General features: G+C 70.0%; 44 protein-coding genes (1 of these 44 only partly in view). 23 read left to right on the top strand and 21 right to left on the bottom strand.

Annotated features, from left to right (window positions below; translation table 11 throughout):
- The coding region (locus tag ABZ297_RS08845; RefSeq protein WP_355341668.1) for a hypothetical protein at positions 1-1,043 on the top strand (1,043 nt) is incomplete at its 5' end.
- 12 nt (positions 1,044-1,055) lie between these two features.
- Here the strand turns inward: ABZ297_RS08845 and ABZ297_RS08840 are convergent.
- Positions 1,056-2,405, bottom strand: a complete 1,350-nt coding sequence (locus ABZ297_RS08840; RefSeq protein ID WP_355341665.1) for an SDR family oxidoreductase — start codon at positions 2,403-2,405, stop codon at positions 1,056-1,058.
- Positions 2,406-2,511: 106 nt separating this feature from the next.
- On the opposite strand from ABZ297_RS08840, the gene ABZ297_RS08835 reads away from it, so the two are divergent.
- The 5 genes from ABZ297_RS08835 (at position 2,512) to ABZ297_RS08815 (ending at position 8,555) form a co-directional block, all read left to right on the top strand.
- The gene (locus ABZ297_RS08835; protein WP_355341662.1) at positions 2,512-4,386 is read left to right on the top strand and encodes an AAA family ATPase; all 1,875 of its coding nucleotides are present in this window, start codon (positions 2,512-2,514) and stop codon (positions 4,384-4,386) included.
- Between the two features lie 102 nt (positions 4,387-4,488).
- Positions 4,489-5,460 carry a GlxA family transcriptional regulator gene (locus ABZ297_RS08830; RefSeq protein ID WP_355341659.1) on the top strand — a complete coding sequence of 324 codons (972 nt, stop codon included), beginning with the start codon at positions 4,489-4,491 and terminating at the stop codon, positions 5,458-5,460.
- 169 nt (positions 5,461-5,629) lie between these two features.
- Positions 5,630-7,027, top strand: a complete 1,398-nt coding sequence (locus ABZ297_RS08825) for a DJ-1/PfpI family protein (protein ID WP_355341656.1) — start codon at positions 5,630-5,632, stop codon at positions 7,025-7,027.
- 104 nt (positions 7,028-7,131) lie between these two features.
- On the top strand, positions 7,132-7,695 hold the full coding sequence (locus tag ABZ297_RS08820) for an RNA polymerase sigma factor (protein ID WP_355341653.1): 564 nt from the start codon (positions 7,132-7,134) through the stop codon (positions 7,693-7,695).
- A complete protein-coding gene (locus ABZ297_RS08815) occupies positions 7,692-8,555 on the top strand; it encodes a CU044_5270 family protein (protein WP_355341650.1) in 864 nt (287 codons plus the stop codon). Before ABZ297_RS08820 ends, ABZ297_RS08815 begins: the two co-directional genes overlap by 4 nt.
- Positions 8,556-8,683: 128 nt before the next feature.
- Here the strand turns inward: ABZ297_RS08815 and ABZ297_RS08810 are convergent, their stop codons facing one another.
- On the bottom strand, positions 8,684-9,040 hold the full coding sequence (locus tag ABZ297_RS08810; protein ID WP_355341647.1) for a hypothetical protein: 357 nt from the start codon (positions 9,038-9,040) through the stop codon (positions 8,684-8,686).
- A gap of 11 nt (positions 9,041-9,051) precedes the next feature.
- A complete protein-coding gene (locus ABZ297_RS08805) occupies positions 9,052-9,588 on the bottom strand; it encodes a TetR/AcrR family transcriptional regulator (RefSeq protein ID WP_355341644.1) in 537 nt (178 codons plus the stop codon).
- Between the two features lie 271 nt (positions 9,589-9,859).
- On the opposite strand from ABZ297_RS08805, the gene ABZ297_RS08800 reads away from it, so the two are divergent.
- From ABZ297_RS08800 to ABZ297_RS08780, 5 genes are all read left to right on the top strand, one after another.
- Entirely contained in the window at positions 9,860-10,348 is a 489-nt protein-coding gene (locus ABZ297_RS08800) for a MarR family transcriptional regulator (RefSeq protein ID WP_355341641.1), read from the top strand.
- Between the two features lie 74 nt (positions 10,349-10,422).
- On the top strand, positions 10,423-11,883 hold the full coding sequence (locus ABZ297_RS08795) for an MFS transporter (protein WP_355341639.1): 1,461 nt from the start codon (positions 10,423-10,425) through the stop codon (positions 11,881-11,883).
- A gap of 31 nt (positions 11,884-11,914) precedes the next feature.
- Positions 11,915-12,400, top strand: a complete 486-nt coding sequence (locus ABZ297_RS08790; protein WP_355341636.1) for a TIGR03618 family F420-dependent PPOX class oxidoreductase — start codon at positions 11,915-11,917, stop codon at positions 12,398-12,400.
- A 115-nt stretch (positions 12,401-12,515) separates the two neighbouring features.
- Entirely contained in the window at positions 12,516-14,471 is a 1,956-nt protein-coding gene (locus tag ABZ297_RS08785; RefSeq protein ID WP_355341633.1) for a PQQ-binding-like beta-propeller repeat protein, read from the top strand.
- Between the two features lie 107 nt (positions 14,472-14,578).
- Positions 14,579-14,722, top strand: coding sequence for a hypothetical protein (locus ABZ297_RS08780; protein WP_355341631.1), 144 nt, complete (start codon positions 14,579-14,581; stop codon positions 14,720-14,722).
- Positions 14,723-14,826: 104 nt separating this feature from the next.
- On the opposite strand, the gene ABZ297_RS08775 is transcribed toward ABZ297_RS08780, so the two are convergent.
- From ABZ297_RS08775 to ABZ297_RS08740, 8 genes are all read right to left on the bottom strand, one after another.
- Positions 14,827-15,348 (bottom strand): DUF3995 domain-containing protein, encoded by a 522-nt coding sequence (locus ABZ297_RS08775; protein WP_355341630.1) that lies wholly within the window; start codon positions 15,346-15,348, stop codon positions 14,827-14,829.
- On the bottom strand, positions 15,335-15,787 hold the full coding sequence (locus ABZ297_RS08770) for a hypothetical protein (protein ID WP_355341627.1): 453 nt from the start codon (positions 15,785-15,787) through the stop codon (positions 15,335-15,337). Before ABZ297_RS08770 ends, ABZ297_RS08775 begins: the two co-directional genes overlap by 14 nt.
- A gap of 222 nt (positions 15,788-16,009) precedes the next feature.
- Positions 16,010-16,492 (bottom strand): hypothetical protein, encoded by a 483-nt coding sequence (locus ABZ297_RS08765; protein ID WP_355341624.1) that lies wholly within the window; start codon positions 16,490-16,492, stop codon positions 16,010-16,012.
- Between the two features lie 18 nt (positions 16,493-16,510).
- A complete protein-coding gene (locus ABZ297_RS08760; protein WP_355341621.1) occupies positions 16,511-17,209 on the bottom strand; it encodes a hypothetical protein in 699 nt (232 codons plus the stop codon).
- A 498-nt stretch (positions 17,210-17,707) separates the two neighbouring features.
- Positions 17,708-19,333, bottom strand: coding sequence for a hypothetical protein (locus ABZ297_RS08755; RefSeq protein ID WP_355341618.1), 1,626 nt, complete (start codon positions 19,331-19,333; stop codon positions 17,708-17,710).
- A complete protein-coding gene (locus ABZ297_RS08750; RefSeq protein WP_355341615.1) occupies positions 19,330-20,223 on the bottom strand; it encodes an ABC transporter ATP-binding protein in 894 nt (297 codons plus the stop codon). The genes ABZ297_RS08755 and ABZ297_RS08750 overlap by 4 nt, the downstream gene beginning before the upstream one ends.
- Positions 20,224-20,438: 215 nt before the next feature.
- A complete protein-coding gene (locus tag ABZ297_RS08745; RefSeq protein WP_355341612.1) occupies positions 20,439-21,263 on the bottom strand; it encodes an oxidoreductase in 825 nt (274 codons plus the stop codon).
- A 27-nt stretch (positions 21,264-21,290) separates the two neighbouring features.
- A complete protein-coding gene (locus ABZ297_RS08740; protein ID WP_355341609.1) occupies positions 21,291-21,494 on the bottom strand; it encodes a hypothetical protein in 204 nt (67 codons plus the stop codon).
- A 221-nt stretch (positions 21,495-21,715) separates the two neighbouring features.
- Between ABZ297_RS08740 and ABZ297_RS08735 the strand changes: the two genes are divergently transcribed.
- The 5 genes from ABZ297_RS08735 (at position 21,716) to ABZ297_RS08715 (ending at position 26,239) form a co-directional block, all read left to right on the top strand.
- Positions 21,716-22,435: a helix-turn-helix domain-containing protein gene (locus ABZ297_RS08735; protein WP_355341606.1), complete on the top strand. Its 720-nt coding sequence runs from the start codon at positions 21,716-21,718 to the stop codon at positions 22,433-22,435.
- Positions 22,436-22,762: 327 nt separating this feature from the next.
- Positions 22,763-23,161, top strand: coding sequence for a nuclear transport factor 2 family protein (locus ABZ297_RS08730; RefSeq protein ID WP_355341603.1), 399 nt, complete (start codon positions 22,763-22,765; stop codon positions 23,159-23,161).
- A 156-nt stretch (positions 23,162-23,317) separates the two neighbouring features.
- Positions 23,318-24,289, top strand: coding sequence for an aldo/keto reductase (locus ABZ297_RS08725; RefSeq protein WP_355341600.1), 972 nt, complete (start codon positions 23,318-23,320; stop codon positions 24,287-24,289).
- A 104-nt stretch (positions 24,290-24,393) separates the two neighbouring features.
- Entirely contained in the window at positions 24,394-24,876 is a 483-nt protein-coding gene (locus ABZ297_RS08720; protein WP_355341597.1) for a hypothetical protein, read from the top strand.
- Positions 24,877-25,039: 163 nt separating this feature from the next.
- Positions 25,040-26,239: a cytochrome P450 gene (locus ABZ297_RS08715; protein WP_355341594.1), complete on the top strand. Its 1,200-nt coding sequence runs from the start codon at positions 25,040-25,042 to the stop codon at positions 26,237-26,239.
- A 98-nt stretch (positions 26,240-26,337) separates the two neighbouring features.
- Here the strand turns inward: ABZ297_RS08715 and ABZ297_RS08710 are convergent, their stop codons facing one another.
- From ABZ297_RS08710 to ABZ297_RS08685, 6 genes are all read right to left on the bottom strand, one after another.
- On the bottom strand, positions 26,338-28,722 hold the full coding sequence (locus ABZ297_RS08710; RefSeq protein WP_355341591.1) for an ExeM/NucH family extracellular endonuclease: 2,385 nt from the start codon (positions 28,720-28,722) through the stop codon (positions 26,338-26,340).
- A gap of 879 nt (positions 28,723-29,601) precedes the next feature.
- The gene (locus ABZ297_RS08705) at positions 29,602-30,876 is read right to left on the bottom strand and encodes a cytochrome P450 (protein WP_355341588.1); all 1,275 of its coding nucleotides are present in this window, start codon (positions 30,874-30,876) and stop codon (positions 29,602-29,604) included.
- Positions 30,873-31,481 (bottom strand): ATP/GTP-binding protein, encoded by a 609-nt coding sequence (locus ABZ297_RS08700; RefSeq protein ID WP_355341586.1) that lies wholly within the window; start codon positions 31,479-31,481, stop codon positions 30,873-30,875. Before ABZ297_RS08700 ends, ABZ297_RS08705 begins: the two co-directional genes overlap by 4 nt.
- Complete coding sequence (locus tag ABZ297_RS08695; RefSeq protein WP_355341583.1) at positions 31,462-31,818, bottom strand: DUF742 domain-containing protein; 357 nt, start codon at positions 31,816-31,818, stop codon at positions 31,462-31,464. Before ABZ297_RS08695 ends, ABZ297_RS08700 begins: the two co-directional genes overlap by 20 nt.
- The gene (locus tag ABZ297_RS08690) at positions 31,818-32,234 is read right to left on the bottom strand and encodes a roadblock/LC7 domain-containing protein (protein ID WP_350804135.1); all 417 of its coding nucleotides are present in this window, start codon (positions 32,232-32,234) and stop codon (positions 31,818-31,820) included. The genes ABZ297_RS08695 and ABZ297_RS08690 overlap by 1 nt, the downstream gene beginning before the upstream one ends.
- Positions 32,231-33,604 (bottom strand): ATP-binding protein, encoded by a 1,374-nt coding sequence (locus ABZ297_RS08685; RefSeq protein WP_355341580.1) that lies wholly within the window; start codon positions 33,602-33,604, stop codon positions 32,231-32,233. Before ABZ297_RS08685 ends, ABZ297_RS08690 begins: the two co-directional genes overlap by 4 nt.
- 335 nt (positions 33,605-33,939) lie before the next feature.
- On the opposite strand from ABZ297_RS08685, the gene ABZ297_RS08680 reads away from it, so the two are divergent.
- Positions 33,940-34,713 (top strand): glucose 1-dehydrogenase, encoded by a 774-nt coding sequence (locus tag ABZ297_RS08680; RefSeq protein ID WP_355341577.1) that lies wholly within the window; start codon positions 33,940-33,942, stop codon positions 34,711-34,713.
- Here the strand turns inward: ABZ297_RS08680 and ABZ297_RS08675 are convergent.
- Positions 34,710-35,474 carry a MerR family transcriptional regulator gene (locus ABZ297_RS08675; protein ID WP_355341574.1) on the bottom strand — a complete coding sequence of 255 codons (765 nt, stop codon included), beginning with the start codon at positions 35,472-35,474 and terminating at the stop codon, positions 34,710-34,712. The two genes, ABZ297_RS08680 and ABZ297_RS08675, sit on opposite strands and share 4 nt — an antisense overlap.
- 339 nt (positions 35,475-35,813) lie before the next feature.
- Here ABZ297_RS08675 and ABZ297_RS08670 point away from each other — a divergent pair, with 339 nt between their 5' ends.
- From ABZ297_RS08670 to ABZ297_RS08655, 4 genes are read left to right on the top strand one after another with little or no spacing between them, the layout of a single operon-like run.
- The gene (locus ABZ297_RS08670; protein ID WP_355341571.1) at positions 35,814-36,344 is read left to right on the top strand and encodes a calcium-binding protein; all 531 of its coding nucleotides are present in this window, start codon (positions 35,814-35,816) and stop codon (positions 36,342-36,344) included.
- 51 nt (positions 36,345-36,395) lie between these two features.
- Positions 36,396-37,466 (top strand): isocitrate/isopropylmalate family dehydrogenase, encoded by a 1,071-nt coding sequence (locus ABZ297_RS08665; RefSeq protein WP_355341568.1) that lies wholly within the window; start codon positions 36,396-36,398, stop codon positions 37,464-37,466.
- Positions 37,463-38,119 (top strand): isochorismatase family cysteine hydrolase, encoded by a 657-nt coding sequence (locus ABZ297_RS08660; protein ID WP_355341565.1) that lies wholly within the window; start codon positions 37,463-37,465, stop codon positions 38,117-38,119. Before ABZ297_RS08665 ends, ABZ297_RS08660 begins: the two co-directional genes overlap by 4 nt.
- Complete coding sequence (locus tag ABZ297_RS08655; RefSeq protein WP_355341562.1) at positions 38,074-38,988, top strand: SAM-dependent methyltransferase; 915 nt, start codon at positions 38,074-38,076, stop codon at positions 38,986-38,988. The genes ABZ297_RS08660 and ABZ297_RS08655 overlap by 46 nt, the downstream gene beginning before the upstream one ends.
- Positions 38,989-39,036: 48 nt before the next feature.
- On the opposite strand, the gene ABZ297_RS08650 is transcribed toward ABZ297_RS08655, so the two are convergent.
- Positions 39,037-39,384, bottom strand: a complete 348-nt coding sequence (locus ABZ297_RS08650; protein ID WP_355341559.1) for a hypothetical protein — start codon at positions 39,382-39,384, stop codon at positions 39,037-39,039.
- 201 nt (positions 39,385-39,585) lie between these two features.
- Between ABZ297_RS08650 and ABZ297_RS08645 the strand changes: the two genes are divergently transcribed.
- Positions 39,586-41,295, top strand: a complete 1,710-nt coding sequence (locus ABZ297_RS08645) for a hypothetical protein (protein ID WP_355341556.1) — start codon at positions 39,586-39,588, stop codon at positions 41,293-41,295.
- Between the two features lie 1,010 nt (positions 41,296-42,305).
- Here the strand turns inward: ABZ297_RS08645 and ABZ297_RS08640 are convergent.
- Positions 42,306-42,899 (bottom strand): hypothetical protein, encoded by a 594-nt coding sequence (locus tag ABZ297_RS08640; RefSeq protein ID WP_355341553.1) that lies wholly within the window; start codon positions 42,897-42,899, stop codon positions 42,306-42,308.
- 72 nt (positions 42,900-42,971) lie between these two features.
- Here ABZ297_RS08640 and ABZ297_RS08635 point away from each other — a divergent pair, with 72 nt between their 5' ends.
- Positions 42,972-45,224, top strand: coding sequence for an MMPL family transporter (locus tag ABZ297_RS08635; RefSeq protein WP_355341550.1), 2,253 nt, complete (start codon positions 42,972-42,974; stop codon positions 45,222-45,224).
- On the opposite strand, the gene ABZ297_RS08630 is transcribed toward ABZ297_RS08635, so the two are convergent.
- A protein-coding gene (locus ABZ297_RS08630) for a polyprenyl synthetase family protein (RefSeq protein WP_355341548.1) crosses the window boundary here: on the bottom strand, positions 45,172-45,707 show its 3' end. It continues 1,747 nt past the right edge of the window; only the last 536 of its 2,283 coding nucleotides appear in the window; the start codon falls outside the window, past its right edge; its stop codon occupies positions 45,172-45,174. The genes ABZ297_RS08635 and ABZ297_RS08630 overlap by 53 nt on opposite strands.

Raw genomic sequence — 45,707 nt, 5'->3', positions numbered from 1 at the left:
GGACCGGCGAGCTCCGCGAGTTGCTGGAGCTCCGCGCGCTGCCCGAGGTCCGCTGGGGGCCGGACGGTTCGGAGCCGGGCGTGCACGCCTACGTCCAGGCCGCCCTGACCAGCCAGGACGGCGTCACCCGGCTGCTCGGGCTGGCCGAGCGGGCGCGGCGGCCCGAGTTCCTGAGGTCGGTCGGCGAACTGGCCGACGCCGCCGGCCGCGAGCCATGGCGGGAGGGCCCTCGCCCGCTGGTCCGCACGCTCGTCCACCGCCGGCACGCGTCCGTACCCCGGGTGGACTGGCTCGCCCTGCTGGCGGACGAGCCGCTGCGCCGGCGCCGTGAAGGGCCACTCCCCCGCAGCGCCGCGCGGCTGATGGCGCTGCGCGCGGACACGCCGGGCGAGCTGCTGCGCCTGGTGATCATCGATCATCCGGAGCTCGCTCCGCTCATCCCGAGCCCGTCTCCCGAGCTGCTCGCCGACGTCTGCGAGCGCCTGACACTCGTCGGCGGGCAGGCCGTGGTCAAGGTGGCCGGGAACGGCTTCATCGCCGGCACGCTGACCGTCGAGGAGATCGTCGCCATCGTGCCGCCTGAGGTGCTGGACCTGCTCGCGGAGTCGCTGTGGCTTCCCGGGCTGCGCTGCACGGCGGCGGTACGCACGCTGCTCGGCCGGGACGGGGACGTGCGCCTGCGGCCCTTCTTCACCGACGAGACCGGTCACGGCCCACGCCGCCGACTGCGGTCCCCGGGACAACCCATGCACTGGGACCCTGCCGTCGTCTACGGGCAGCGGGTGCTCGCCGCGCTGCGGCAGCGCGGGGACGAAGGGCTGTCCGCCGACGAGGTGCTGTCCATGGTCTCGCCCGATGCTGTGCTCGCTCCCGGCAGCGGGGCGCTGCCGGACCCGCGCGTGCTGCTCCGGCTGGCCGAGCTGGTCCACCGGCATCTCGGCAGCCGGCCCGAGGCGTGGATGGTGGCGCTGAAACTGCTGCAGGACGGCTTCGTCGGAACCCTGCCCGAGCTGCTGATCACCGCGGGCGCGGTCGCCGCCTGATCGCGCCCGCCCTCACCAGGGCGCGACGCGGTAGTCCTTCAGCAGGCAGCCGTACGGCGGATCGCCGCGCTCGCCGCGCACGATCGGGTCGTACACGCGGGCCGCGGCGTCGACCGCGTCCAGGGGCACCCGGAACCCGGCGGCGGCGCGCCGGCGTCTGTCCGGGTCCGGTTGCTGGTCGGAGAACCAGCCAGGGTCCACGCTGGTGACATAGATGCCGTGGGCGGCGAGCTCGGCGGCGCTGGTGCGGGTCAGCATGTTGAGCGACGCCTTCGCCATGTTGGTGTGCGGATGCTCGGGCCCCTTGTACGTTCGGTCGAACTGCCCTTCGACCGCCGAGACGTTCACGACGTACCTGCGCGGACACGGCGAGCGTTGCATCAGCGGGCGCAACCTCCCGAGCAGCAGGAACGGCGCCGTCACGTTGATCAGCTGGACCTCCAGCAGCTCCACCGGGTCGATCTCGTGCACGAGGCGCGTCCAGGAGTTGGCCGGTGACGGGTCGGGGAGCAGCCCCGATACGTCCACTGCCCCGGGGAGTACGAGCTCGTGCCCCACCGGGCCCGCTGTCAGCGCGGCCTCCGCCCGCTCGGCCGCCAGCAGCGCCGCGTACGACTCCGCTGGTGGGCGCACGGTCTGCGCGGCGAGGTTCACCAGGATGTCCAGCGGTTCGCCGGCGGCCACCTGATCGTCGCACCACCGCACCACGGCCGGGATGTCGCGCAGGTCCATCCCGGTGACGGCCAGCCGGTCCTGCCACGCGTCGCGATCGCGCACGGCCGCGAACCGGCGGCGCGCGTCGTGCGGGAACCGGGTGAGGGCCGTCACCGCCGCGCCGTCGCGCAGCAGCTTCAGCACCAGCTCGAACCCCGCCTTCACCCGGCCGCCGGTGACGAGCGCGCGCCTGCCGGTGAGGTCGGTGCGGGCCTCCCGCCGCTGCCTGTTCTCGTCTGCGCACACGGGGCACAGCCGCTCGTAGAAGGCGTCGACGTCCCGGAAGTGGGCTTTACAGGCGTAACACCTGACCAGCCCGGCGATCCGCCTGGCCGGGCCCGCCACGGGCCGCGGCACGACGGGACCGCCTTCCACGCGCTTCCCGGCACCTGTCGCGGGCTTTTCCACGCGGGCTGCGGCAACGGTGAGAGGCTCCTCGCGGTTCGCGATGTCGATGGGGGGTGCGGCCAGCAGCGCGGCGTCCGCCTCCGAGCGCCGCCGCCGCGCCCTGGCTCGCTCGTCCTCCCGGATCCTCTTGACGAAGGCGTTGACCGCCCGCTGCACGCGGATGCGATCCGGATCGTCGGGCGGGGCCTCGGCCAGCTCGGAGAGCACCCTCAGGCACGCTCGCAGATCGTCCTCGCGCATGCCGGTAATTAAACGGCCTCCCACGCCGAATACGGCAATTTAGATGATATTGCTGGCTCCGGCTCGATGTACTTGGCCCAGCAAGGACCCCACGGGAGGAGCACACGTGACCACCGCGCCGACGGCGCCGCGATGGCGGCCGACCGCCACGTACCCAAACCCGCCGAGCGAGCGGACGGGCCGGTCGGGGCTGACCGACTTCATCGACGCGATGATCGACCTGGGCATCACCGGCCAGATCTTCGGCGAGCACGGCATCGGCAAGACGTCCACGTTCGTCACCCACATCCGGGACGCCTATGACGGGGTCCGGCTCGTGTATGTGCCCGCCGCCAACCTGACCCCCGACGACCTCCTCATCAACGCGCCGGTAAGGCAGGACGGCGAACTGGTGCTGCGCCAGCTGATCATGCGGCAGCTCAGTCCGGAACGCCCCTTCGTCCTGCTGATCGACGACGCGCTCCAGGCCGGGGACATCATCCAGTCGCAGCTCATGCAGATCGCCTGCTCGTGGACGCTGGGCGAGCACGACCTGCGCGCGCTCGGCTGCGTCGGCGTCTTCCTCACCGACAACGAGTCGCTCGCCGAGACCGCCGCCCGCCGCACCGACCTGGCGATCCTCGACCGGATGGCCACGCTGCGGGTCTCCGCCGCCGACACCCCGTGGCGCATCGCGCTCGCCCGCAGGTTCCGTGAGACCGACCTGTCCGGCGTCTTCCGCGTATGGGCGACGCTCCCGGTGGAGCTGCGCCGGCTGCTGTCCCCGCGCACCCTGGAACACGTCCTCGACTGCGCCCTGGCCGGGTTCCCGCCGCACTGGGGCCTGCCGCTGGTGAACGGCGAACGGCTGCGACTGTCCGAGACCCGCGCCGACGGCACCCCGGGCGCGGACGAGGCCCCGCGGATCCTGGATCGGATCGTCGAGGAGCTGCGCCGGGCGGGCGCCGACGTGCCCGCGCCCGCGCACGTGCCGGACGCGGTACGCAGGATCGTCCGCGAGGCCCTACGGCGGCGCTGGGCCGTGCTGATCCAGGGACCGCCCGGCTGCGGCAAGACCGAAGTGGTCAAGCAGGTGGTACGGGACGAGCTGGGCCGCGACCCGATCTACTTCTCGCTACCCGTCACCAACGTCGAGGACCTCTGCGTCCCCGTACCCACCGCAGACGGCACGCTCGACAACCTGCTCGCCCGGATCTTCACCGGCCCGGACCCGAAGGCCGTCGTGTGGGACGAGTACAACCGGCCCAAGGACAGGTCCACCTTCGCCCGGCTCATGGAGATCACGCAGGAATGGTCGCTGGCCGGACGCCGGATCGAAGGGCTGCGGGCCCAGATCGCGCTCCAGAATCCGCCGTACCACCTGGGCCGCAAGCTGCTGGTCACACGCAACACCATCGCCCAGGCCTCCCGCTTCACCGTGTCACTGCAGATCAGCCCCGACGACATCCCCGCCAACGAATGGCTGATCGAACGCTACGGCGCCGTGGCCGAGACCGTGCTGGAGTGGTGGAAGAACGACATCGACGACGAGGGCCGCGCCTGGATCACCAAGCGCACCCTTGAACGGCTCATCAAGCTGCACGGGCGCGGGCTGCCCCTGGAGCCGGCGAAGATCTATCTGGGTGACGGCGAGTACGCCCCGGTGCCGCTCGTCGATCTGGAGGCGCGCCTGTCGTCCCGCCAGGTGACCGGCCTGCGCGAGCTGGCCGAGGACGTGGACGGCTGGGCCGGGCGACTGCGAACGGCCGCGGACGAAGGCCCGGAGGGAACGGACGCGAGCGACGTCGTGCACCGTATCCTGGCCAACGCCGAACTCCCGCAGCTGCGCGCGCACCGGGACACGGCGGCCCGCCTGGCTCCCCTGCTTCCTCCCAAGCTGAAGGCCACATATCTGGTCGGAGTGGACGACGAACGCCAGCGCTTCTGGATCGAGGTCTTCACCAGCGGTGGGCTGCAGGTGTCAGACGCCCCCGAGAGGTGATCTCGGGCACCGGCCGCCCGCGTCGGCGAGTGCCTGATCCGTCCGGTGTGCGGTCCGTACGGCCCTCCCGGGGCCTGGTGCGGGCGGGCTAGCGTGGGCGGCGTGAGTGAGCGAGTGACGAGCACGGGCCGGGTGGTGGTCCTGGTCCTGCCGGACGTGAACCTGCTGGACCTGGCTGGTCCGGTCCAGGTCTTCGACGCCGCGGCGCACCTGGGGGCCGGCTACCGGCTGGAGTACGCGTCCGACGCCGAAGAGGCCGTGTCGGCGCAGGGGCTGCGGCTGGCCGGGTTCGCCGGGCTGCCGCCGACCGCGCCGGGCGACCTGGTGCTGGTGCCGGGGCACCGGCTGAGGGATCTTCGGCCTGGCGAGCCCCTGGTTCCCGGCTCGGTGACGCAGTGGCTGCGTACCGCCGAGCGCTGCGGGGCCCGGATAGCGTCGGTGTGCAGCGGCGCGGCGGCGCTGGGCGAGGCCGGGCTGCTGGACGGACGCCGATGCACGACCCACTGGTCGCTCATCGAGGCGATGCGGCAGAGGTACCCGGCGGCCCGGGTCCAGGACGGGGTGCTGTACGTCCACGACGGCCCGGTGAGCACCAGCGCGGGGATCTCGTCCGGGATCGATCTCGCGCTGTCGCTGGTGGAACGCGATCACGGCCCCGCGCTCGCCGCGGCCGTCGCCCGGGAACTGGTGGTCTACCTGCGGCGGAACGGCGCGGCGAGCCAGATCAGTCCGTTTCTCCAGCACCGTTCGCACCTGCATCCGGCCGTCCATCGCGTACAGGATCATCTCGCCCAGCATCTGGACACCCCGCACACCCTCGCCGAGTTGGCCGCCGTGGCGCACCTGTCTCCACGGGGGCTGAGCCGGGCGTTCGGCGCGGCGATCGGCATCAGCCCCCTGGAATACCAGCAGCAGCTGCGCCTGGAACGGGCTTCGAGGCTGCTGGCCGACACCGACCTCGGCGTGGACGCCGTGGCGACCCGCTGCGGCTTCCGCGACGTCCGGCACTTCCGCCGCCTGTTCTCCGCCCGGTACGGGATGCCCCCATCCGAGGCTCGCAGGCACGCGCGCTGAACGGAATGCCTTTGTCAGAGGCTCGCTGAGCGGCGAGCCCCACCCTGATCCCCTCTTCACGGCCACGGCGGCGGTCGTCGTGCAGCCGTGAATTCGCCATGCCTTCCTTGGCCGTCACAGAAGAGAGCCTCCCGTGTCCCCTGTCCGCAGTCGTCCGAGCAGGCCCGTCGTGCGCCGGATCGGGCGTGTCCTGCTGGGCGCCGCCGTGTTCCTCGCCATCCTGGGCGGGACCTGCGCCGCTGGTATCACCACCGCGATGGGCCAGAGCTACCCCGGGTATCGCCAGCGCCCGCCCGCCCAGGGCTGGCCGGGCCCCAAGGCGATACCCGGCGGACGGATCACTGTCGCGATCGTGGTCAGCAACGCCGGCTCGGTCTCCGCCGACGTTCTCGCCCCGTACGAGGTCTTCGCCCGGTCGGAAAGATTCGCCGTCTACACCGTCGCGGCCCGCAGAACTCCGTCACCTTTGTCCGGCGGCCTGCATCTGCTGCCCGACCACACCTTGGAGGAGGTCGGCAGCAGCGCCGTTCCCGAACCGGACGTGGTGGTGGCGCCCGCCGTCATCGATCCCACCGGCACGGCGGAGAGGCCGCTGCGCGAGTGGATCGCCGCACGGTCCCGGAACGGCTCCCGCCTGCTGGGCGTCTGCGCGGGCTCGGAACTCCTCGCGGCCACTGGTGTGCTCGACAACCGCCGGGCGACGTCCTTCTGGGCCAACATCGACTCCCTGAAGCGGAGCCACCCCGCGGTGCGCTGGCAGAGCGGCGAGCGCTATGTGGAGGACGGCACGATCACCACCACGGCCGGCATCACGTCCGGCACTGTCGGCGCGCTGCGCCTGGTCGAGCGGCTCGCGGGCGCGGCGGAGGCGCGGCGCGTCGGCAGCGCGCTCCACTACCCCGGCTGGAGCCTGGACGGATCCACCGCGATCACCCCGAACCACCTCGCCCTGTCCGACCTGCCGTACGCGCTGAACGCGGCGTTCCCCTGGTGGCGCCCCACGATCGGCATCGGGCTGACGGACGGAGTGGGAGAGATCGACGCCGCCGCCGCGTTCGAGGTCTACTCCGGCGTCTCCTTCAGCGCCCGCGCGATCCCGATCAGCCCCACCGGAACGGTCACCACTCGACACGGCGCGGTCCTGCTCACCGAGCCGGCGGGAACGGCGGTGCCACACGTGGACCGGTTCGTGGTTCCGGGCGTGCGCGGCGACGTGCCGCCCGCCCTGGCGAACTGGGCGTCAGGACGGGGTCTCACACCGGAACTGCCTGGCGGCGGACGGCGCGACGACGAGTTCGGTTTCGACCCGATGCTCCGTGACCTCGCCGCCCACGCCGACGGTGCCACGGCCCGGACCACCGCCAAGTTCTCCGAATACCCCGTCGGACAACTCCGTCTTTCCGGGGCAAGCTGGCCATGGCGTTCCACAGCGATCTTCGCCGTCGCCCTGGCCGGCTCCGTCGGCCTCGGCCTGCTCGCCGTCGCCCTACCGCGCCTGCTCCGCCGCCGCACGGCGAGCGCTACGACACGACCCCGCCAGAGCTCGCCTGACAGCGGGCTGGACTGAAGATCACGTTGGCGCAGGGCACCGATGGCCGCCGGCTAGCCGGGAAAGGCGCGGCCCGGATCGGCGAAGGAAGAGCAGAAGCCGACCGCAGGAGGGTGACCAGTGTGACGACCGAGACGCGCGGACAGGCGGGTGATCATGAGCTCGTCGCCCGCTTCCGGCTGGACGCGGAGGAGTTCACGACCGTCTACGACCGCTACTTCCGGGAGGTGTACCTGTACGCGGCCGGCCGCCTGGACACCCAGGCGGGGGAGGACATCGCGGCCGAGACCTTCTGCTTGGCCTTCCGCGACCGTGACCGCTTCGACCCGGCCCGCGGCGGGTTGCGGCCGTGGCTGTTCGGCATCGCGACGAACCTGGTGGCCCGCCATCGGCGCAAGGAGGCACGGCACTACCAGGCGCTGGCCCGCGCGGGCACCGAGCCGCCCGCCGACAGCCATGAGGGCCGGGTGGTGGACGCGGTGGCGGCGCTGCACATGCGTCCTCAGCTGGCCAGAGCCCTGGCCGCGCTCAATCGGGGCGAGCGCGACGTGGTGACGCTGGTCAGCCTGGCCGAACTGACCCACCAGGAGGTGGCCGAGGCCCTGGGCGTCTCCTACGGCACTGTCGGCTCCCGCCTGAACCGTGCCCGCAAGAAGATCCACAAGATGATGGGACACCAGCCATGAATGATCTGCACGAGATCCGCACCTTGCTCGCCAAGCCGGACCCATCGCCCGACGTCGTCGCCCGGCGGCGACAGCAACTTCGCACCAGCATGGGACACCGCACCTTCCGGCGGAAGGCCCGGTGGATCCTGCTCCCTGTGGCTGCCGCGGCCGTCGCCGCCGGCCTGGTGATCGTGCCCGGCCGACTCGGAAACGCCCCGCCACCGGTCAAGAGCGCCCGCGACATCCTGCTGGTCGCCGCCACCACCGCGGCACGCACTCCCGAGGGCTCGGGGACCTACTGGCACATCACCGTCACCAAGAACGGCCAGCAGCAAGCGCAGTACTGGTACCGGCGAGACGGCCAGTCCTGGATCAAGGGCGAAGGACTGAAGGGCGAGGGCAAACTCGTCAAGTTCGGCAGGCCCGCGCCGTTCATGATCGGACCGCTGCGGATGACCTTCGAGGAACTGCGGCAGCTGCCCGACGACGGGAACGCCCTGTACACCCGGCTACGGACCGCCGTCGCCGACAGCGACCTGCGCACCAGTGCAGGCCCGTTGAACGACGCCCAAAAGGACGGAGCCACTGTGGAGTCGCTGGTCTCGCTGGTCAGCGAGGCGCCGGTCTCCCCCGAAGTCCGCGCCGCCGCCTATCGGGCACTCGCCGCACGACCGGGAGTCCAGGACCTCGGGGACGCCGACGGCGGACGACGCCTGCAGGTGCCCGTCTCAGACGGCACCGACACGGTGGTCGTCGACCCGGACACCGCGCAGGTCCGCAACACGTCGGCCTGGGTACCGCTCACCGGAGGGATCGTACACACCGACGGCAACGTGACCATCGACACCGAATGGACCGACGACCTAGCCGCCGAATAGCGACCGCCGGGTGATCCAGCGTGGCCTCCTCCCGATGTGCGCGGCCGGACTTCGCCGGGCGCGCCGTCGAGGTGAAGGAACTGCTCGGCGGGAGGCGGCCGTGCTCGACGAAGAGCGGGCGGGCGCGGTCAGGGCCGGGAGATGGCGCCTTCGATGAGTGCGACGGCGGCGCGAGGGTCGTCGACCTGTACGACGAGGCGGGCGTAGCGCTCGTCGGCCAGCTGGATGACGATGGCCTTGGCGGGATTCTGGACGTCCCAGAAGATCCGCTCGCCGTCGAGGTGGAAGGTACCGGCGGTGATCACGCCGGGCAGGTGCGTACCGGGGGCGCGGATGCCCTTGCGTTCGGCGATCACGCCAGGGTCGTTGGTGGCCCCGCGGACGTTGGACAGGGGAATGGTCAGCCGGCTCTTCAGCGCCCAGAGCTTGTCCAGCCCCTCTATCACCACCACCAGCGCGTCGCCGTCGATGTGGACTTGTGCCATGTCGTTCTCCTTCAACAGGGATGGGGGTCGAGTCGCCGGGCCAGGGCGGCGGCCGCATGCTCGCAGTCGCCGGCAGTGGAGGACGCCCTGCCGCGCAACCGGAGTCCGAGCAGCGCCGACGTCAGCGCGCCGGCCAACTCCGGTGACGGGCTGCGGGCGGCGAGGGCTTGATCCAGGGCGCCCAGGGCCGCGGCGACCTCGGCGGCGACCTCCGGGTCCACGGGAGCGCGCTCGACCGCCGCCATCAACAGCAGGTCCAGGCCCGAACCGCCCTCCTGGACGGCCAGTGCCCGGCGTACCGCTTCGGCGACGTCGTCAGCGCCGCCGATCGCGGCGACGAGCGGACGGACCCGGTTCTCCACATGCCAGCGCAACGCGGCCATGTACAGCCCTCGCTTGCTGCCGAACGTCTTGTACAGGCTGTTGCGATGGACGCCGAGGCGGGCGACCAGGTCGTCGATGGAGACACCGTCGTAGGCGTGGTCCGCGAACAGCGCCGCCGCCGCTCGTACCACTTCGATCTCGTCAAACCCTCTGGGTCGGCCCATGTGAGAACCGTAGCGTGTTTAGGAACGACCAGTCAAGAACGATCGTTCCTAAACGGCCGCCGACGCGGTCACATTCCCCACGCCGCGTCATGCCTCTGCATGAGCACGATCCATATCTGCCCGAAAGCGATGATCATGACCATCGCGCTCAGCGCTTCGCCGGCACCGACCGGCGCGCCCTGGAAATAGCCGATCCGTCATCGCACCCCCCTCGGAACCCCGGTGAAGTCTCCTAGCGGATTATCTACAAAGGGACGGTTATGCTGGCGATATGACAGCCATGGCACCCTCCCGCACCCAACCGGACCTGTCGTTCCTGCTCGATCACACCAGCCATGTGCTGCGCACGCGGATGGCGGCGGCGCTGGCGGAGATCGGGCTCACCGCGCGCATGCACTGCGTGCTGGTCCACGCCCTGGAGGAGGAGCGCACCCAGATCCAGCTCGCCGAGATCGGCGACATGGACAAGACCACCATGGTGGTGACGGTCGACGCCCTGGAGAAGGCCGGGCTGGCCGAGCGCCGGCCCTCCAGCACCGACCGGCGGGCCCGCATCATCGCCGTCACCGACGAGGGCGCCGAGGTGGCGCGGCGGAGCCAGGAGATCGTCGACACCGTGCACCGGGAGGCGCTGGAGGCCCTGCCAGAGGAGGAGCGCAAGGTCCTCCTGCGTGCGATGGAACGGCTGGTCAGCGGGCATCTGGCCGTCCCCGCCGACAACCCCCCGGCAGCCCGGCGAGCCCGGCAGCGCACAAACTAGGTCCGCAATGGATCGTCTGTAACAAAACTATCTGTTACGGTTCTTCTGTCGCTCCAACCGACAGGAGAACCACCGTGCCCCTTCCTTCCGCGCTGCGCTCGCGCCGGCTGGCCCTCGCCGTGATCGCCACAGGCCTGCTGATGACCGTCCTGGACGGCAGCATCGTCACCGTCGCCATGCCCGCCATCCAGGCCGACCTCGGCTTCACCTCCGTCGGCCTCACCTGGGTCGTCAACGCCTACCTGATCGCCTTCGGCAGCCTGCTGCTGCTCGCCGGACGCCTCGGCGACCTCATCGGCCGCAAGCGCATGTTCCTGCTCGGCACCGCCGTCTTCACCGGCGCCTCGATCCTCGCCGGCGCCGCCACCACCCCGGCCCTGCTGATCACCGCCCGGTTCCTGCAGGGCGCCGGCAGCGCCATGGCCGCCGCCGTCGGCCTCGGCATCCTGGTGACGCTGTTCACCGAGCCCGCCGAACGCGCCAAGGCGATCGCGGTCTTCAGCTTCACCGGCGCCGCGGGCGCCTCCATCGGCCAGGTCCTCGGCGGCGCCCTCACCGACGCGATCACCTGGCACTGGATCTTCTTCATCAATCTGCCCATCGGCCTGGCCGCGCTCGCGCTCGGAGTCCCGGCGCTGCCCACCGACCGTGGCCTCGGCCTCGCCTCCGGAGCCGACGCCATCGGCGCCCTGCTGGTCACCGCCGGGTTGATGCTCGGCATCTACACCGTCGTCAAGGTCGAGGAGTACGGCTGGACCTCCCCGCACACCCTCGGCCTCGGCGCCTTGGCCGTCGTCCTGCTCGCCGCGTTCCTCGCCCGCCAGGCCACCGCCCCGACCCCGCTCATGCCACTGCGGATCCTGCGCTCCCGCAACGTCTCCGGGGCCAACCTGGTGCAGATCCTGATGGTCGCCGCGCTGTTCTCCTTCCAGATCCTCGTCGCCCTCTACCTGCAGAACGTCCTCGGCTACGGCGCCACAGGCACCGGCCTCGCCATGCTCCCGGCGGCGGTGGTCATCGGTGTGGTGTCGCTGGGCGTCTCGGCCCGGCTGGCCGCCCGCTTCGGCGAGCGCGCCGTCCTGCTGACCGGGCTGGTGCTCCTGGTGGGTGTCCTGGCACTGCTCGCCCGGGTACCGGTGCACGCCGACTACCTCACCGACCTGCTGCCGGTGATGCTGCTCTCCGCAGGCTTCGGGCTCGCCCTGCCCTCGCTGACCACGCTCGGCATGTCAGGAGCCGGTGAGCAGGACGCGGGACTGGCGTCCGGGCTGTTCAACACCACCCAGCAGATCGGCATGGCCGCCGGCGTCGCGGTGCTGTCCACCCTGGCCGCCTCCCGCACCAAGGGCCTGCTGGCGGGCGGCAGCGGCCGGGCCGAAGCGCTGACCGGCGGCTACCACCTGGCCTTCATGGTCGGCGCCGGGCTGCTGGTCGCCGCCTTCGTCGTCGCCTTCACCATGCTGCGCCCGGCCCGGCCCACCTCCGCCGCCGACCGGCTCGAAGAGCCGCAGCCCGAGCCCGCCCACACCGCCTGAAATATCCCTTGCTATCAGGAAAGACCAGATAATGCGCACCAACACGAACAGGCCCGGATCCGGCCCCGCCCCTCGCTCCCTCGGTGAGCAGGAACTGTCGCAGCTGCTCTCCGAGCAGAAGTTCGGAGTGCTGGCCAGCCTGAAGCGCGGCGGCCACGCTCACCTGTCGACCGTCCTGTACAACTGGAGCCCCGGTGAGCGCCTGCTGCGGATCTCCACCACCGCCGGCCGGATCAAGGCCCGGCACCTGCGCGCCAACCCCCGCGCCACCCTGCACGTCAGCGGCCCCAACCCCTGGTCCTACGCGGTCGCCGAAGGGCTGGCCGAGGTGTCCGAGCCGAGCCGCGTCCCCGGCGACGCCGTCGGCCGCCAGTTGCTGGCCCTGACGCCCGGCTTCGACGACCCCGCCGACGAGGCCGCCTTCCTCGAGCAGATGGTCGCCGACCAGCGGGTCGTGCTCACCATCGCCGTCTCACACCTGTACGGGACGACCCTGGACGTCCCGTCTGGCACCTGACCGTCCCTCCGAAATACCGGACGCGACCATAATCCGAACTGAGCGTTGACGGGCAGGCCATAGAAGATTACGGTCGGGACCCAAATAGGCATGAGTGGAGAGTCTGGAGGTGGCCGTGGCTCGATTGCGTCTGCTCGCCCTGGCACCGTTGATCACCTGTCTCATCGCCGGGCCCGCGGCGGCGGCTCCGGTGAACTGCGAGAGCCCCGGCTACGAGCGGTTCGGCCCCGCCTCGGTCACCGGGGCGATCGTCGGCGCCGTCGTACACGAGGGCCACGCCTACGTGGTCACTCGCGGGCTCAAGCCCCCGGTCCTGGCCGAGATCGACCTGACCACGGACAAGGTCGTGCGCACCGCACCCCTCCCGGACGGTCCAGCGGACGGCGAGCCGGAGGGCGGCTGGGCGACGGCGGTGTCCGGCGGCAAGGTCTACGTCGGCACCTACCCGGTCCCCGACCTCTACAGCTTCGACCCGGCGACGGGCAAGGTCGAACGCCTGTACTCCTTCGGCCGTAAGGGCGGCTTCGTCTGGAGTCTCGCCGCGGCCCCGGACGGCAAGCTGTACGCGGGCACCTACCCCGACGGCAAGGTGTGGGAGTACGACCCGGCCACCGGCGCGGCACGGAACTTCGGCGTGCTCGCGCCAGGTGAGCGCTACGTCAGAGCGGTCGCCGCGGACGCCACCACCGTGTACGCGGGGCTGCTCGACAAGGGCAAGCTCATGGCGATCAACCGGGCCGACGGGAAGGTCAGAGAGCTGGCCCAGGGCCCGACGGGCATCGGGGTGGTGGCCGACCACGGTGACCGCGTGCTCGCCGTCAGCGGCTCGACCATCATCGACGTGCGCAAGGACGGCACCGATCTGAAGAAGGTCGAGGCCGTCCAGCTGGACGCGCTCACAGAGGCGGCCGACGGCACGGTCTACGGCACCTCACGTCCCGACGGCGCGGTCTACCGTTACCGCACCGGCGACAGCGGAGTCACCAAGGTGGCGGACCCTCCCTCCGAAGGCGACGAGACCAGGCGGCTCGCGCTCACCGGCGACGGCACGCTGGTCGGCTTCTCGGGCAGCGGCGGCATGTGGCGGCTCGACCTTACGACGGGCGCCGCGCGCTTCTTCGACCTGATCGACATCGGCCTGCCCGCAGGACCGGAGCGTCCGCAGAGCATGCTGCTGGTGCCCAACCGGGCGGTCTACATCGGCGGCCACTTCTCGATGGAGGTCCGTGACCTGCGCACCGGTGAAAAGCGCCGGTTCCGGGTGCCGGGCGAGCCCAAGGACCTGGTGCGGCGCGGCAACAAGATCTACGCGGCCATCTATCCCAGCGGCCAGATCCTCGAGATCGACATCAAGACCGACCAGTTGCGCAGCCTCGGATACCTGGGCCATGGCCAGCAACGTCCGTGGGACATCGAGTACGACCCGGTCACCGACAAGCTCCTGGTCGCCTCCGCCCCGCTCGGCGCCAAGCTCGACGGCGCCCTGTCGATCGTGGACCCCGACACCGGGGAGAAGGACGTCTACGAGGGCGTCATCCCTGACGAGAGCCTGATGAGCCTCAGCCTCGATTCGGCCAACGGCGTCGTCTACCTCGGCGGCGACGTGCTCGGCGGGGGCGGCACCCCGCCGACCAAGACCGCGGCCTCCATAGCCGCGTTCGACCTGAAGACGCGCAAGGTGCTCTGGCAGACCGCCCCGATCCCGGAGTACCGCACCTTCCAGGACATCAAGGTGCACGACGGCCTGCTGTACGCGGTCTACAAGCGCAACTCCGGCACCTGGATCGCGCTCGACCTGGCCACCAGGACCATCAAGCACCAGGGCACCCTCTCCGGGTACGGCGAGCTGACCGTCCACCGGGGTCGAGTCTTCGCCCAGACGTTCTTCGGCGGCGGCAACGCCTACGAGCTGGGCAGCGAGGCCAAGCAGCTGGCCACGGGGCTGGGCGATGAGTGGTACACCAACCCGCAGCTGCACTTCGAGCCCGGCTCGTTCAACGCCTGGACCCTCGTCGGACGTGATCTGGCCAAGGTGCGGCTCGACCCGGGATGCCCCGTGGTGACGCCGTAACACGCCGGATGATCAGCGCCCCGCACCCGGGCGGACGGCGGGCCTGCCCGTCGCCGACCGGGTGGAGGGCTCGTTGAGCTGAGCGTTGAGGAGGGGAGAAGCCGTCGGTGCCTCTCCCCTCCGCGCTATTCGACGTTGCCGAGGACGTGAAGTGCGCCTTCGGCCAGGACCCTGGCGCGGCCAGGCAGGCCAGCACGAATCTCACCGCGGGCGGCTCGGTCTCCCAGCGAGACTGCCAGACCAGGACCTGAGCGCACCCAGTAGGTGATCGCTCGTGCCCTGCTGGCCCCGCAGTTGGCCAGCCGTGCGCGCCGCCGGCTCCAGGGAGCTCCCCAGGCTCCCGACGGCGACCACATCAGGCGGGGGCTGCGGGATGGCCGCGCCTGGCCAGCCGTCGGCCCGCCGTCGTCCAGCAGACACCCCAGAGCAGGAAGAACGGCGACCACAGCAGCAGATCCCAGCGGGCGAGGTCGAGAACGAGCCCCGCCTGCCCGACCGGTATCGGGCGGACCCCGGTCAGCACCAGCGTGTCGCCGACGAAGCCGAACCCCAGCACCCCAACAGCCCGGGCGATCATGAAAATCCCCAGCGTCCAGGTGATCGCGAGCAGCAGCCGGCGCGGGACGGCCGCACCCCAGGGCCGCACGGTGGCCAGCGCGACGATGACACCGACCACCGCGGCGCCGGCCAGCACCCAGTGGCTCGTCACGAACAGCGGATCACGTGCGAGCAGCCGTTCGCGCAGCGGCGAGGGCAGCGGGTCCTTGTCGACCAGCGCATTGGCCCCCAGCGCCTGCGCGAACTTCATCGATCCGTAGGCCACGGCGCACACCACCGCCCCGTACACGCCCAGCCGCGCCCGATCAGCGCGCGACACGTCTCGTCACCACCGCATAGGACCGGACCATCTCCAGGAACAGCCCGATGACGACCATCCCGAGAACCGCGTGGTACCACCGCCAACCGACACCGATGCCGACGAACCCATCGACGATCATGATGCCCGCGCCGCCGCCGACGGCCAGCAGCATCCCGACCAGCACGAGCAGCGTCAACGTTCTCGGCACCCTGCGCCCCACCGCCGTGACCGTGGCGACAGCGACGCACGCACCCAACACGCCGGACGCGGTCGCGAACCACTGCGCCGTGGCCGCGTCCAGGAAGTAACCTTCGGTCTCGGCGGCCGACACGGGCGGGCCGCCCGGGAACCCGAGCCGGGCCTGCAGGGCGAAGGCGGCCTTCCCCACGGCGTACCCGAGGAACAGCACCGCCATCGCGTACGCCGGCCAGCGCCGTGGGCGAGCAAAGTCAACCATGGCTGCGACGGTAACCACCGCACACCGAGCACCACTTCCCGAAAGAGAGTGAGGCGCCTCCCCTGAAAGAGGGAGCACCCGCAGGGTTCAGCGGACCCGCGCGAGGCGGCAGGACGCGCCGTCGGGCCACACCAGCCAGTCACCGGCCGGGGGGACGAGACCCCGCCGAACAACTGTCCGCTGCGCGGATCGTGGACCACGGACCGGCAGCCCGGCGCCTGATCATCCCGAAGCCGGAGCGTCCCCCGCCGCAGGCACTGGTGGTTGCGACATCGCGACGCGTATCTCCTTAGCTCCAGGCCCGCCGTACCGCTTGATCGCCACAGTGCCCTTGGGGAGGGGGAACCTCTTCAGTACGGCCTCGACGCCGGTGAACATGCGATCGGCGCTCGGTCCGTACATGTAGAGGGTGACTCCACCCGTCTGGAGATCCACGTCGTTCCCATCGAACTCCCCCGTTCCCGTACGTGCGAGAACTCGATCGAGCTCATCTTCGATTTCGCCCAGCGCGTCGAAGTCGGCTCCCGCCTCCGGCGCCGGTATCTCGATCAGGATCGCGTGCTCGTCGCTCGCTTCGGTAGCCGATGAAGCGGGAGATGCACCAGGACTGTCAGGCGCTTCGTCGTGCTGGCAACCGCTGAGGCCCAACGGCAGGATGAGAGAGAGAAACCCGACAAGAGATAAGCGACTACGGCGACGAGACATGCCACGAGGCTACGCGCGCTATGGGCGCAGCCTCGCCGCGGTGAGCAGGGCCATCAGCAGGTAGACCGCCGCGACGGCGAACGCCGAGGCCACGGCCACAATCATGGGCGAGAAGAAGAAGGCCCCTACCGCGCAGGCGACGCCCAGGAGCATCATGAGGAGCCCTCCGGCGCGCTGGGACCGCTGCCAGGCGAGCATCAGGTGTCCGGCCGCGCCGGCGGGGATCCGCGACGGGCTGATCTTGGGCAGCAGGTTGCCGACCGCGATCAGTAGCACGCCCAAGGCGACCGCGACAGCCTTCTCCAAGGGGACGTCGTAACCGGCCGTCCTGAGAAGGATGCCTGCCTGGAGCACGACGAACAGCAGGGGGAGCATGACGAACAGGACGTTCATCGACCTCGCCCGCGACCTCGGAGAAGCCACCAGGATCTGGTGGCGCAGTCGCCCCGAGATGACTCTCTCACCCGCCACCACCGCCCCGATGATGATCAGGGTCACGGGCAGCGCGGCCGCCACGACGAACCGTGGCATTCCGAGGCCCGGACGGGTCGCGGTCGCCTTCCGAGTCGTCACGATCTCCGGCAACGAGTCCCAGACCGCCCAGGCGATGGCGATCATGACGATGGTGCACAGAACGGAGACGACGATGCCCGCCCAGGGTGGGCGAACGACCGAGACGTCGGCCGGCTCCTGACGGTTCTCATCCGCCTTGCTCACCTAACCTCCTCCACCATCACGCGTCCGGCCGGGACAGGAAGGGCTCGGCGGAGCCGTGGTACTTCGGCGCCCCGACCGGCGTACAACTGGTCGTGCTCCTTAAGAACGCGCAGCACCTCACCAGCTCTGACCTGCGCCAACGCCTCGAAGGCGGGAGTCCGCAGACTCCGTTTCGCGGTATCGAGCGAGCCCTCTGGTAGCTGCTGCTCCGACCATAGATTCGGACGGCCGAGGCGAGATACCCCCGTCCGACACATACGAGTCATGTCCCGTCGGCCCCGCCACCATGACGAAAGTCATGCAGGTGTCAGCGCGGGTCGGTGCGCCGGCGGTTCGGGCCGGATACGAACTCGGTGGTGGCGTCCAGGAAGTCGTGGGGGGAGCCGAGTTCGATCGAGCTCACCTCGTCGAGACGCCGTACCGCCGAGTCGGGCGGTTCGATGTCGACGGCGGCGAGAGGTCGGTGATCTGCGAGCGGAGCAGCCGCGGGTTACCGGCCTAGCCTGAGGCGAGATCGCGGCGGCGCCAGCCGTACAGGCCGAGGGCCGTCAGCGCCGCCGCCAGCGCGGTCAGCACCACCGTGGCCACCGGGGCGAAGGCCCCCAGCGGGTGCCAGGGAAGGTGTGACAGCACCGAGGTGTTCACCAGCCACCCCGGCAGGTTCATGTACGACCCCAGGACCTGCATGAACCCGCTGTACACGAGCACGGCCCAGGCCGCGTTCATGGCCTGCGGGGCCAGCCCGAGCAGCGCGGCGGGGATGGCGAGCAGCACCAGCACCTCCGGGGCGCGGATCAGGCTCGCCCAGGTGACCTCTCCCACGAGGCCGAGTTCGCCGGTGGAAAGGGCGGCGCCGACGCCGAGCGCGGCGCCGTACACCACCGGCAGTACGACCACGGCGAGCGCGGTGACCAGCACGGACGACCAGTACCACGTCGATCTGCCGGTCGGCCCGGCCAGCACGGGGCCGATCCGGCCGCGTACCTCCTCCGCCCGGAGCCGGATGACCGACAGGACCGCGAAGACGCCGGTGTAGAGGGACCCGGTGAACACCATGAGGCTGATCCAGGCTCGCCCGAAGTCCGCACCGGCGGAGAAGATGGGGAGATCGGTGTTCTCCATTCCCCCGGTCATTGCGCCCAGGACGAGGCCGATGGCGAGGAACGCGGCTCCCCACCCGGCGATGGCCGCCTGCTGGAGCCTCAGCGCCAGCGTGAACGGCGAGCGCAGCCAGGAAGGCGCCGAGGCGCGGCCGGGGCGCGGGGCCACCAAGGAGGCGCCGAGATCCCGGCGGCTCGCCAGAGAGTAGGCGCCCGCGATCAGCAGCCCGGCGAGCAGAACGGAGAGACCGAGCGGCCACCAGCGCTCGCCGGCCAGCACCCGGGTCTGCTGTGACCAGCCGATCGGGGACAGCCAGAACAGCGGACCGCCCTCCTGGCTCTGCATCGCTCCCGCGCCGCGCAGCAGCCACGCCATGAAGAGCACGATGCCCGCGAGCCCGTTGGCGCCTCTGGGGTGCTCGGTGACCTGGGCGGTGACCGCGGTGACACCGGCGAACAGCAGCCCGACCGCGGCGAGGGAGGCACCGAACAGCACTGCGCTGCCGGCGGGGAACCCGATGCTGATCGCCGCGGCGGCGGTGAGGATCGCGAGCGCGGCATTGCTGATCACGGCGACGATCAGCGCCCCGGTGAGCTGGGCGTGCCGGCCCACGACGGCCGCCCGGATGAGTTCGGCCCGGCCTGTCTGCTCTTCCGCCCGGGTGTGCCGGGTCATGAGCATCATGTTCATGATCGCGGCGGCCAGCAGGAACTCGACCCAGTAGGCGGCGAGGAAGTAGCTCTGCGTGGTGACCTCGCCGAAGAGGGGCCCGCCGAGCACTCTCATGAAGGAGACGCGGATCATCTGCGAGGCTTCGGCCAGGGCCTCAGGCGTTGGGACGACCGCGTTCACGGCGGCGTAGTAGAAGCGTGGGACGAGGGCCGTGATGGCGACCAGCCAGAGGGTGAGCTTGATCCGGTCGCGGCGCAGCGCCAGCCGTACCATGGCGCCGGTGCCGGTCAGGTGGCTGCTCGCCGACCTCGATCGGGTACGGCTGCGCACCGGGGAGACCGTGGCAGTCATGCCGCTTCCTTGTGCGCGTAGTGCCGGAGCATGAGTTCCTCGAGCGTCGGCGGGTGGCTGACCAGCGAGTCGATGCCGAACGTGGTGAGGTGCCGGATGGCGGCGTCGAGGTGTTCGGCGTCCACGCTGAACCGCACGCTTCCGCCCTCGACCTTCGCGTTGTGGACGCCGGGCACCTGGTTAAGGCCGGTGACCGGGGTGGCGGTGTCGGCGGCGACCGTCGTCCGGGTGAGGTGCCGCATCTGCGCCAGCGTCCCCGACTCGACGACCTTTCCGTCCCGGATGATGGTGATCCGGTCGGCGAGGGTTTCGACCTGGGCGAGGATGTGGCTGGAGAGCAGGATGGTGCGTCCGGCGGCTTTGGCTTCGGCGACGACCTGCTGGAACACCGCCTCCATCAGCGGGTCCAGCCCGCTCGTGGGCTCGTCCAGGATCAGCAGCTCCACGTCGGTGGCGAGGGCGGCGACGAGGGCGACCTTCTGACGGTTGCCCTTGGAGTAGGTCCGCGTCTTCTTCTTCGGATCGAGCTCGAACCGCTCGATCAACTCCTTCCTGCGCCTGTTGTCGACCCCGCCGCGCAGTCGGCCGAGCACGTCGAGGGCCTCGCCTCCGGTGAGGTTGGGCCACAGCTCCACATCGCCTGGTACGTACGCCAGCCGCCGGTGCAACGCGACGGCGTCGGCCCAGGGGTCTGCGCCCAGCAGTCGGGCACTGCCGGAGGTGGCCTGTATCAGGCCCAGCAGGATGCGGATGGTGGTGCTCTTCCCGGCCCCGTTCGGGCCGAGGAAGCCGTGCACCTCTCCGGTGTCCACGGTGAGGTCGAGACCGTCGAGGGCGCGTGTCGGCCCGTAGGCCTTGACGAGCCCGGAGACGGCGATGGCAGGGTTCATGGGTTTCTCCGATTGCGGGTCTCGTTGAGCGCGGCGAGGAGGTGACCCTCGATCTCCTCGACGGCGAAGGTGTCGGCGCATGTCAGGACATCGACGGCGACCGCGCCGGCGCGGGTCCGGTAGTCGAGCCCCAGGTCGGCGTCGCGGGAGCCTGCGCTGCTGCCGTGGGCCGGCCACCCCTGGTGCGGTTCGCGTCGGGAGCCGCGCAGGGCGAATCATCTGCGCGAGCCGGTCACCAGTGCGTCGAACTCGCGGTCTGAGAGGGTCCTGTTGAGGCGCAGGAGGGCTTCGCCCTGCCAGCCCATGACGTAGCGGGTTTCCGGCTGGTCCGACTCGATGGCCTGCCGGATCGCCGTCGCGACCACGTCGGGGTCTGAGGCTTGGTTGTCCTGGCCCGGCCCCGGCTCGGCCGCGCGTGCCATGGCCTCGACCATCTGCCGGTAGGCGCCGTTTCCGGAGATCTCCCGTAGTTGCCGCGCGGTTCCGGCCTCGAAGTCGGTCCTGATGATGCCGGGCTGGATGACGACGACGTCGATGCCGAACGGCTCGACCTCCATGCGGAGCGTGTCGGAGAAGGCTTCCAGAGCGTGCTTGGAGGCGTAGTACCAGGCGCCCAACGGCAGGGCGATCTCGCCGCCGATCGAGGACACGTTGACGATCGTGCCCGAGCCCTGCGCGCGCATCTGCGGCAGGACGAGCTGGGTCAGCCGGGCCGGCGCGAACACGTTGACCTCGAACTCGTCTCGCGCCATCGCCAGCGGCGTGTCCTCGACCGCGCCGTGGACGACGGCTCCCGCGTTGTTCACCAGGACGTCGATCCGCTGGTGCGCGTCCAGGACGGCACGGACGACCCGCTGGAGATCTTCTTCCTTGGTCACGTCCATCGGCAGGGCGTGACCTCCCGCTTCGCGGATCGCCTCCATCATGTGCACCCGCCGCGCCGCGCCGTACACGACGTGGCCGCCGCGCAGGAGCTCGAGTGCGGTGGCGTGGCCGATGCCGGATGAGGCGCCGGTTACGAGGCATATCTTGGCAGCCATGCCAGGGGTCTCCTTTGGATTCGTCGCTTATGCGCCCCAGGCGACCGGGAGCTGGTGGACGCCGTAGTCGGCCATGTCGGTGCGCAGCGCCAGATCCTCTGGCGGGACGGCCAGACGCAGGGTCGGAAACCGGTTGACCAGGGCGGGGGGCGCGAGTCCGGCAGGAGGGTCGAAGGGGCGCTCCGTGCTGCGCTCGGCCGGCAGCGCGGGCGCGGGATGTGACTGGGTCATGTCGGTTCTCTCCGCGTGTACGGCCATCGTTCACGCATGAGGAAACGCTACGGATGCGTTTGAGAATTCGGCAAGTCGCGAACGTCGTTATCGCAGGCCAGCGCGGAGTAATTGGCGCAACGACGGTGTCGGCAAATGCAACAGACCCCTGCTGCGTGTCGCATTCACGCACACCTGGACGCATACTTGTGCGTGCGTAAAAGCAAGGGCCGGGAGGACGCATGCCGGGTGGCCACCTGACGTACGAGGACCGCCGCAAGATCGCCGAAGGGCTGGCGGAGGGGCTCACCTATGCGGAGATCGCCCGTCGCCTGGGGCGGCCGAGATCGACCATCGGCCGCGAGATCGCACGCAACGGCGGCCCGCACGGCTATCGCGCGGTCCGGGCGCAACAGGCGACCGGCTGGCGCGCCCGCCGGCGGCCGCATCCCCCTTCGAGCTCGCCGGCCATCGCGGATGCCAACGGGCGTGACCCCCGGGCGGTACAGGAGCTCGAGGAGAGACTCACTGCGAGGTTCGGGGGGATACCGACGATGGCGGCCAGGGTGATGGCCGCCCTGTTCACCAGCGATACAGGCAACATGACCGTCGCCGACCTGACCGAGCGGCTGCGGGTCAGCCCCGCGTCGATCTCCAAGGGCGTCAAATGGCTCGAGCAAGTGGGGCTCGTCAAACGCGAGCGTGACAATCGGCGTGAGCGGTACAGCATCGACGCTGACGTCTGGTATCGGGCGTGGTTGGTGGGCATGCGGTCGATGACGCTGTGGGCCGATACCGTCCGGGAAGGCGTCGACGTCCTCGGCGCCCACACCCCGGCCGGCATCCGGCTCCAGACCGCGAGCCGGTTCTTCGACCTCATCAGCACCGACATGGCTCAGGCGGCCGAACACTACCGGCAGACCTTCTCCGACGCCGGGGACGTTTCGCCCCGACTGAAGTAGCGGCGACATTTCGGGGCCGGCTCGCCTGCCGCAACTGCGGGGCGCGGCACGCGCCTCCGGTCAGAGGGTCGCCGTGAAGTGCCGGGCTCCGTCAGGGACGGCGGCGGTCTCGCTGTGGACGAGGAGGGACCGGGCGCGACCAGCGCGAGGGAGCGGACCCGGGAGTCGGCGGCGAGAAAGCGGCAGCCGGGGACGTCGGGTTCGGCGATGACCTTGGCGAGGCCGTCGAAGACGGCCGACAGGCGGTCGGTTGTCATCGCTTGACGGTAGAACGACCGGTCGATATACATATCCAGACCGAACGTTCTATCTCTCGAAGGAACTCTCATGGCGCTCCCTACGACGACCGACGTCATCACCCGTTTCAACCAGGCCTTCGTCGACCACGACCCCGCCGCGTTCACCGGCCTGATCGGCGATGACTGCGTGATGGAGGCGGTCCAGCCGGCCCCCGACGGCGCCCGCTACGAAGGCCGCGAGGCCTGCCTGGCGTTCTGGCAGGCAATCGCCGAAGACCGCACCACCCAGTTCGAGCCCGAAGACGTGCAGGTCGCCGGCGAGCGGGCGACGATCCGCTGGCGCTACCGCTTCGGCGACGGCCCCGCCGACTCCGTACGCGGGGTCAACCTCATGCACGTCCGCGACGGCCTGATCGTCGAGGCCCTGGGCTACAGCAAGACCGCGGGCGAGGTCCCGCTGGCCGCCGAGACCGGCCTCGACGGCTGAGCGCACCGGAGCGGGCGAGATCGTCGCGGTCGGCCCCGCCAAGCGCTGAAACCTGCCCGCGCGTCAGCCCAAAGAGCTCATCCCGATCACGGCGCCGGTACCACGGGAAGCATGTGGTGGACGGACGGTATCGACTGAGAAAGCAGAGGCGCCGAGATGGGTGACGAGCTGGTTGTGCGGCCGATGGGCCGGACCGGGTTGCCGGTGACGCCGGTGGGGGTCGGGCTGGCCGCGCTGGGCCGACCGGCGTACATCACACTCGGCCGGGAGGAGGATCTCGGCGAGGATCGCAGCGTCGCCGCGATGCGGGCGCGGACCTGGGCGGTGCTGGATGCGGCGATGGCGGCCGGCGTACGGTACTTCGACGTGGCCCGCTCCTACGGCAGAGCCGAGGAGTTCCTCGCCGGCTGGCTGCGTGCGCGCGCCATCGCACCCGGGTCGGTGACCGTGGGGTCGAAGTGGGGGTACGCCTACGTCGGCGGCTGGCGGATGGGCGCCGACCGGTACGAGGAGAAGGAGCTGTCCGCCGACCGGCTGCGACAACAGCTGGACCAAAGCCGAGCGCTGCTGGGCGAGCACCTGTCGCTCTACCAGATCCACTCGGCCACCGTCGAAAGCGGCGTGCTCGACGACGAGGACGTCCTCGCCGAACTGCGCGAGTTGCACGCCGGGGGCGTCTCGGTGGGACTGTCCACCACCGGCCCGCGCCAGGCGGACACCATCGACCGGGCGATCGAGATCGGCCTGTTCGACACGGTCCAGGCCACCTGGAACCTGCTGGAGCGCTCCGCCGGCCCCGCTCTGGCCCGGGCGCACCGGTCCGGCCTGGGCGTGATCGTCAAGGAGGGCGTGGCGAACGGCCGCCTGACCTCCCACGCCGCCCCTCCTGCGCTCGCCCGTGCCGCGCGAGAACGTGGCGTCGCGCCGGACGCCCTGGCCTTGGCCGCCGTCCTCGCCCGACCGTGGGCCGGTGTGGTGCTCAGCGGGGCCGCCTCGGTGGATCAGTTCCGCAGCAACCTGACCGCGACCCGCGTCGGCTGGGACACGGAACTGGACGAGCGCCTGGCCGTGCTGACCGAGAACCCCCAGACCTACTGGACGACACGAGCCTCGCTGAAGTGGCAGTGACCACTCCGCTGCCGCTCGTCCCCTTCCCGGCCATTGCTCAACGGAGGAGGCTGACGTACCGTACGTAAAGTATGTACTTCACGATGCTGCTGGAGTTCACATAGATGGATGCCCGGGAGAGCGAGTTCGTCGACCGCATGGGCCTCATCATGGAGCGCTTCGGCGGGACGCGGACGATGGGCCGTCTCTACGCGTGGCTGATGATCTGTGACCCGCCGCACCAGTCGCTCACCGCTCTGGCCGCCGAGCTCGGCGTGAGCAAGACCGCGATCAGCACGGTCGCCAGGCAGCTGGAGGCCGGCGGGATGATCGAGCGCGTCCCCACGTCCAAGCGCGAGCACCGTTATCAGGTGGTTCAAGGGGGCTGGGCGCACGTCCTGCGGGTCCAGCTGACCTTCATGCGGCCGGCGATCGAGGTGCTGGACTTCGGGCTGTCCGTCCTCGGCGGCGAGCGCTCCGAGCAACGGGCGCGGCTGGAGGAGACCAAGGAGTTCTTCGCCTTCACCGAGCGCGACGCGGACGAGGCACTTCAGCGCTGGGAGGAGTACCGCAAGAGCCTGAGAGACGAGAACCGGAGCTCCGGATGAAATCCCTCAGGCCCCCGGTACGGCGCCACCGCGTCCGCTACCGGGTTACACGCCGTGCCAGTACCGAGGAACCTGGGCCGGGAACACCGGCTCACGTTCTGCGTGCACGGTGGTCCGCACGGCGACCGATCCGCTCAAGGAACCTACGACCAAGGGAGAGGCGATGTCCGACATCGTCGAGCGGTACAACATCCCCGAACAGCACTTCTGGCTGCACGGGCCGCGATCGGGCCGGCCGGTCGAGTACGACGCCGGCACCGGACTGTGGAACGTCTACGGTTACCCCGAACTGCAGGAGGTCCTCGGCGACCCCGCGACGTTCTCCTCCGACACCATGCGCGTCGTCCCCAAGGACCTGATGCCTGACAGCGAGGAGTTCTCGCTGGCGGGCTTCATCACGCAGATCGACCCGCCGGAGCACGGCAAGCTGCGCAAGCTGGTCAGCAGCGCCTTCACCCGCAAGGTCGTCGCGGACCTCGAGCCGAGGATCGCCGTCGTCACCCACGAACTGCTCGACGCCGCGCAAGATCGCGGCCGGTTGGAGCTCGTGACTGATCTGGCCTATCCGCTTCCGGTCATCGTCATCGCCGAGCTGCTGGGTGTGCCCAGCAGCGATCGCGCGCTGTTCAAGCAGTGGGCCGACGCGCTGTTCCAGCGTGACACCAAGGTCTCACTCACCGAGCCCGCCGAACAGCAGAAGCTGGACGTAGAGGCCACGATGAGACCGTGGCGGGAGATGTCCGCCTATCTCGCCGGCCACGCCGCGGAACGCCGGCGACAGCCGCGCGCCGACCTGCTCACCAAGCTGGTCGAGGCCGAGGTCGACGGCGAACGCCTGCCCGACGACCAGGTGGTCAACTTCGCGATCGTCCTCCTGCTCGCCGGGCACGTCACCACGACGATGCTGCTCGGCAGCACGGTGCTGTGCCTGGACGCCTTCCCCGAGCAGCAGGACAAGGTACGGGCCGACCGCGCCTCGCTCCCGGCCGTCATCGAGGAGTCCCTCCGCTTCCTCACCCCGTTCGCCATGCTCGGCCGCTCCACCACCCGCGAGGTCGAACTCGGCGGCGTGACGATACCGGCCGACCAACTCGTCATGATCTGGCTCGGAGCGGCCAACAGAGATCCCCGGCAGTTCCCCGACCCCGACGTCTTCGATCCCGCCCGCGACCCCAACCCGCACCTCAGCTTCGGCCGCGGCATCCACTTCTGCCTGGGCGCCCCCTTGGCCCGACTGGAAGGGCGGGTCGCGCTGAACATCCTGCTCGACCGGTTCAACCCCCTGCGCACCGATCCGGACGACCCTGTGGACTTCATGCCCACACCGGCCATGACAGGAGTGCGCCGCCTCCCGCTGATCTGAGGTCCGACACGCCCCAGCAGGGACCGCAGTGGGTGAGCACCAGCCCCGTACGGCGTGGGCCGCGGCGGGAGGTTCTCCGCCGCGGCCCACCCGTGCTTTCAGAGCTTCAGACCCACCAGCAGCGGGTCGTGGTCGGAGGAGCGGAAGGGGTCGGGCTGGTAGAGGTAGGGCGGGTTGAACTCGGTGTTGTAGTCCATGAACCGGCCCTCGTCAGCGTTGACGTGCCAGATCGTGGCGCCGGTCACCAGCTTGCCCGCGCTCCTGTCGGTCAGCACGTGGTCGAGCTCACCGGACAGGCCGCCGAAGACGTAGCTGTAGCGGTCGGCCTTCTTGACGTACTTCTTGCTCAGGCTGGTCAGGCCGGCGTCCTCGAAGGTGTGGATCGGGTCCTCCTCGCCGTAGGCGTTGATGTCGCCGAGGACGAGCGCGTTCGTCAACTTGAGGCTGTCGATCAGGGCCAGCACGGCCTTGGCCTGCTTGACGCGCTTGGCGTTGTAGCAGCTCTGCCCGTCGCCCTGGTCGGCGTCGGCGCCGGAGGCCGTCCCGTCGCTGTCGCTGCAGCCCTTGGACTTGAAGTGGTTCACCAGCACCGTGAAGGTCTCGCCGGCCCCCTCGGCCTTGCCGAAGGTCTGCACCAGCGGCGGCCGGTTGAAGATCGGGTCGGACGACGACCGTGCCGGACCGATCGGGGTGACCTTGGCCGGCTGGTAGATCAGCGCGGTCTGGATGAGGTCGGTGCCCGGGTTGGGGTGCGTGATCGCCTTGTACGTGCCGGCGCCGGCCTTGGCGTTGAGCGCGTCGACCAGGCTGTTGAGCGCCACGTCGTTGTTGCGCTCGACCTCCATCAGCCCGGCCACGGCGGGGTCGAGCGTCGTGATGTTCGCGACCAGCTTGGCGAGCTGGCGGTCCCGCTCCACGACGGTGGTGGCGCCGCGGGACTTGAGCGTGGTGAACCAGTTGAGGGTGTTGAGGCTGGCCACCCGGACGTCGCCGCCGACCTTCGCGGGCTGGGCGGGGCGCGGGTTCTCGGCCTTGAAGGCCACCTGCTCGGTCGGCTGGACGCGGTAGCCGCCGAAGCCGTAGGTGAGGACGCCGGTCAGGTCCTTCACCTCGTCGCCGATCCGGACGGTGTCCGACCCCCCGGTGTGGTACGGCAGGGTGGGCGGGTTCTGCACGTTGGAGCCGTCATCGAGCAGGATCGTGCGCCGCGCGTCCTTCTCGGTGTCCACGCCCTTGCGGTCGGTCGGCTGCCACAGCCGGGTGCCCTTGGAGAGAGTGATCTCGCCGTACCGGCCCAGGTTGTAGATCTCGGAGACGGCGAGGTCGCCGTCGAAGGTGACGAGCATGCCCTCGTAGCGCTCCAAGGAGACGCCCTTCTCGAGGGGCAACTTCACCTCGGTCGGCTTGATCGCGCCGGTGCCGCAGACGTTCACCGCGGTGGACGGCGAGATCTCGGTGAGGCCGTTGTACTCGATCGCCTTGCCGGAGACGAGCACCCGGTCACCGGTCTTGACCGGCGAGGAGGAGAACACGAACAGGCCCTCGGAGGTCGCCGGGTCGGCGTCGGGGGTGGGTGCCTGCATGTAGAAGCCGCCGAACTGGCCGGAGCCCTGGAAAGAGCCGGTGACGACGCCCTCGACCCGGACGGCCTGGCCCTCGACCGGGCTGGCCTCGCCGCTGCCCTGCACCTGGGAGATCCGGTGCGTGGGCGCGGTGTCGCAGTTCTCGGTGGGCGTGACGGTCGGGGTGGGGCTTGGTGTCGGCGTCCCGGACGGAGTGGGCGTCGGGCTCCCCGTCGGGGAGGGGGACGGGTCACCGCCGCCGCAGGGGGCCGGGGCGGTGGCGCTGTTGCGCGGCGCCGGGGCCGCGGTCTCGAAGTCCGCGCCGTTGTCGTCGGTGTCGGCGCACCCGCCGCTCTTGCGGAACGCGCCGGTGGCGTTGGTGAGCGCGGGGGCAGGGGAGCCCTCGAAGTAGTTCGCGCTGCCGTACCCGACCAGGTCGGCGAGCAGCGCGACCTGGGCGTCGGAGCAGGGGGCGGAGGAGCCGTTGCAGGCCAGGCCGTCGGAGGAGTGGACCAGCGCCACCTTGCCCGCGGTGCCGCTCAGGTTGATGGAGCCGACACTGTCGGGCTTGGGCAGCGCGCCGCTGGGGGTGCTGCCGGCGGCGAGCTGCACGAGGTGGTACTGGCCGGGGGCGAGGGTGCCGGAGAGGTCGGCCTTGTTGGAGGCGAAATTCCCGGTGCCGCCGGCGCTGGTGTACTGCACGGACCAGCCATCCAGCGACACGGGGGCGCCGCTGCGGTTGAACAGTTCGACGTAGTCGTTGGTGAGGGGGGCGCCGGAGTTGCCACCCCCGCCGTAGACCTGGCTGATGACCACGGTTCCGGGGGCCGCGGCCGCGGAGGGTGAGGACAGGACAGCGATCGAGCCGGCGACGACGCCGGCCGCAACGAGGATCGCCAGAGCCCGGGACTTAACACGCATGCCGCGGAGCGTAAAACGACAAGCCGCAAAAAACCCCATATAGGGCATGGACAGGTCATGAAACTTCAAACATTGACACTTCGTGTCCATCCAAGGTCGTGGATCTGTCGTCATCAGACGATGCGGACCTGCCGGAGTGACCGTCGATCATCCCGGAGTCGCGTTTCTGCCTCGGCGATCAGGGGCCTGGAGGTCACGCTCCAAGCATGCGATCATCATGCTCATGACATCGACCAGAAAGGGCCATGCCGCGTAGGCGCCCTTCTGAGGTCCGTACGCGCGGATCGGCGTGCGGAACCCACAGAGCTTTGATCCATCATGTTCCCGGGCTCGGTCGTCGTCCCATGGCTGCGGTGATCGCTCTTGAGCACACCCGGATGTGGCCGGGTGCGGTAGCGGCGGCTCTGGCGGCTTGGCAGGAGGCGGCCCTTGTCGGAACCGCCGACCGCCTCCTCAGCAGGTGCGAGTGCGATGAGTGCAGCGGAGCCGCGCCTCGCCGGCGGCTTCACCAGGCTCTCCTCGCCTTACCGCCGTGGGCCAGACCATCTCTGTACGCGTTGGTCCACCCGATCGACCGGTATTACCTGCGTCGAACTTCACCAGCTCCGCCTACATCGCCCGACTCCGATTGGGCGTGGTGGCAGCGACGGCGGCTGCGTGAGGATCAGAGCAGGTAGAGGCGGACCTGGGGAGCGCGCTCAAGCAACGCGGCAACCCGGTCGGAGCGTTCGCGGCAGGCGTGCGGCGACAGGCCCACCGTCCCGCACCGTCCGGGACGGGCCCAGACCGCACGCCCGGACGGGGGGCGGAGCGCCGAAGTACGGCGGCGCGCCGCACCCGTCGCGAGGTTGGGCGGGGTCGCCCCGGAGGGCCAGCGCGTCAGACCGGATAGCCGGGGGTGAACTCGACCGGCAGTGCCTCCAGGCTGCGCATCTGGATCGACGACCGCCACTCCAGCGACTCGGGCGGCACCGCGAGCACCACGTCAGGCAGCCGGTCGAGCAGCATCTCCACCGCGATGTGCGCGATGATCTGTGCGAGCTCCGGCGCGGGATGCGGGCAACCGTGCGCACCGTACCCGAACGACATGTGCGCGTGATTACCCACGGAGTCCCCGTAGAAGTCGGGACGTACCTGGGGGTCGAGGTTCGCGGCGGCCAGGCCGCAGACGAGAAGGTCACCGGCCCGGATGCGGCGGCCGGCGAGCTGGGTGTCCATGACCGGCCACCGTCCGATGGCGATTTGTCCGGGCGCCTCCTTCCACAGCACCTCGTTCAGCGCCTGACCGATGCTGCGCCGGCCACCCGACAGCGTCATGGCGAACCGGTCGTCCGTCAGCATGAGCTGGATCGTGTTGCCGATCCAGGTGGCCGTCGGATCCGAACCGGCGGTCAGGGTCAGGAGCAGGTCCTGGGTGAGCTCCTCGTCGGTGAGCCCGGCGGGATGGGCGAGCAGCCTGGAGGGGAGGTCGGGCCCCGGGTATTGCCGCTTCGTCTCCAGCAGCCGGCTCATGATGGTCTGCACCCGCTGGTACGCCTCCATCGCGGCCGGCCCGCCGTTCAGCGTCGTGGCCACCTCGCCGACCAGTGCGCGGGTGTCGGAGTCCGGCAGGCCGAGCAACGACGCGAGGACGAGCAGCGGGATCGGGTTGGCGTACTGCGCCATCAGGTCCGCCCGGCCGGAGCCGATGAATGTGTTGATCAACCCCTCGGTGACCCGCTCGCAGCGTGACCGCAGTTCGAACTGGTCGGCCGCGGCAAGCGCGTCGCTGACCGCGCCCGCCCGGCGCTCGTGTGCCGCGCCGACCTCGAACAGCATCGACGGTTGGTAGCTGACGTACGCCCTGAGCGGCCAGTCGGGCGGGATGTTGTTCCACTGGTTCCAATGGCGCGAGTCGCGGATGAACAGCTTGGGATTGCTGAGCACGTAACGCAGCTCGCGGTAGCCGAGGACCAGCCAGCCCGGTACGTCGCCCTCCAGCAGGATCGGGACCACGGGACCGTGCTTGCGCATCTCCTCGAAGGCCCGGGCCGGATTCTGGTGGTACGCCCTGCCGTACATGCGGAAGGCGCCGTCGAACGCGTTCGGCTCCGGCGCTGCGGGCCGGACGGCGAACCAGTGGGCGGCTTCGGAGGAGTGCGTGGCGTCGGTCATGAGGTCACCTGTCGGGCGGAGGACAGAGCATAGAGGTGGTTGACGAGCGTGATCAGCACGGCCTTGCTGGACTCCCGCTGCCGCGCGTCGCACGCGATCAGTGGTACGTCGTGGGCGAGGTCGAGCGCGTCACGTATCTGGTCGAGCGAGTGCGTGGACTCGCCGAACTGGTTGTGGGCCACGATGAACGGCATGCCGTGATGTTCGAGCCGGTCGATGGCGTACCACGAGTCGGCCAGGCGACGCGTGTCGACCAGGACGACGGCGCCGAGTGTCCCGGTGAACAGGCGGTCCCACAGGAACCAGAACCGCTCCTGACCCGGCGCGCCGAACAGGTAGAGCACCAGTTCCTCGTTCAGGCTGATCCGGCCGAAGTCGAACGCCACCGTGGTCGTGGACTTCGCCTCCACCCCGCGCGCGTCGTCGATCCCGACCCCCGCCCGCGTCATGGTCTCCTCGGTGCTCAGCGGACGGATCTCGCTGACCGACTTGACCATGGTCGTCTTCCCCACGCCGAACCCACCGACGATCACAATCTTGAGCCCGGTGGTCGCGGAGCTCGGCAACGGGATGCGCGCGACGGGTTCAGAGCTTCTGGAGTCCAACGAGCACCTGCTTCAGAATTTCGGGGTCGGGCAGACGCGTCTCGGCAGGGGCCGGACGCGGTTTCCTGGCGGTGACGCGCCCCGTGTCGAGCAGGTCGCACAGCAGGATGCAGACGACGCTGACCGGCATCCGCAACTCCGCCGCGATCTCCACGACCGCCGTCGGGCTCCTGCAGAGCCGCAGTATTCGAGCGTGCTCGGACTGCATGCCTGGGGTGGGCTCGCACTCACTCACGATCAGCGTGACCATGTCGAGCGCGTCGTCGGTCACGCTGCTGCGCCCGCCGGTCACCATGTAGAGGCGGTCCGGGTTCTCGTCCTCCAGACGCGGCGACATCAGAGGCGGCTGCTCTGCTGGGGCGCGCGGGGTGGCGCGGTCAGGTATTCACCGATCTGCTCCACCAGTTCGTTCATGTTGTGGCCGATGACACCCGGATCGGCGTCCTCGCTGGCCACCACGGCGAGGTGCGCGCCCTCTCCCGCCTCCACGATGAACAGCAACCCACCGTGGAACTCGGTCATGGACTGGCGCAGGCCTCCCGTGCCGTCTCCGAACTCGATGGACGCGCCGTAGGACAGGCTCTGGATACCGGAGGCGATCGCGGCGAGCTGGTCGGCGCGGTCCACGGAGAGCGCGGCGGTGTGGGAGAGGCGCAGGCCGTCTCTCGACAGCACCAACGCGTGTCTGGTCTGTGGAGTCCTCTCCAGGAGGTTCTCAAGCAACCAGGCGAGTTCCTGATCTGAGCTTCTCATCGAGGTTCGTCCTCACCAATCTGTCGTGCCCTGCTCGCCTGATGGAAGGCGGTGAACTTGGCTCCGGCGTCGGAAGGTCGCCGCGTGGACCTGGGCTCCTGGCCGACGGCCGGCTGCGGCGCCGTGTGTGCGGACGAGGCGGCCGCGAGCGTCTGCCCCCGACGACGTCGCGGCAGCCCGTGCAGCTCCCCGTCCTGTTCGGGGCCCGCCTGCGCTGCGACGTGCTGACTGCGTGGGCCGCGTGGGATCGGCGGGGGAGGCTGCGTCGCCCGCGGCGCCTGGACGTTCTGGCTGATGAGCTGCTGCGGAATCATGACCACCACACCGGTGCCGCCACGCGAGGACGGACGGAAGGAAACGGTCAGCCCGTGCTTGCGAGCCAGGCAGCCGACGACCGCCAGCCCGAGCCGGGAACCGGACAGCGTGGTGAAGTCCAGCGGCTCGGCGGAGACGGCGCGTTCCGCACGGGCCAGCGCGGCCGGGCTCATCACCAGGCCGCAGTCCTCGATCGTGATCACGATCCCCGTGCTGACCTCCTCCACGTATACGTGCACCTCTTCGGTGGGCGGGGAGAAGCTGGTGGCGTTGTCCATCAGTTCGGCGAGGGCGTGCATGACACCCTCCGCGGCGTGCCCCGCGATCGCGGCGGCGCTGACCGAGTGGACCCGAACCCGCTGGTAGGCGCTGATTCTGCCGATCGCCCCACGCAGGATGCTCTCCATCACGATCGGCTTGGTCCAGCGTCGCCCTGACCGCGCTCCGGTCAGCAGGGCGATGCTGTCAGCGAGCCTGCCGGCCTGCGCGGTCGTGTGGTCCAGCTTCAGCAGGTCGCCGAGAGTGAGCCGATCGTGCCTGTCCTCCATCTCGCGCAGGTCGGCCAACATGCTGGTGGCCAGTGCCTGAACGCGGCCGGCGGCACTGGCGCACGCGGACGTCGTGGCGGCACGTATCCGCTGCTCTCTGCTGACCTCGTTGACGAAGACCCGCAGAATGTGCTGCTGGGCGTTGCTCGCGGGCCGCGGAGCCGCGGCGAGCACGGACTCCGCCGACGCCCCCTCCCGGATCTGCTTCACCGTTCCCGGCATCGTCTCGCCGGCCATCCGGAAGAGTTCCGCGTCACCGGCGGCGAGTCGGCTACGCAGCTGCCGGATCTGCTGTTTGCCGTACACCGCGGACGTGACCGCACCGCACACCAGGACAGCCGCGACACCGAGGGTCCAGGCCAGGAATGTCCGGGTCGGGATCGGGGCGCTGAGCACGGCCGTCAGCGACGCGACCCCCGTGACAACGGCCGTGGTCGCCAGTACGACCAGGGATTCACCCAGTGGTGGGCGCGCCGCGCGGTGGCGAGTGTGTACCTGTACTGACATCAATGAGCTCCTCGTCGGCGAGTGGAGCACGGTCACCGCGAACGCGACGCGACCGGGGCCGAACGCGCGACAACGGACCTCTTCTGGCCGATCTCCTTGATCGCGGGGCGAGCACGAAGATCTTACGACAATTTACTCAACGTTACGAAAGCGGCACGGCGAATCACGCCGCGACCTCGCCGTCTCCTGCTGGAGGACACGTCGGCGGCCGCCCGCCGCGGCCACAATCTCTGGACAAACAGCGCAAATCTCCCCGAAACTCGACATGTTGATCATCCCTCCAGTACGGTGCGACTTCCTATCCCCCTTCTACGCAGGACTGGGAGCGGCTCTCCATGGCAGGTTCACTTCTCGACGGCAAAGCAGCGTTGATCACGGGCGCCGGGTCAGGCATCGGAGCTGCGACGGCGCTGGTGTTCGCCCGGCACGGGGCCAAGGTCGTGGTCGCCGACATCGACGAGGAGGGCGGCAAGCGCACGGTCGCCGAGGTGGAGGCGGCGGGCGGCGAGGCCGCCTTCGTGTGGGTGGACGTACGACGGGCCGACGCGGTCAAGGACATGGTCGACTTCACGGTCGAGCGGTTCGGACGCCTGGACTGCGCGATCAACAACGCCGGCGTGGACACCGCGGGCGACGGCCGGCTCCATGAGGTGAACGAGGAGGCCTGGGACGCCTCGGTCGCGGTCAACCTCAAGGGCACCTGGTGGTGCATGAAGTACGAGATCGCCCAGATGCTGGAGCAGGGCTCGGGCTCGATCGTCAACGTGGCCTCGGTAGCCGGCCTGGTCGGCATCGAGGCCCCCTTCGTCTCGCCGTACGTCGCCGCGAAGCACGGGGTGGTGGGGCTGACCAAGGCGGCCGCCCTGGAGTACGCGACCTCGGGGATCCGCGTGAACGCCGTCTGCCCCGGCGCCGTGCGCACCAAGATGGTCGACGACCTCATCGAGCAGGGGATCATGACGCTGGAGCAGACGGCGGCCTACCACCCGCTCGGCCGCTACGCCAACCCCCCGGAGATCGGTGAGGCGATCGCCTGGCTCAGCTCCGACGCCGCGTCGTTCGTGACCGGCCTGCCGATGGCCGTGGACGGCGCCATGACGGCTCGTTAACAGCGACCCGCGTTGGCCATGATGGCGTCGTGGATGTAGCGGGACAGGCCGGGGGCAACATCGTCGAAGTTGAGGCCGATCCGCTCGTTCGCGAGGTAGGACTCGGCCAGGACGCGGTGCGTGTCGTGGTCACAGTCGTGGAACCGGCGGTCCAGATGCAGCCGGTGCTCCTCGGCCAGGTCCATGACGGCCGGGTCGGTGGCCGGGATACCGGCGCGCATGGCCTCAAGCAGGCGCTGGTGGACTCCGGCCTGCTCGGCGCGGATCTCACGCCAGTTCTCGGCCGAGTACCGTGAGGTGCGTCGCTGCTGCTGCCGCCACAGTTCGGAGTCGCCCCACCGCTGCTCGGCGCGCTCGGCGCCGTCCTCCAGGCGGGTGCTGCCGAAGACTTCCAGCCGCTCCTCGGGAGTGAGGGCGATGCCCACCCTGCGCGCGTTCAGCTCCCTGTCGATCACGGCGACCATGGCCTGATGCCGCGCGACCCGCTCGGTGAGCAGCCGGCGCTGCTCGTGCAGCCGGTCGACGTCGCTGAGTGCCGGGTCGGCGAGGATGGCGCCGATGGCGTCCAGGTCGAAGTCCAGTTCCCGATAGAACAAGATACGTTGCAGCCTGCGCACATCGTCGGCGGAGTAGAGCCGGTAGCCGGCGGCATTGCGGTCATGCGGTTCCAGCAGGCCGATTTCGTCGTAGTGATGCAGGGTGCGCACCGACACCCCGGCCAGGTCGGCCACGACACCGACGGTGTATTCCTTGGCGTTCATGTCCGCCACTGTGCGCCCTGACGCCACGTGGGGGTCAAGCTGCACGTTCTAGGTCGGACGAGGTTGATCGGGCGGCCTCACGGACAGCCATGCTCGTCTTCACCACGTTCGCCGGTGTGCTCATCCTCGTCGCCCCGCGATCCACTCCGCGACGCGACGTTCCTGAACAAATCAGATTATTTATTCTTTTATGGCATTCATTCCGTTGGTCATTTTTTGCACCATTTGACCACGAAATGCGTCACTAGCTTTCGGGTCACGGCCTGGCATAATCAGATCCGGTCGATCCCCTTCATTTCCGCCCTCATTTCGAGTGGCGGCCAAGAAAGGCGGCAGTGAATGCAGCAAGCGGCCATCGATCGAGTAAAGCTCATCTTCACTCTGCTCGACGCCGACGGCACCGGCTACCTCGACTCCGACGCCTTCGAACTCATGGCGGCCCGTGTCGTCGCAGCGTCCCCCGACTCCAGCGACGCGGCCAAATCCGCCATTCTCGCGGCTTTCCGGGGTTATTGGGCGACCCTGGCCGCCGAACTGGACGCCAACCGCGACGGCCGCATCACCTTCGAGGAGTACGCCGCGTGCGTCCTCTCCCCCGAGCGCTTCGACGGGGCGGTCACGGAGTTCGCCGAGGCGCTGGCCGCGCTGGGCGACCCGGACGGCGACGGGCTCATCAAGCGGCGCGTCTTCATGGCGCTCATGACGGCCATCGGCTTCGAGCCCGCGAACATCCACGCGCTCTTCGACGCGTTCGGGCCGTCGGACGACGACCAGATAACGGTCTCGATCTGGGCCGCCGGCATCAAGGACTACTACAGCCCGGAGAAGACCGGAATTCCGGGCGATCACCTGGTCGGCGAGCCGATCTGATCAGGCTTTCGGCGGCCTGACACATCGGCCTTCGACGACAAAGGAGTGCATGTGGCACCAGTCATCGGACTTGGCGTCGGCCGGGGAACGGGCCCCGAACTTGCGGCCGTCTTCGAGCGGGTGCTGGCCGGGATCGCCGACGCGTATGCGGTCGACATCGGCGTCACCCGGTCGGAGAGGCTCTACCACTCGTACCTGTCGCTGAAGGCCGATCTCGGCATCGAGCGGGTTCGCGAGCTCACGCGGGAGGACGCCGACCACTACGTGGAGTTCTGCCGCACGCGGGCCGCGCGCGGCGTCCCGGCCGTCTTCCGCACGGCGATCAACGCCCAGTCGCTCTACCTGGTCCGCCAGCGCCTTCAGGCGGTGAAGGTCGACGTCATCGCCGCCCCGGAGGGGTCACTGCTGCTGGTCCGCGACGAGGCCCAGGGCTTCTACACCGGCGACAACACCCACGCCCCGGGCGCGCTCATCCGCACCACGGCGTTCAGCCAGGAGATCACCGAGAAGGTCATCGACTTCGCCGTGCGGCGCGCTCGGCAGGAGTGGCCGGACGGCGGCGCCGACCAGATCGTCATGGCGTACAAGTTCCACCTGCTCGACGGGGCCCTCGACGCGTGGGTGTCCGAGAGCGCCGCGCGGCACGGCGTCGAGATCTCCCTGTTCCAGCCCGACACGGTCAACCGCAACCTGATCGAACGCGGCCCGCGTCCCCGCACGATGATCATCGCGGGCAACGAATGGGCCGACATCATGCACGTGGTCCTGCTCGACCGCTTCGGCGCCGAACGCCAGGAGAGCCGCTGCACCGAGAACATCTACCTGCACCCCGACGCGGCCGGGCTGGTCGAGTACCAGACCGTCCACGGTTCCGCCGACGACCTGGCGGGCACCGACACGGTCAACCCGGTGGCGACCGTACGCGCCGCGGCGATGATCGCCGAGCGGCACGCGGGCTGCGCCGGAGCGGTGCGGATGGTGGAGCGCGGCCTCGCGTCCCTCGGCCGCCGGGGCCTCGCCACCCCGGACGCCGGCGGGCGCCACTCCACCACCGCCGTGGTGAACGCGCTGCTCGACGTGCTGGAGCCCGACGGGCGGCCGACTGTGATGGCCGACTCGTGACCCCCGCGGAAACCGCCGCGCTGGTCGTCATCGACCTGCAGAACGACTTCTGCGCCGGGCCGACGGCCCTCGCCCGTTACCCCGGCGATCCTGTGACGCTGGACGCCGTCGCGACGAACACCGCGCTGGCCGTCGACCGGGCGCGGGCCCGCGGCACGGAGGTGATCTTCGTCCGGTTCGTCGGTGACGCCGAGCACCAGGGTCCGAGTTGGCGGCGCCGAGACCAGGCGCAGGGCAAGCGGCCCAAGTGCCTGGAAGGCACGTGGGGCGCGGAGTTCCACCAGGTCTCGCCCCTGCCGGAGGAGCGCGTCGTCACCAAGCGGGCGTGCTTCGACGCCTTCCTCGGCGCCGGGTTCGAGCAGCACCTCCTCGACCGCGGCATCGAGCGGCTCGTGTTCGCGGGCCTGTACACGGACGTGTGCGTCGACTCCACCGCCCGGACCGCGTTCCAGAAGGGCTTCCACGTGACCGTGCTGACCGACTGCACCACCAGCCTGCACCTGCCGGACGCCGACATCCTGCGCTTCATGGCCGTCGTCTACGGCGCCCACCTCACCACCCACGACCACCCGCAGGCGTGGGCGCCGCCCGCGGGAGAGGAGGACCCATGCCAGGGGCCGCGCACACCGGTGTCGAGAGCGGCGTCGGCCTGACCGCCCTCATGATCGCCGCCGCGCGGGCGATCGAGACCAACCGGCCCGATGCCCTGGCCGCTGACGCCTACGCCGCGCACTTCGTGCGCGCCGCGCGGGCGTCCGCAGCCTGGCCGGTCCACCCGGCGGAGGTGCCGGACGGCGACGCGAACCCCCTGTGGGGAAGGCTCGGGCGCTACATCGGCCTGCGCACCCGCGTCCTCGACGACTTCCTGATCCACTCGGCCCGCGCGGGTGCCCGGCAGGTCGTCCTGCTCGGCGCGGGCCTTGACACGCGGGCGTTCCGGCTCGACTGGCCGCCAGGCCAGGTCGTCTACGAGATCGACCGCGACGGCGTGCTGGCGTTCAAGAGCCGTGTGCTCAACGGCCTCGCCGCCGCCCCGATGGCCACGCGGCGCCCGATCGCAGCCGACCTGGGCGGCGACTGGGCCCCATCGCTGGTGAACGCGGGCTTCGACGCCGCCGCGCCGACCGCGTGGCTGGCCGAGGGCCTGCTGCTCTACCTCCCGCCGGCCGCCGAGCGGTGCCTCATCGACACCGTGGATCACCTGAGCGCCGGCGGGAGCACCCTGGCCTTCGAAGTCAAGCTCGGGGTGGAGTCTCCGGAGGTCCGCGCCAGCCCCGTCTACGTCGCGGCCAACGAGCAGATCGGTGTCGACCTGCTCGCCCTGTTCGACGGTGAGCCGCGCCCCGACTCGGCCGGTGACCTGAGAGAGCGGGGCTGGTCCACCGCGATCCACACGCCGTTCGACTTCACCCGCCGCCACGGCCGCGGCCCGCTGCCCGAGCCGAACGACGCTCTGGCGAGCAACCGCTGGGTGTTCGCGAACAAACCCGGCCCTGGGGTGGCTCCCACTCTCAGCGGCTGAACACATCAGGCGTGTAGCTCTGGCGGCCGTCTCGGGGCCCGTGCGAGGTCAGCGGATCTGGAAGTCGGGGTTGCGGGCCTTGAACGTGCACTCACCCACGAACTTGACCGTCTTGCCAGGCTTGATGTCCTTCCAGCCGGTGCTCTTCTGCTGCGAACCGTTGCCGATCATATTTTTGCACCAGAACACCAGCCGAGCCTGACCGGTCCTGTTCCCGTTGTTCCAGCACTTTCCCCACACGGTCGTGTTGCCGGTGCCGGGGGCGTTGCATGAGACCCTCGCCCCTCTTTCCGTGGACGCGGAGGAGGTCGCCGCCTGGGCCACGCCACCGCCGATCGACACCAGTACGGAGATCGCGCCGACACCGATAGCCAGCGAACGCGTTATCTTGTTCATTTTTGTACCCCCGTGGTCGGATATTCGTGCGTCTGAAGAAAAAGGCGCCATATCGCGCCTCGGTCGCCATGCTGGCACGCGGCCCTCCAGCCGACCAAGGGATCTTTGTCCAGAGCTTGCCCAAAGCGGCGCTCCAGCCGTTGGACAAATGAAACCGCAGGTCAGGGCAGGGCCACTTAGACATCGAGGAGCACCGCACGGTTGACACCGGAGGTGCAGGCGTGGCCAACGCAGATCGCGTTCACCGCCCGGGCCAGCGAGCCAGGCGGTGAAATTCTCTGCCGCAATAGCCGTCCCGAAACCCCGAAACGGGGTTCATGTGTTCGTCCAGTCGGACATGGGCGGCTACGATCATGGCTTCTTGCAGACATCATGCCGCTACAACCGCTATACCTGATCAGAAGGATGGCCTTGGCCAACCCCGATGCAATCGACTGGAACGCTCTGGCCGCCGAGCACGGTGACGGTGAGTGGAGCCCTGTGATGCGCGCGTTGTGTTCCGAAGACTCTGACGAGGTCGCCGAGGCGTGGGAGACGCTGTGGGACTCCTGCTGTCATCAGGGCACGCGTGAAGGTTCAGACACCTCCGATATCCCTTACCTCGTCGCGCTGGCGGTCAGCCCTGACGCGGCTCCCGAGCAGCGAAGCCGTCTGCTCTACCTGCTCACCCGGATCGCGATCGGCAACCGGGAGGACGCACCCAACGGCTACCCGATCGCCGCTTTCCGGGCTGAGGCCGAAGCGATCATCACCGATGAGCGTCCGCCGGACCCTGACTCCATGTGGGACGCCGACCGCCAGCGGTTGCACCAGGCCCGGTTCCTGTGGGGCCTGGACGCCTATGACGCCGTCCGCGATCGACTGCCCGACCTGATCCCTCTGCTCTCTGACCACGACGATCGGGTCCGCTGCCTCACCGCCTTTCTTTTCGCCTGGTTCCCCGAGGAAGCGCACGTACTCGTGCCGCGGCTGCGCGGCATACTCGGCACCGAACCCGACGTCGCAGTACGCACCACCGCAGCCGTCGCCATCGCCATGCTCACCGACCCCGGCGACAGCACACCGACGATCGGTGACATCGGCCCGGTTCTCACCGGCTGGCTGGACAGCGGCGAGCCGCTGGAGCGGTGGGCCGCCGCAGTCACACTGGCCCGGATACTCGGCCAGGCCGCGCCCGCCCCCGTACTCGACGTTCTGCTCGCGTGGACCGCGCGCCGGGAGACCGCCGAGAAGGCCCCGTCGGTCCCGTTCAGAACCGGGAACCCTGCCGCCGTCGCCGCCAACACCCTTCCCCTCTGCGGTCCCACCGCCGGACGCGCGCTCGACGCGCTCATCGAGTCCCTTCCGAAGCTCGATGACGAACAGGCGCTGGAGGTGATCGGCCCCCTCCTCGAACTCACCTTCCCCGACGGACCGATCGACACGGACACCCCATACGACGCGCTCAGCCCAACGCAGCGGCGGGTCATGCGGGCCATCGCCGCCGCACGAAACCTATGGGGCACGGCTAACTTCGCCATGGCGCTCGAGGACTACAACCTCCCCGCATCGCCCGTCGTGGAAATTGGGAGACCCGAGCCGTTCCAGACGTGGGTCGGCCTCGGCTCCGTCCGCATACCGATCCCCGAGGAGGGACTACCGGACGGTGAGATCGTGCTCTACGGCTTCCGCGAACAGGAGGAGCAGATCAAGGAAGGGTGGCGGCGGACCTTCGCCCGGTTCGATGACGCCTGGGGCCAAGTGTTCGACGAGCAGCGGTTCAACCGATTCCTGGCCGAGTTGTTCGACGCCGCCATGGAGGAGTACGACGAGGTATTCGCCGGAAGCCTTCAGGTGGTGGAGCGCTCCTCGCATGTGGTGAAGATCGACGTAACCGCGGCTGCCCTCGTACCAGCCGCGCCCACCGACTAGTGCGGAGAAACGGCCAAGATCTCATCGAGTTGCCGCTGGTTGATCTCCATGAGGGCTCCCATGTGTCGGCGTCGGCGCTGGCGTCGGGATTGGGCCGAGCGCGGCGTTCATGGCACTGCCTGATCTTCGAGCCTTTCGTCGGGCTGGCCGGGAACGCGGTCCAGAACACGGTTAACGGTGGCGCGGCCGATGGAGAACACTTCCATCAGGTCCGCGATGGTGTACTCGCCGGTGCGTCGAGCGACAGGCGGATGCCGCGGGCAACCAGGGTGTCTCCGATGTCGTACCGTTTAGCCCCCGTCACCGGACACTTTCACGGACCACCTATGCGAGACGACGTCACCGCAGGTCGTGTCGTCGCCGACCGGCGGCGAAGGATGTCTCGTTGAGCGTTCCCTAACGGACAGCGTTCCGGGCCTCGCCGTCGCGCGGACGAGCACAGGTGATACCGCCGAGTCGTGCACAGGACTGCGGACAGCGCGGCTGTCAGAAGTCCCCTGCACGCGTGGGTGTCTCACCAGGCCGCGCGTGCAGGGGACTTCGGAAATTGACAATGAGTTTCGGGACTTACCGATTGGGAGAACGCCGTCGCGTTGGGCGCTCCGTTGGACCACCCCTTGAACGGGCCGGCCAGGATCCGATAGACCGAGGTCTGAATACCGAAGGACCCGTACGTCCCGGGCGAGGGCTGTCCGGTGACCGCGGCGCGGCGGGTTCCCGAGGCGATGTAGGGGAGCCGGCTCTGCTGCTCATCGCCCTTCGAGGGATCATCCGCGGACACGGCCTCATGCTCTCACCGGGCTCCGCCCCGCCCGCCACCCGATCGTCCTGTCGCCGTCGCCCCGCCCGTCAGGGACGGGCTTGTCCTGGGGCGACGGCGACGGGACGATCAGGCTTCCGCCTCAGCACGCGGCCGCCGTGCTTCCTCGGCCTGCTCCGCGGCGACGGCTGCCAGCGGCCGGGAAGCGCGGCACGTCGATCGCGAAGCGGCCAACCTGGCGGCGCGCCGGTCAGGCGAAGGAGAGCTGGCCAGATCCGGTCAGTTCGGTGAAGCCGGAGGGGGCGGTGCACTGCCGCAGGTCGGACGTCATGGTGGTTGCGCTCCCGTTGAAGTGCCGACCCTTGAGCCGGCCGGAGACGACGTCGCCCTGCAGCAGGCTGTCGGCGAGGCTGACGCTGCCCTGGTGCGCGGAGGTGAGCTTGGAGGTGCCCACTGCCTGGCCCTTGGCGTCGCGCCAGGTGACGGTGGCGTTGGCGCTCAGGTCGGCGGCGCTTCGGCAGCTGGCGGTGGCCGTGCCACTGAGCTCCAGCCTGCCGGAGGCGATGTCGGTGACCGTGCCGTTGGGTGAGGAGCAGTTTTCGAGGAGGAAAGCTCCCTGCCCCTTGACCTGCTGCGCTGCCGCATCGCGCAGTGCCGGGGTAAAGGTGATGGGGTTCTTCGGGGCGGTGCGCACGGCGCAGGTCAGCACGGCCTCGTCGCGGGCTGTGGCCGTCGGCGCAGCCTGAGCGGTGCCCGTGGACGCCAGGAGCGGGACCGCGAGGGCCGCGGTTGCGGCGCCGATCGCGAGCCCGTGGGCACGGCTGAGACGTGACTGCCAGATCATCAGGTCCTCCGGATCTCTGTCACTGAAGGTAATATCGCGACCACTCTTTGTAGCACAACGGGAGGCGGCTCCATGGCGGTGTCATCACGCGCGTCGGCGGGCGGGCCACTTACCGGCACGGTCCGCCGTTCCGTCTGGTGGCGCCTGGGCGACCTGGCGGCCCGCCGCCACCGGGCGGTCCTCGCCGTGTGGCTGGCGTTCGTGGCCGGGTCGGCGCTCATGATCCCTGGCCTGGTCGACCGCGCCGTCGCACCTGCCATCCGCGTCGAGGGGTCCACCTCGCTCGCGGGGGCACGGCTGCTGGAGCAGGGCTTCCCGCAACTGGGCGCCGAGCAGATGATGCTGATCTTCGCCTCCGCCGCGCTGTCCGACGACGAGGAGCCGTACCAGCGTGCACTCCACGACGCCGTGCGGGCCGTGTCGGCGCAGCCCCAGGTAGGCGGCGCGCAGCTGCTGCCCCTCGTGCCGGGCCAGGACCGGCGGCACGTGTACGCGATCGTGGGCGTCAACGGCGATCAGCGGGCGCGCCAGGCGGCACTGCCGGTGCTGCTCCGTGCGGCCAAGGAGGCTGCGAGCCGGGCGTCGGGCTCGCGCGTCGACGTCCACCTGGTGGGCGAGAGCGCCCTGCTGGCTGAGACCAAGCACACCGACCTGGCCGACCTGCAACGCGCCGAGCTGCTGGCGGTTCCCCTGTCCCTGCTCGTGCTCCTGGTCGGGCTCGGGTCGGCCGGTGCAGCCTTGGCGGTTCTGGCCGTCGCCGGAACCGTCACGGTGACCGCCCTCGGCGTGCTGGCGGCGGCGAGCCGGTTCGGCGCGCCGGCCAACACGTTCATGCTGGCCGTGGCGTCCACTGTCGGGCTGGCGCTCGGCCTGGACTACGCGCTGCTGTCCCTCTTCCGTTACCGCCACTCCCGAGCTGCCGGGCACGACCGGTACCAGGCCGCCGCCCTCGCTGTGAGCACCGCGGGCCGCACCACGACCTGGTGCGCCGTGGGCGTCGCGCTGACGGCGGCGGCCCTGCTGGTGGTACGCACCTCCATGATCCGCACCATGGGGGCGGCGGTGAGCCTATCGGCGCTGGTGGCCGCGGCGGCGGCCGTCACGTTGCTCCCCGCCGTCCTCGCGGCCGCCGACCGATGGCTGGCCCACCGGCGCCCACCACGCCCCCGCCCGTGGCGGCCGGCCCTGCGCCACCTTCACCGCAAGGGTCGCTCTGGCGACGCCGACGGGTGGGGCCGGTGGGCGTGGCATCTCATGCGCCACCCCATCGCGTACACGCTGGTCTGCACCGGGGTCCTCCTGGCCGCGGCCGCGCCGGTGACCGGTCTGCGGATGGGCTTCGACCTGGAGCGCGCCTCGGTCGCCGAAACCGACTTCGGGCGCGGTCTGGCCTACATGGAGGCCGACCAGATCTCCTCAGCCCTGGCCGTGGTGCTCCCCCACCCGGCAGACGCGCCGCCCGTCGACACCGCCACCTTGGTCACCGCTCTCGAAGACGACGCCAGGGTGGCTCTGACGACGTCCGTCGACAACGGCAAGGACATGACCGTCGTCATCGTCATCATCCGTACGCACATCGACGAACCCGCCACCACGGCGCTGGCGCGGCAGATCAGCGGGCAGCTCGGCCCCGCGACGCTACCGCCCGGCCAGCACGCCTTCGTGACCGGACCGGCCGTGATCTTCTCCGACCTCATGGACGAGACCACCGCCCAGCTGGGCATGGTGATCCTGCTGGTGCTGGGTTGCTCGCTGCTCTTCCTCCTGGTGTCCTTCCGCAGCATCCTGCTCCCAATCAAAGCCGTGCTGATGAACCTGCTGGCTGTCGGCGCAGCGTTCGGCCTGCTGACCCTGGCCACCCGCCACCTGCCACACCTGTTCGGGAGCCAGGTCAACACGTTGATCCCGCTCCTGGCCTTCACGCTGGTGTTCGGCCTGTCCATCGACTACGAGATCTTCCTCATCCACCGCATCGGCGAGCACTACCACGCCAACGGCGACAACACCGCGGCCGTCGTCGACGGCCTGCGGCACACCGCCCGCCCCATCACGGTGGCCGCCGCCGTCATGGTCGCCACCTTCGCCGCGCTGCTCACCGCCGACCGCCACCACCTGGTGCAGCTCGGCCTCGCCGTCGCCACCGCGATCACCCTGGACGCGACCGTCATCAGGCTCGCCCTGGTCCCCGCGCTGATGCGCATCCTCGGCACGGGCAACTGGTGGCTGCCCGCCCCTCTGGCACGCCTCCTCCCGGCCGACAGTGATCGCGGATTCACTCGTCCAGATGGCGTTGGGCAGCGTACAAGCCCAGAGCGCGGATCATGACCGTGTGGCGGTTGACGGGCAGGAGTTCCTGGAGCGGCCGCCACGCCAGGTCGACGACCTGGCGGGCTTCCACCAGGGAGGCCGCGGTGGCGCCGCAGTCGTCCAGGGTCTGGGCGACCTCCGCCGCGGCGGCCGGATCGGCGTTTCCCGCGCGGACGATGTCCCAGATTCCCCGTAGCCGGGCCCGGGGCAGCAGGGTGACGGCGTGCGCCAGAGGGTGGGTGACCTTGCCTTCGCGGATGTCCTCACCGGGGAGCTTGGCGACGCGGGAGCCGGGGTCGTCGGGAGGGGCCAGCACGGCGCGTAGGTCGGCGACGTCGTCGCTGATCTGGTACGCCAGCCCCACGGTCTCGAAGTACGAGCTGATCGCGGCCAGCAGCTCACCGTCGGCGCCGGCGAGGATCGCCCCGAACTCGCCGAGGCCGCGTACCACTCCGCCGGTCTTGAGCCGGTGCGTGGCGCGCACTCGCTCGAGCACGGCGG

The organism is Nonomuraea sp. NPDC005983, assembly GCF_040614375.1.
GTDB lineage: Bacteria > Actinomycetota > Actinomycetes > Streptosporangiales > Streptosporangiaceae > Nonomuraea.
This window is presented reverse-complemented; position numbering and strand designations above follow the sequence as displayed.

Coding starts and splice junctions, on each gene's coding strand:
- ABZ297_RS08840 (WP_355341665.1), bottom strand. CDS start 2,405: ATGCGCGAGGACGATCTGCGAGCGTGCCTGAGGGTGCTCTCCGAGCTG.
- ABZ297_RS08815 (WP_355341650.1), top strand. CDS start 7,692: ATGAATGATCTGCACGAGATCCGCACCTTGCTCGCCAAGCCGGACCCA.
- ABZ297_RS08810 (WP_355341647.1), bottom strand. CDS start 9,040: ATGGCACAAGTCCACATCGACGGCGACGCGCTGGTGGTGGTGATAGAG.
- ABZ297_RS08805 (WP_355341644.1), bottom strand. CDS start 9,588: ATGGGCCGACCCAGAGGGTTTGACGAGATCGAAGTGGTACGAGCGGCG.
- ABZ297_RS08800 (WP_355341641.1), top strand. CDS start 9,860: ATGACAGCCATGGCACCCTCCCGCACCCAACCGGACCTGTCGTTCCTG.
- ABZ297_RS08790 (WP_355341636.1), top strand. CDS start 11,915: ATGCGCACCAACACGAACAGGCCCGGATCCGGCCCCGCCCCTCGCTCC.
- ABZ297_RS08770 (WP_355341627.1), bottom strand. CDS start 15,787: ATGGTTGACTTTGCTCGCCCACGGCGCTGGCCGGCGTACGCGATGGCG.
- ABZ297_RS08765 (WP_355341624.1), bottom strand. CDS start 16,492: ATGTCTCGTCGCCGTAGTCGCTTATCTCTTGTCGGGTTTCTCTCTCTC.
- ABZ297_RS08755 (WP_355341618.1), bottom strand. CDS start 19,333: ATGACTGCCACGGTCTCCCCGGTGCGCAGCCGTACCCGATCGAGGTCG.
- ABZ297_RS08750 (WP_355341615.1), bottom strand. CDS start 20,223: ATGAACCCTGCCATCGCCGTCTCCGGGCTCGTCAAGGCCTACGGGCCG.
- ABZ297_RS08745 (WP_355341612.1), bottom strand. CDS start 21,263: ATGGCTGCCAAGATATGCCTCGTAACCGGCGCCTCATCCGGCATCGGC.
- ABZ297_RS08740 (WP_355341609.1), bottom strand. CDS start 21,494: ATGACCCAGTCACATCCCGCGCCCGCGCTGCCGGCCGAGCGCAGCACG.
- ABZ297_RS08735 (WP_355341606.1), top strand. CDS start 21,716: ATGCCGGGTGGCCACCTGACGTACGAGGACCGCCGCAAGATCGCCGAA.
- ABZ297_RS08730 (WP_355341603.1), top strand. CDS start 22,763: ATGGCGCTCCCTACGACGACCGACGTCATCACCCGTTTCAACCAGGCC.
- ABZ297_RS08725 (WP_355341600.1), top strand. CDS start 23,318: ATGGGTGACGAGCTGGTTGTGCGGCCGATGGGCCGGACCGGGTTGCCG.
- ABZ297_RS08720 (WP_355341597.1), top strand. CDS start 24,394: ATGGATGCCCGGGAGAGCGAGTTCGTCGACCGCATGGGCCTCATCATG.
- ABZ297_RS08715 (WP_355341594.1), top strand. CDS start 25,040: ATGTCCGACATCGTCGAGCGGTACAACATCCCCGAACAGCACTTCTGG.
- ABZ297_RS08710 (WP_355341591.1), bottom strand. CDS start 28,722: ATGCGTGTTAAGTCCCGGGCTCTGGCGATCCTCGTTGCGGCCGGCGTC.
- ABZ297_RS08705 (WP_355341588.1), bottom strand. CDS start 30,876: ATGACCGACGCCACGCACTCCTCCGAAGCCGCCCACTGGTTCGCCGTC.
- ABZ297_RS08695 (WP_355341583.1), bottom strand. CDS start 31,818: ATGTCGCCGCGTCTGGAGGACGAGAACCCGGACCGCCTCTACATGGTG.
- ABZ297_RS08690 (WP_350804135.1), bottom strand. CDS start 32,234: ATGAGAAGCTCAGATCAGGAACTCGCCTGGTTGCTTGAGAACCTCCTG.
- ABZ297_RS08685 (WP_355341580.1), bottom strand. CDS start 33,604: ATGTCAGTACAGGTACACACTCGCCACCGCGCGGCGCGCCCACCACTG.
- ABZ297_RS08680 (WP_355341577.1), top strand. CDS start 33,940: ATGGCAGGTTCACTTCTCGACGGCAAAGCAGCGTTGATCACGGGCGCC.
- ABZ297_RS08675 (WP_355341574.1), bottom strand. CDS start 35,474: ATGAACGCCAAGGAATACACCGTCGGTGTCGTGGCCGACCTGGCCGGG.
- ABZ297_RS08670 (WP_355341571.1), top strand. CDS start 35,814: ATGCAGCAAGCGGCCATCGATCGAGTAAAGCTCATCTTCACTCTGCTC.
- ABZ297_RS08655 (WP_355341562.1), top strand. CDS start 38,074: ATGCCAGGGGCCGCGCACACCGGTGTCGAGAGCGGCGTCGGCCTGACC.
- ABZ297_RS08650 (WP_355341559.1), bottom strand. CDS start 39,384: ATGAACAAGATAACGCGTTCGCTGGCTATCGGTGTCGGCGCGATCTCC.
- ABZ297_RS08640 (WP_355341553.1), bottom strand. CDS start 42,899: ATGATCTGGCAGTCACGTCTCAGCCGTGCCCACGGGCTCGCGATCGGC.
- ABZ297_RS08635 (WP_355341550.1), top strand. CDS start 42,972: ATGGCGGTGTCATCACGCGCGTCGGCGGGCGGGCCACTTACCGGCACG.